Source organism: Rickettsia endosymbiont of Urophora cardui (genome assembly GCF_964030725.1).
Lineage (GTDB): Bacteria > Pseudomonadota > Alphaproteobacteria > Rickettsiales > Rickettsiaceae > Rickettsia.
This window is the reverse complement of record NZ_CAXIPY010000006.1, coordinates 518,310-575,980: the sequence shown is the minus strand read 5'-3', so window position 1 is coordinate 575,980 and position 57,671 is coordinate 518,310. Positions and strand designations below refer to the sequence as shown.

Here is a 57,671-nt window from a genome sequence, read left to right as displayed (position 1 = left end):
TTCATCCACATAATAACATATTACAAATTACCTTAGAACTAGGATTAATAGGATTAGCTTTATTCTTAAGCTTGGTTTACAAATATCTCAAACAAATCGGTAATATAGGAAATAATAATTTTAGAGCAAGCTCTTATGCATGTTTCATAAATTATTACATTATCGGCATGATTTCATATAATGTTTGGCAAATATGGTGGATAGCAAGTAGCATTTGGGTATTTATTTTAATGAAGTTATTAGTCAAACCCGATATTGTCATTGATAAATAATGTTATTTGGGGTAAATATAGAATATAGTGTCATTGCGAGAAGATGCGTAGCATCGACGTGGCAATCTCATAAAACATCCTGAGATTGCTTCGTCAAAACTTGCAGTTTTTCCTCGCAATGACGATAAAACAATAAAAAATATATGCTACAGAATTCAGAACTTTTACAAGAATATCTACCAATCGCTATATTTTTTGGTATTGCCACATTAGTATCTAGCTTAATAATGATTCTACCGAATCTATTAGCTACTAAAAAATATAATAAAGATAAATTAGAGCCTTACGAATGCGGGTTTGAGCCTTTTGACGATGCTAGATCAAAGTTTGACATACGATTTTATTTAGTTGCTATTTTATTTATTATCTTTGACCTTGAAATTACATTTTTAGTCCCATGGGCTATTAGCCTTGGAACAATAGGCAAAATAGGCTTCTTTTCAATGATGTTCTTCTTATTCGTACTCACTGTAGGCTTTGTGTATGAATGGAAGAAAGGAGCCCTAGACTGGGAGTGAGAAATACGGGATGTCATCCTGCGGCTTAATTTTCGTCATTGCGAGGAGCGTAGCGACGTGGCAATCTCAGGAATATTATATTATAGCTTATTTCACTAAGGTCCTTACATGGTGGTAATGTTTAATCTCTCAGGGTTTAATTCCCCGAAGCTCTGCTTCGTGATATACTACTTGAATGGAAGAAAGCAGTTATATACATAAGAGTCATAATGTCACAGTACTAATATATCATTTAGTAACGCCGGCAGAGTATAGAAGAGTAATATTCAATCAAGAACTAGATGATTATTTGTGTAAAATTTGTGAGCACATAGAAGATCGTTATGAAATTAGATTTTTAGAAATAGGAGTAGATAAAGATCACGTACATTTTTTATTACAGTCAATACCAATGTATAGCCCAACAAAAATAACTCAAATCATAAAAAGTATTACTTCTAAGAAAATGTTTGAGAAATATCCAAATCTTAAAGAAAAATTATGGGGAAGTGAGTTTTGGAGTAAAGGATATTTTATGAGCACAGTAGGTAAACATGGTGATGAGCAGAAATTACGTAATTATGTACAGAATCAAGGTTCAGGCAAACCTTCTTATAAAGCATTTCAACAAAAACAGTTAAAGCTTTTTGGATAGATACCTCGTAGCTCTGCTGCGAGGAGCATCATTATGTCATATAATAAGGCATCCCACAAGTTTAGTGTCAGTATCTTAATGGATTAAGCTATACTTCACGAGATTGCTTCGTCGAAACTTGCAGTTTCTTCTCGCAATGACGCTCTCGATTTACGCAACTATATTTAACTTTATGTAAGAATAAAAATGCATAATAATTTTTATCAAGAAGACGAATTGCTAAATAATGAGCTTTCAAATCGAGGGTTCTTATTAACCAAAGTCGATGATGTCATCGGCTGGGCGAGAAGCAATTCATTATGGCCTATGACTTTTGGGCTTGCTTGTTGTGCGGTTGAGATGATGCAGGCAGCGGCAAGTAGGTATGATATGGATCGCTTTGGCATGCTGTTTAGACCAAGCCCAAGACAATCCGATCTTATGATAGTTGCAGGGACACTTACCAACAAAATGGCACCGGCATTACGCAAAGTATACGACCAGATGGCTGAACCTAAATGGGTGCTTTCAATGGGCAGCTGTGCTAATGGCGGGGGATATTATCACTTCTCTTATTCAGTAGTACGAGGTTGTGACCGCATTGTACCGGTTGACGTATATGTCCCTGGATGTCCTCCTACAGCTGAAGCTTTAATTTACGGACTTATGCAATTACAAAAGAAAATCAAACGCACTACAGGTTTTAAATATGACGCTCGAAAAAATCATTGAGAAGCTTGCCGCTAAATCAAGTATATTGATAAGCCCCATCACGGTTAAGGATAACCTAGCGTATAAAGTTGAGCCGAATTTTTTACTACCTTTCTTAAAAGCTTTAAAAGAATCAGAAGAGCTACGTTTTACTGTACTAACCGACCTATTTGGTGCTGATTTTCCTACAAGATGTCATTCCCGCGAAAGCGGGAATCCAGAAAAGACAACCTCAATAAATAAGAGGTTTGAAGTAGTATACAATTTATTGAGCTTAAAACTAAATAAGCGTCTTATCATTAAAACTTACGTATCCGAACATGAAAGCATACCATCAGCAATGAGTATATTTAACGCCGCTTGTTGGTATGAGCGTGAAGTTTATGATATGTTCGGCATAAATTTTGATGGTAATGATGATAAAAGGCGAATACTCACCGATTATGAGTTTGAGGGGCATCCTTTACGTAAAGACTTTCCGTTAACCGGCTATACACAAGTTAAATATGATGAGCAGACGAAAAAAGTAGCATACGAACCGGTCAATGTAGACATAGAATATCGGGAGTTTGATTTCAGTTCACCTTGGCACAGCCCTACTTATATATTACCAGGGGATGAGAAGGCTAATGATGCTCCTCGCAGCAGAGCTACGAGGTATCTAAAAAAGTTTTAGTTGTTTCTTATGATATCACGAAGCAGAGCTTCGGGGAATTAAACCCTGAGAGATTAATAAAAGAGGAGTCGACACTTGGTCAGTTAGCTTCAAAATATGCAATAAGTGTTAAAACAATTCAAAATTGGAAAAAACAGTTTTTAGGTAATGCGGCATTAGCTTTTGAACCAGCTAAAGTTTTGAGTGAATATCAAGAACAAATAAATCATTTACAAGAGCAAAATGATGAACTTGCTAAAGCTCTTGGTAGAATCACAGTTGAGAGGGACTGGGCCGTGGGAAAGCTCAAAAGCTTGGATTTATCAAATAAAAAGAGTCTTGTACACTCCAAGCTAAATCAACTCTCAAAATCAAGACAGTGTGAACTATTAAAGATTAGTCGATCTACAGCCTACTATAAATCCAAGGAGATGAGTATAAATAAATTAAGTATTTTAAATAGAATAGATGAAATATATACAGATAATCCTGAATTTGGTTATCGCTATATTCATCAACAGTTACTAGAAGATGGTTTTATTGTCGGTAAAGATCGAGTACTGAAATATATGAGGATGATGGGTATAGAAGCTATTTACCCACATAAGAAAAAATCTACTTCTCGAAACGATAGTGAGCATAAGATCTATAGCTACTTACTTGATCAATATTGGACTAAATCTGGCTCAACAAAGCAAGTGTATGTGCCTAATGTGAATGAGGTTTGGAGTGGTTTACTTACATTAGAACTAATGGTGGCTTTATGTATATGGCAGCTATTATAGATTGGCATAGCAAGGCCATATTGAGCTATAAACTGTCAAATTCTATGGATGCATCTCTTGTAACTGATGTTTGAAACAAGCTCTCAGTAAGTATAACGCTCCACAGATATTTAATAGTGATCAAGGTAGCCAATATACCAGTTATGACCACATAAATATTCTCAAGGAGCATGATATCCAAATTTCAATGAATGGCAAAGGTAGAAGTATTGATAATATAGTAATAGAAAGGTTTTTTAGAACTTTAAAATATAATTGTATCTTTATTAATGATTTTAACAATGTTAAAGAGTTAAAAGAGGGGATTGATCATTATCTGAATAAATATAATTATCACAGATTTCATTCAAGTATTGGTTATAAAAAGCCTATGAATGTATATCTGAATTATATGCAAAATTATCAGCAAATTGCTGCCTGATAATCGAAAAATTAGGAAAACATACTACTCATTTTTTTGTCTTGATTTTTCAGTGGTAAATTCCAGTATTAATTAAGCCAGATTTATATTTTCTTCCCATACCTCATTGGGTGTTTTATAACCGAGCACTTTTCTTGGTAAATTATTTAAAAAATCCTCAATTTCTTGTAATTGCTTTATTGTTAATTTTTTTATATCTAAAGATTTAGAGTATACTCTGTGCACCATTGAGTTAATCTTCTCTATCAATGGTTTTTGCCATGGAGAATAAGGATTGCAAAAATATACTTTTCGTTCAGATTTTGGCAATAGTTGTTCATGATTGGTAAATTCTTTGCCATTATCTAACGTTATGCTTTTGATTATATGCGACAATTGTTTAAGTTTTTTATTCATGTTACCAATCACATCTTGTGTTCTTTTTGAACGGTTTAAAGTGAGAAACACTTTTTGTGTTCTGATATCCACAAGAGCGCCTATATTACGACTTTGATTACCTTTGTTAAAAGTTAAATCACCTTCTAAATGACCTATTGCTGCTATCTTTCTATTTATCTCTGGTCTTTCAGTAATGGAAACTCGATTTGGTATTGTAATTCTTTTGTTTCTGATTCTTGTACCATGATGCAACCTATTTTTCCTTTTTCTTGCTAAAGATAAATATAATTTTTGCCTTTGTGCTATAGGAGATGTATAAATAAACTGGTATATACTCTCTGTAGAAATATTGACAGTATCTCGTGATAGTTTACGTCTACCTGAAATTATATCTGGTGAAATACCCTGTGTTAACTGCTTTATTATTTCTGCTCGTAAATTATTATCAATATCTAATTTTCTTTTTCTCTTACCTTGCCTTAAACTGCAAGCAAGTGTGTTAGCCCTATCTGGTCTATAATTATGCCTCATTCTCTTGAGTTCATAACATATAGTGCTTTTATCACGGCCAATCTTTGTCCCTATATAGTCCATCCGCCAAAACTCTAAAAGCCTTATAGGCAATAGGGTTTTAAGGCAAAAATGCATAGTAAAATCCATAAGAAAATGAAAGGTTTTATATCAAAAGCTTATGGAAATACAAAAAAATGACAATAAAAAAATGAATGCATTTTGGGAAATAGTGTGGTTTTTAATACAAAAATTTAAAATCAGCCCTCAAAATTAGAGTAATTTGCTCTAAAATCGCACTATTTTTGGAAATTAGTGACACAAGTGATATTTTTTAGAGTTTTGGCGGAGGGACTATATAGCTAACACGGAAATGTTTCTACCACAGATTAGGAAAAACTTAGGCATTGATCAATAATTTTACGTAAACAGTTTTTAAAGTTAGTCCAGCAATGTTTAATAGGATTTAGATCTGGTGAATATGTGAGTAAATACAAAAACTATGGTAAAAACCTTTCCGCGTTAGCTATATATCGCGAGCTATAACCACTCTTATTCATTTCGTATATTTTAAATCTTTCATCTATCGTTAAATGATGCTCCTCGCAGCAGAGCTACGAGGTATCTAAAAAAGTTTTAGTTGTTTCTTATGATATCACGAAGCAGAGCTTCGGGGAATTAAACCCTGAGAGATTAAAAATTGATTATATCTGGCTTAATTAATTATAGAACTTTCCAGTCCACTATCAATTTACAGAAAGATGGCAAGAATTGCTTGGTTATTACAATGTTGCACCATCGCGAAATAATCCAGGCGTCAGTCATGAAAATGGTTCTGTTGAAAAAAGTCATGATACATTTAAGCAAGCAGTGAATCAACATCTGCTATTACGTGGATCACGTAATTTTGTTGATTTAAAAGCTTATGAATTATTCCTTACACAAATTAAAGAAAAGCGAAATAGCTGTAGAAAAGAAAAATTAGCTGAAGAATTAGTTCATTTAAAAGAGTTACCAATCAGGAAATGGAATGCACCTACAATATTATCAGTACGTGTTAATCCAAGCAGTACAGTTAGTATTTGGAAAGTTCTATAATTAACTAAACAACCCTCAGCTATAAGCTGAGGGGTTATAAAGTGGAATCGATTAGAAATCGATCATCATTCACAGGTTCACCTTCCTGTTCATCAATATAGTGCTGTATCATTTCATCAGTTATATTACCTGAACTGACTGCCATATAGCCCCTAGCCCACAAATGATTGCCCCAAAATTGTTTTCGTAAATGAGTAAATTCTTGCAATAAAATTCTTGAGCTAATGCCTTTTAAATACTGTACTAACTTGCTAAGAGATATTTGCGGCTTATATGAGATAAACATATGTACGTGATCACATGATATTTTCCCTGAAATTATATGTACTTCATGTTCCATGCAAATCTGCCTCAGTAAATCTCTAGTCCTTTCCGATACTTTGCCTATCAATATTCTCTTCCTATATTTTGGTATCCATATAAGATGCACTTTTAAATCATACTGACTATGACTATTCTTTCTATAACTTCTCATATTTCTTGATATAAATTCATTGCTAAAGCAATTTCATTATATCTTCCCTTCGCCTAAAGGCGAGGGATTTTTGATCCCCGAAGGGGGACATTAAGCCAGATATAATCAATTTTTAATCTCTCAGGGTTTAATTCCCCGAAGCTCTGCTTCGTGATATCATAAGAAACAACTAAAACTTTTTTAGATACCTCGTAGCTCTGCTGCGAGGAGCATCATTTAAATATAGATATATCATGGCTCATTTAACGATAGATGAAAGATTTAAAATATACGAAATGAATAAGAGTGGTTATAGCTCGCGATATATAGGGACAAAGATTGGCCGTGATAAAAGCACTATATGTTATGAACTCAAGAGAATGAGGCATAATTATAGACCAGATAGGGCTAACACACTTGCTTGCAGTTTAAGGCAAGGTAAGAGAAAAAGAAAATTAGATATTGATAATAATTTACGAGCAGAAATAATAAAGCAGTTAACACAGGGTATTTCACCAGATATAATTTCAGGTAGACGTAAACTATCACGAGATACTGTCAATATTTCTACAGAGAGTATATACCAGTTTATTTATACATCTCCTATAGCACAAAGGCAAAAATTATATTTATCTTTAGCAAGAAAAAGGAAAAATAGGTTGCATCATGGTACAAGAATCAGAAACAAAAGAATTACAATACCAAATCGAGTTTCCATTACTGAAAGACCAGAGATAAATAGAAAGATAGCAGCAATAGGTCATTTAGAAGGTGATTTAACTTTTAACAAAGGTAATCAAAGTCGTAATATAGGCGCTCTTGTGGATATCAGAACACAAAAAGTGTTTCTCACTTTAAACCGTTCAAAAAGAACACAAGATGTGATTGGTAACATGAATAAAAAACTTAAACAATTGTCGCATATAATCAAAAGCATAACGTTAGATAATGGCAAAGAATTTACCAATCATGAACAACTATTGCCAAAATCTGAACGAAAAGTATATTTTTGCAATCCTTATTCTCCATGGCAAAAACCATTGATAGAGAAGATTAACTCAATGGTGCACAGAGTATACTCTAAATCTTTAGATATAAAAAAATTAACAATAAAGCAATTACAAGAAATTGAGGATTTTTTAAATAATTTACCAAGAAAAGTGCTCGGTTATAAAACACCCAATGAGGTATGGGAAGAAAATATAAATCTGGCTTAATTAATACTGGAATTTACCCTTTCGAGATCGAACATACAAGACATAGATCAATTTGGAATGCCTTTGTACATATCGTATAGCTAACACGGAAATGTTTCTACCACAGATTAGGAAAAACTTAGGCATTGATCAATAATTTTACGTAAACAGTTTTTAAAGTTAGTCCAGCAATGTTTAATAGAATTTAGATCTGGTGAATATGTGAGTAAATACAAAAACTATGGTAAAAACCTTTCCGCGTTAGCTATATCCGCCCTAATTGCATACTGTATGAAACCTAACAAACCTGCTATATCTCAAAATTAGCTAATCCAGAATTCAGGTTAATAAAAAATGTACGTGATCTTTATCTACTCCTATTTCTAAAAATCTAATTTCATAACGATCTTCTATGTGCTCACAAATTTTACACAAATAATCATCTAGTTCTTGATTGAATATTACTCTTCTATACTTTGCCGGCGTTACTAAATGATATATTAGTACTGTGACATTATGACTCTTATGTATATAACTGCTTTCTTCCATTCAAGTAGTATATCACGAAGCAGAGCTTCGGGGAATTAAACCCTGAGAGATTAATTCTAAAACCACATCTTGATTATAGCTGAAGTTTTGACAAAAAGATAACCAAACTTATAAAGTATGATATAAATACGCTCAAATACAAAATGGTTTTTAGTGTGTATGATTATGCAAGAAATGTTGCAAGAAATAAAAAATTTTCCCCTATAATCAAGATGTGGTTTTAGAATTAATACTATCACTAGTAACTAATGATAGCGTTAAAGCAAGATCTGTTGTTGAATTAACAACTAATAAATATTTTCAGCGTAGTTGGTCAAGTGTATACAGAGCTATAGAGAATTTTTACTGTGCTCGTGATGAATCATTAAATATAAGAGATGAGCAACGTTTTAAGACTCGAGAAGATATAGAAAAATACTTAATAAGTAAACTGATTAATGAGGGTAAAAACTTACTGCAAATAGATACTACAGTGAGTAGCAAGAAAGATTCCAAGAAAGCAATTGATCGTACATATATTAGACAGAATGCTAATAACCGACCAGTTGCGGGTTATGAATATAGTGTAGTTTGCATCGGTGCTCAGCCTAAATGGTCTGTACCAATATCTATAAATAGAGTAAAATCAGATGAGAATAAGTATAGCAAAGGTAGCAAACAAATAATGAAAATTGTTAAGCAAATACCACAAAAGGCTCTAAATATAACAGTAGGTGATGCAGGTTATAGCGCTCTATCTTTTATTCACCCGCTGCACAATGAAGCAAATACGGTAACAATAACCCGCCAAAGAATTAATCGCAGTATTTACAAAATATATATAGAGGAGCAAAAAACAAGAGGTCGTAAAAGATCTTATGGAGCTAAGATTTCTTGTAGTAGTTCTGATAATTTACTGATTCCAGATACAGCAGAAACTGTAGTAAAGGCTACAAAAAATGGTGACATATCAATTAGTATTTCACTATTTAAGAATTATCTAATCAAGGGTAAGAAACAGCATATCATGTCTGATAAACCGCTGAATTTTATTCAGGTTAAGGTGTTAGATGCATCAGGAAATAGGAAATATAACAGAGATTTATGGTTATGTGTTTCTGGCCAACAAAAAGATAAAATCAGTGGTAAAGAAGTATATGAATACTATAGACAAAGGTTTGATATTGAGCATTTTTTTAAATTTGGTAAGTCAAAATTATTGATGGATAAATTTCAAACGAATGATCCAAATAAAGATGAGGATTATATGTTATTCGTAATGCTAGCGTACAACATATTGTATCATGCACAATCTTCAGTTAAGGCAAGAAAAGTAAGGGCATGGGATAAAAAAATCAATAGCAATATGTTGTCTCCAAGTGAAGTTTATAGATCTATGCCACAAATTGCCCTTGAAGAAATATTAGAAAAGTCTGTATCCAGAGGGATACCAGATCATAGAAATATTAGAAATAATCATCAGGTCAAACCATTTGCACCAGTAATACGCAAAAGTAATAAACACGGTAAGTTGGAAATTACAATAAAATCAAGTTTTGATGGAAGTAACCAAATTACCAAAACCTCATTTAATAAAAAGCTAGAATTACCAAATAATATTAGTAAGTATAAACCAGCAATATTAGACAAAATTGCTACAGTTTTTGACACATTATGTACCCAAATAGAATAAATAAATTTTGTTATTACTAAAAAAGTATAAAAAAATTGGAATACATTTCTCCTTATGGAAAGGATTTTGTCAAAACTTCAGTTATAGGGAAAAATTTTTTATTTCTTGCAACATTTCTTGTATAATCATACACACTAAAACCCCTTTTGTATTTGAGCGTATTTATATCATAACTTATAAGTTTGGCTATCTTTTTGTCAAAACTTCAGATATAATACTTGGAAAGTTCTATAATTAATTAAGCCAGATATAATCAATTTTTAATCTCTCAGGGTTTAATTCCCCGAAGCTCTGCTTCGTGATATCATAAGAAGCAACTAAAACTTTTTTAGATACCTCGTAGCTCTGCTGCGAGGAGCATCATTTAAATATAGATATATCATGGCTCATTTAACGATAGATGAAAGATTTAAAATATACGAAATGAATAAGAGTGGTTATAGCTCGCGATATATAGGGACAAAGATTGGCCGTGATAAAAGCACTATATGTTATGAACTCAAGAGAATGAGGCATAATTATAGACCAGATAGGGCTAAAACACTTGCTTGCAGTTTAAGGCAAGGTAAGAGAAAAAGAAAATTAGATATTGATAATAATTTACGAGCAGAAATAATAAAGCAGTTAACACAGGGTATTTCACCAGATATAATTTCAGGTAGACGTAAACTATCACGAGATACTGTCAATATTTCTACAGAGAGTATATACCAGTTTATTTATACATCTCCTATAGCACAAAGGCAAAAATTATATTTATCTTTAGCAAGAAAAAGGAAAAATAGGTTGCATCATGGTACAAGAATCAGAAACAAAAGAATTACAATACCAAATCGAGTTTCCATTACTGAAAGACCAGAGATAAATAGAAAGATAGCAGCAATAGGTCATTTAGAAGGTGATTTAACTTTTAACAAAGGTAATCAAAGTCGTAATATAGGCGCTCTTGTGGATATCAGAACACAAAAAGTGTTTCTCACTTTAAACCGTTCAAAAAGAACACAAGATGTGATTGGTAACATGAATAAAAAACTTAAACAATTGTCGCATATAATCAAAAGCATAACGTTAGATAGTCTATCCGCCAAAAACACTTCAAATCCTGATCATTTGTAATGGGATAGAGTTTTGACAACAAATTGCTAAGATTTTCAATAAAAATTAATAAGTTATGTTAATTTTTACTGATACATTTCTGTGTTGGTCTAATTCAGGAGTTTCGCACTTAGCAAATAATATGCTAATCTAGAGAAAAATAGTTTTAGATAAAAATGACAAGATCAAAATGTAGCAAAGATTTATATAAATCATTCTTACAAGCAAGTAGTGTAAGATATACTAGCAAAGCATTATCTGAAGTAAGTCCATTAGATCTATCGCACGATAGTGCAAGTCGATGGTTAAAGAGTAAGGATTTTCGCCCTAGCGAAATCTATAGCAAAGTGTCAAAATATATTGATCTGGAAGATCCTTGTTTATTAGTGGGAGATGACACCTTATTGTCAAAGCAATACAGTAAGAGGATCGAGCTTGTAAATTATCAATATTCTGGGGCTGTACATGATGTTATACCTGGTATAGGAATGGTAAACTTACTGCATTACAATACTCAAATTGATCAATCTACTCCTGTAGATTATAGAATATATGATAAAGAAACTGATGGTAAAACAAAGAACGAGCATTTTTGTGATATGCTTACTTTAGCTAAAGAAAGAGGTATCAAGCCTGATGCTATAGTTATGGATGCTTGGTATAGTGGTTTGGATAATTTAAAACATATACGTAATTTAGGTTGGATATGGGTTACCAACCTAAGAAAAAATAGAAAAGTTAATCGTAATGTTAGCTTGGAAACTTTAGAGATTCCCGATGAAGGGCTAAAAATTCACCTACGTGGATACGGTTGGGTTACGGTATTTAAGTTTGTGGCAAAAAATGGTCGCATTGATTACATAACAACTAATTTAGAGAATCCTACACGTGAGCAAATAGAGAAAATTGTTAAGGCGCGTTGGTCTATAGAAGTTTATCATCGAGAATTGAAACAAACTTGTGGTATTGAATGCTGTCAGGCACGCACGGGTCGAGCTCAAAGAAATCATATTTGCCTTGCTGTATTGGCCTGGCTTGATATGAACAAAAGGAGGATAAATGAAAACATTACTTTATATCAACAAACTTGGGAAGTTATAAAAACATCAATTCAGAACAACATTAAATGGCTTCTAACTAATACACAATTTTGCTAAGTGCGAAACTCCTGGATTGATCAATTTGAGTATTGTAATGCAGTAAGTTTACCATTCCTATACCAGGTATAACATCATGTACAGCCCCAGAATATTGATAATTTACAAGCTCGATCCTCTTACTGTATTGCTTTGACAATAAGGTGTCATCTCCCAATAATAAACAAGGATCTTCCAGATCAATATATTTTGACACTTTGCTATAGATTTCGCTAGGGCGAAAATCCTTACTCTTTAACCATCGACTTGCACTATCGTGCGATAGATCTAATGGACTTACTTCAGATAATGCTTTGCTAGTATATCTTACACTACTTGCTTGTAAGAATGATTTATATAAATCTTTGCTACATTTTGATCTTGTCATTTTTATCTAAAACTATTTTTCTCTAGATTAGCATATTATTTGCTAAGTGCGAAACTCCTGTAATTTTGATATGGAGCTATTGTTAACGATTTTTTATCGTTCATCTAGTTTTTGCATGATGATATTTTTGATTTATGTGGAGTTAGACACGATTTGTAAATGATTTGCAATGCATCGTAAATTCAAACCAATAGCAGAGATTATTGGATTGATAATATCTCCTATCATGTCCGTCCGCCAAAACTCTACAAGCCTTATAGATAATATGGTTTTAAGACAAGAAGTAATACAACAATCCGTAAGAAAATGATAAAATATGGTCATAAACCTTATGGATTTCAGTCAATGCCAATAGACAACATTATCAAATCGCAAGAACAAGGGAAACTGTTTGGTTATAAATTAAAAGAAGAATTAAACCCAAATAATAAGCTATATAAATTAAGAGAATTAATAAATTGGTCTAGGCTCGAAGAGTGGTTATCAAAAAATGTTTGTATTAAGAAATTTGGTAGAAATAGAAAATGTCATAGAGTGATGCTTGGCATAACGATGCTACAAGCAATGTATAATTTTTCAGATTCATTATCAGAGGAAGAGCTAAAAGAGAATATGTATTGGCAGTATTTCTGCGGGTGGGAATATATAGAAAAAGACATAGCTATCTCGGAAACTAGTATACGACGGTTTCGTAGTGTATTAGGTGAAGCTGGATATAATGAGATATTATCGGAGTTGATCAGGGTTGGGATAAAAACTAACACAATTAAAAAAAAAGATTTGGAATTAATCATCGCTGATACGACTGTACAAATTAAGAATATCAAACACCCACACGATGTTTATTTAATGGATAAAGCTAGGCTTAGCATAGTAAAGCTTTGCAACAGTTTGGGTATACATTTGAATGAAACATACGCTAGAACCTATAAACGCGATATAGTAAAGCTATGGAAATATAAAGAACATAGTAAAGCCAAGAAGCGTTGGAAAATAATGAAGCATTTAAAAATATTACTGGGTCGTTTGATTAGAGTATGTGAGCGTGAGATCAAAAATAAGCAATTAAACTTGTCTCTCAAAAATCAAGAAGTATTGCAAAAAATAAAACAAATACATAACCAATCTGTTTTAAAAAGAGAAGCTAAAAAGCAATATAAAGAAGATAACAAAGTATTATATAGTTTTCATGCCCCTGAAGTAGAGTGTATAGGAAAGGGAAAACGCAACAAGCCATATGAGTTTGGCAATAAAGTAGCGGTAGTAGTAAGTGGTCGTAGAAATTTTGTTTTATCCGCAAAATCGTTTCATAATAATCCTTATGATGGTCATACATTGCATCAGAGCTTTGAAGCAGTAGAGAGTGTCACTGGAATCAAGATAAAGAAATCATTTGTTGATCTTGGGTATAGTGGTAGCAATGTAAAGGAGAAGAGTAAGGTATATACCCCAAAAACGCGGAAGAAGTTGTTACAAGAGGACAAGTCTATGATCAAGAGACGCAGTGCCATAGAACCAATAATAGGTCACTTAAAGCAATATGGTCGGATGGGTAGAAACTTCTTGAAAGGTATGATAGGAGATATTATCAATCCAATAATCTCTGCTATTGGTTTGAATTTACGATGCATTGCAAATCATTTACAAATCGTGTCTAACTCCACATAAATCAAAAATATCATCATGCAAAAACTAGATGAACGATAAAAAATCGTTAACAATAGCTCCATATCAAAATTAGACCAACACAGAAATGTATCAGTAAAAATTAACATAACTTATTAATTTTTATTGAAAATCTTAGCAATTTGTTGTCAAAACTCTATCCCATTACAAATGATCAGGATTTGAAGTGTTTTTGGCGGATAGACTATCATACCTTTCAAGAAGTTTCTACCCATCCGACCATATTGCTTTAAGTGACCTATTATTGGTTCTATGGCACTGCGTCTCTTGATCATAGACTTGTCCTCTTGTAACCAGGAGTTTCGCACTTAGCAAAATTGTGTATTAGTTAGAAGCCATTTAATGTTGTTCTGAATTGATGTTTTTATAACTTCCCAAGTTTGTTGATATAAAGTAATGTTTTCATTTATCCTCCTTTTGTTCATATCAAGCCAGGCCAATACAGCAAGGCAAATATGATTTCTTTGAGCTCGACCCGTGCGTGCCTGACAGCATTCAATACCACAAGTTTGTTTCAATTCTCGATGATAAACTTCTATAGACCAACGCGCCTTAACAATTTTCTCTATTTGCTCACGTGTAGGATTCTCTAAATTAGTTGTTATGTAATCAATGCGACCATTTTTTGCCACAAACTTAAATACCGTAACCCAACCGTATCCACGTAGGTGAATTTTTAGCCCTTCATCGGGAATCTCTAAAGTTTCCAAGCTAACATTACGATTAACTTTTCTATTTTTTCTTAGGTTGGTAACCCATATCCAACCTAAATTACGTATATGTTTTAAATTATCCAAACCACTATACCAAGCATCCATAACTATAGCATCAGGCTTGATACCTCTTTCTTTAGCTAAAGTAAGCATATCACAAAAATGCTCGTTCTTTGTTTTACCATCAGTTTCTTTATCATATATTCTATAATCTACAGGAGTAGATTGATCAATTTGAGTATTGTAATGCAGTAAGTTTACCATTCCTATACCAGGTATAACATCATGTACAGCCCCAGAATATTGATAATTTACAAGCTCGATCCTCTTACTGTATTGCTTTGACAATAAGGTGTCATCTCCCACTAATAAACAAGGATCTTCCAGATCAATATATTTTGACACTTTGCTATAGATTTCGCTAGGGCGAAAATCCTTACTCTTTAACCATCGACTTGCACTATCGTGCGATAGATCTAATGGACTTACTTCAGATAATGCTTTGCTAGTATATCTTACACTACTTGCTTGTAAGAATGATTTATATAAATCTTTGCTACATTTTGATCTTGTCATTTTTATCTAAAACTATTTTTCTCTAGATTAGCATATTATTTGCTAAGTGCGAAACTCCTGGTAACAACTTCTTCCGCGTTTTTGGGGTATATACCTTACTCTTCTCCTTTACATTGCTACCACTATACCCAAGATCAACAAATGATTTCTTTATCTTGATTCCAGTGACACTCTCTACTGCTTCAAAGCTCTGATGCAATGTATGACCATCATAAGGATTATTATGAAACGATTTTGCGGATAAAACAAAATTTCTACGACCACTTACTACTACCGCTACTTTATTGCCAAACTCATATGGCTTGTTGCGTTTTCCCTTTCCTATACACTCTACTTCAGGGGCATGAAAACTATATAATACTTTGTTATCTTCTTTATATTGCTTTTTAGCTTCTCTTTTTAAAACAGATTGGTTATGTATTTGTTTTATTTTTTGCAATACTTCTTGATTTTTGAGAGACAAGTTTAATTGCTTATTTTTGATCTCACGCTCACATACTCTAATCAAACGACCCAGTAATATTTTTAAATGCTTCATTATTTTCCAACGCTTCTTGGCTTTACTATGTTCTTTATATTTCCATAGCTTTACTATATCGCGTTTATAGGTTCTAGCGTATGTTTCATTCAAATGTATACCCAAACTGTTGCAAAGCTTTACTATGCTAAGCCTAGCTTTATCCATTAAATAAACATCGTGTGGGTGTTTGATATTCTTAATTTGTACAGTCGTATCAGCGATGATTAATTCCAAATCTTTTTTTTTAATTGTGTTAGTTTTTATCCCAACCCTGATCAACTCCGATAATATCTCATTATATCCAGCTTCACCTAATACACTACGAAACCGTCGTATACTAGTTTCCGAGATAGCTATGTCTTTTTCTATATATTCCCACCCGCAGAAATACTGCCAATACATATTCTCTTTTAGCTCTTCCTCTGATAATGAATCTGAAAAATTATACATTGCTTGTAGCATCGTTATGCCAAGCATCACTCTATGACATTTTCTATTTCTACCAAATTTCTTAATACAAACATTTTTTGATAACCACTCTTCGAGCCTAGACCAATTTATTAATTCTCTTAATTTATATAGCTTATTATTTGGGTTTAATTCTTCTTTTAATTTATAACCAAACAGTTTCCCTTGTTCTTGCGATTTGATAATGTTGTCTATTGGCATTGACTGAAATCCATAAGGTTTATGACCATATTTTATCATTTTCTTACGGATTGTTGTATTACTTCTTGTCTTAAAACCATATTATCTATAAGGCTTGTAGAGTTTTGGCGGACGGACTAGATAATGGCAAAGAATTTACCAATCATGAACAACTATTGCCAAAATCTGAACGAAAAGTATATTTTTGCAATCCTTATTCTCCATGGCAAAAACCATTGATAGAGAAGATTAACTCAATGGTACACAGAGTATACTCTAAATCTTTAGATATAAAAAAAATGATGCTCCTCGCAGCAGAGCTACGAGGTATCTAAAAAAGTTTTAGTTGTTTCTTATGATATCACGAAGCAGAGCTTCGGGGAATTAAACCCTGAGAGATTAACAATAAAGCAATTACAAGAAATTGAGGATTTTTTAAATAATTTACCAAGAAAAGTGCTCGGTTATAAAACACCCAATGAGGTATGGGAAGAAAATATAAATCTGGCTTAATTAATACTGGAATTTACCTTCGACTAATTTCATACAACGCTTCTTCGCCACCAGTTTCATACAGTTCTTTAAATCTGTAATAACTATCTCTACTATATCCCATCGCTTTACATGCTGATGATATACTATCAAGGCTCTTAGCTAATTCTAGTAAACCTAATTTTGGTTTTATTATTTTTTGATTTAAGTTCATTCTTTATCTCCATTTAATAATTAATTTATTTTACTAAATGTAAGATATAATCTTGTATCTTAGTATTGTCTTTAGTAAACAACTATAAGATACTTAAGGGCACTTAAGTAAGAAGACTAATATGCCGTATTAAATCTTAGGGCTATGTAACCCTGTAGTTGAGATCAAACAATTAGTCTTCACATACTCATTAAAGATCGGACGGTATTCTTAGGTCTTGAAATTAATCAATGAACCTGTATTTACAAGGTTGATCTTTGGGTATTCTACTTATTATTAACATAGAAGGTCAAATATGAGTAGCATTATTTTGGGTATAGATATTTCTAAAGCAACATTTGACGTAGCTTTATTAAATGATAATAAAATCAAAACCAAAAAGTTTAATAATACTGCAAAAGGCTTTGCTGCACTAAAACAATGGTTAGAAAAAAAGGGAATAGATACTGCTCACGCTTGTATGGAATCAACAGGTGGTTACGAAGTTAGGTTAGCTCAATATCTTTATGATAATACATTTAAAGTTAGTGTCGTAAATCCAGCTCGCATCAAGGGCTTTGCAATGAGCAAGCTTTCAAGAGTTAAAACTGACAAATCTGATTGTGAATTGATAGCTTCTTTTTGCAAGGCTATGCAACCTGATCTTTGGCAACCAACCCCTATACATATTAAAGAATTACAACAATGGGTAAGACGCTTGGATAGTTTGATTGCTAATAAAAATCAAGAAAATAATAGATTGAGCGGAGCAAGTAAAGCAGTTGCCATTAACATTATGATTCATATTGAATTTCTGGATAAGCAAATTAAGGAAGTAGAAGAACTTATCTCTAATCATATTAAAGGACACAAAGACTTACATGATAAAAGTAAACTTCTTGATTCAATCCCTGGTATAGGAGAAAAAACAATAGGAGTGATACTTGCTTTTCTTGTTGTAGAAAATTTTAATTCTGCAAAACAACTAGCTGCGTTTGTTGGTCTTAACCCAAAGCCAAAACAATCAGGCACTTCTGTCCATGGAATAGGAAAAATATCAAAAACAGGAGATGCTAATTTACGTAAAGCTTTTTATATGCCTGCCATAGTTGCTATAAAACATAATCCGATTATTAAGGATTTTAGTCAACGTTTGAGCAATGTTGGAAAATCTAAAATGGTTATAGTGATTGCTGCTATGCGTAAGTTGCTTCACATAATTTATGGTGTTCTTAATAACAAAACATCTTTTAGTGCAAATATAAAAACCCTGTAAAATAAAATTGAGGTAAAATAATGAAAAAGTTGTTGACACTCAAGACGGTATCTCAACTATTACACGTAAGGTGAGTTATTAACTGCTTTTTTATTTTTAGTACTTGTTTTTAATGGCTTTGTTGCATAAATAAGATTTGTAGAGCAAGAGTGGTGATAATCTGGTAAGATGTCCTGAATTAAAAATAATCCAGATTATATGAGATCTCGGAAGAAAGCCCCTTTTAGTAAATCACGCAAGTATTCTAAATATAAAATAACGAATTGGTCAGAATATAATAATTTTTTACGCAATAGGGGTCGCATAGATTTTATGATTGCCAGTGATTTGGCGATTGGCTGGTATGCTGATTACAGAGAGGAAATGAAACGAGGAAGACCTAGACGCTATAGTGATCACGCTATATTACAGTGTTTGAAGATCAGATGCTTATTCGGTCTTAAGTTACGCCAAACCCAAGGCTTTATAAACTGGCTCTTTGAAATATCGGGTTTATCTATTAGATGTCCAGACTATACAACATTAAGTAAGCGTATGAAGTCATTAGATCTTAGGTATTTACATGGAAATCAAGATAAAGAATTTAGTTGTATTTCAATGGATAGTACAGGGATACAAGCCTACACAGGGAACGAATGGCTAGAAAATAAGCATGGTAAGCAATATAAGCGTCGCATATGGAAAAAGCTACATATCGTTATAGAAGATCAAGGTATGATACTTGCCGATAGTACCACAGAGCATACTATAGATGATAGATCACAGATTGGACTACTAATAGCTAATGTCAGAGCCAAGGATTTTCTGGGAGATCGAGGGTATGACGGTGAATCTACATATCAATTGTTGAGAAAGAAGAAGATAAAACCAGTTATTAGACCCCCAAACTCTTCAGTAAAAGTTCAATCGCTTAGGGATAAAACTGAGAGAGATGCAGCTGTTATATATCAACAAAACAAAGGATACCAAGCATGGAGGGTAAAGAATAATTATGGTAGAAGGGAGCGTGTAGAGAACACGTTCTTTCGATTTAAAACTTCTTTTGGTAGTAAGTTTCTATCAAGACATGATCAAAATATGACAAAAGAAATGTCTATTAAATGCCACTTATTAAACAAAATGTTTGAAATTGGTAAACCTATCTCTGTGCCTGTTGGCTAGGCTAGCATTGCGGGGTTAGGGGCAGTATATTCAAAAGCTTATTTATGCAACAAAGCCAGATTGAGCTGCCTGCATATACCATTCAAGTAATAAAACTAAATAACTCAGAACTCTTGGTTTTAGAGCTATAAAACGAGTATATGATGGAAGAGTTACAAAGTCTGATTTATATAATTGTAGATAGGACATATAAAAATATTTAAAGTTTTTACAAGGTGATTGATGGTATAAAAGCACTATTGTTAACAGCTCAGAATAGCTTATTTCAGGCTTTCTTGTAGGGTTTTTATTAATTAATGGTAGAAATGATTTATTACCACTGCTCGCTAATTTTACAAAAATCATCGACAAAACAAAATAATGCAGTAATATCTTTCTTCATGGGGATACTCTTGTTTTTTTGCTAAAAATTATATAGAGTATCTTCTATCCCTTGTAAATACTTACTTCCAAACCTAGATTAATCCAGAATTCAGGTCTTTAGAAGTTTGTCATCCAAAAAGAATCTCTCGTAATAAAGTATTTGCCGGTATTGCTGCTTTGGGTAAAACAACAAAAAGTTGGTTTTTTGGTCTAACTGAAGTTTTGACAAAAAATTTTTAATGATGCTCCTCGCAGCAGAGCTACGAGGTATCTAAAAAAGTTTTAGTTGTTTCTTATGATATCACGAAGCAGAGCTTCGGGGAATTAAACCCTGAGAGATTAAAAAAAGTGGCGAGCGTATTAATCTATAATTTGTATTATATATCAAATAATTTACTTTCAATTGTAGAAATATCGCTTTTAAGCTGATAAAAGCACTAAATATTTAACTTTAAATATAAATTTTTACTTTAGTCAGAAAAATTAGAATTTTTGTCAAAACTTCAGTTATTAACGAAAAAGGTGAGATTCAAGGTCTAAAACTAACGCCTGGTAATGTAGATGGTAGAGCACCGGTTGCGACAATCACCAAATATATCACGGGATTATTGTTTGGCGATAAGGGTTATATCAAACAAGAGCTTTTTGATGATCTATACAGTAAAGGACTCAAGTTAGTAACTGGCATAAAGAAGAAAATGAAGAATAAACTTATGTCATTATTTGAAAAAATATTATTACGCAAACGCTCAATTACTGAAGTTTTGACAAAAAATTTTTATTAAAAAAAGTGGCGATTGTATCAATCTATAATTTGTATTATATATCAAATAATTTACTTTCAATTGTAGAAATATCGCTTTTAAGCTGATAAAAGCACTAAATATTTAACTTTAAATATAAATTTTTACTTTAGTCAGAAAAATTAGAATTTTTGTCAAAACTTCAGTCAATTATCGAAACAGTATTTAGTGTGCTGAAGGGTTCTTTCGAGATCGAGCTACAAGACATAGATCAATTTGGAATGCCTGTGTACATATCTTATCCGCACTAATTGCATACTGTATGAGACCTAACAAACCTGCTATATCTCAAAATTAGCTAATCCAGAATTCAGGTTTATAGCATTTTTTATTATTTTCTGGATTGCCACGCTCATTTCATTCGCACGCAATGACATTACCCATAACAAAAAAGCAAGCTATTTAATAATAACTTGCCTTTCATTTTATTTGAAACTAATTAGAAATTTTAATCTTCGTACATTCTTTTACGAGCAAACTTTCTTTTTCTTTGTGCAGCTTCTCGTGCTTTACGAACACGCTTTACTGACTTCGGTTCGTAGTAACGCTGTTCTTTCATCTTACGAAAATAAAGCTCTCTTTGTAGCTTTTTCTTAAAATTCTTAAGCGTATTATCACAATTACCGGCGCGAACATTTACTAGTATCACTAAAATTACTCTCCTTAAAATAAATATATATTGGTAACAAGCTATATTATCTATATAATAAGTTATAATGTCAAGGTTAAAAATATGAATATTCCAGAAGAACACTACACAAAGAAAATAAGCTTCATGCAATCATTGCTAGAATTATTACCATTTAATGAATGGAATGACAAAATAATTAATGAAGTAGAAGAAAAATGCGGATTTGCTAAGGGCTATAGTTTAATACTTTTTCCAGATGGATTAGCCGAAATAATAAAATTTTTTGAAAGCTATCTAGATAATATTACGCTAGAAAGTTTAAATGAGCAGGAAGTACCAAATAAAATTAGAGAAAAAATATCCTTAGCAGTAAAAACTAGAATTAAAGCTGTGTTACCTATTATTCATAGCAAAAATGCTGCATATTTTGCATTAAATCCTATTCAAGGTACAGAAGTTGCATTCCACAGCTGTGATATTATTTGGCAATATGCCGGTGATAAATCGATTGATTATAATTATTATACTAAACGAGGCTTACTACTTTCAGTTTATGTATCATCTATTCTTTTTTATATTCAAGATGACTCAGAAAATTATATTAATACCGATAAATTTATTGATAGTTCTGTAGCAAAGATTGTGCAAGCTTTCACGCAAATGAAAAAACTACTCGATCCTTCAAATATTCCAATAGTTAGGATGTTTACATAGAGCATATATAGCTAACGCGGAAAGGTTTTTACCATAGTTTTTGTATTTACTCACATATTCACCAGATCTAAATCCTATTAAACATGGCTTTGTTGCATAAATAAGATTTGTAGAGCAAGAGTGGTGATAATCTGGTAAGATGTCCTGAATTAAAAATAATCCAGATTATATGAGATCTCGGAAGAAAGCCCCTTTTAGTAAATCACGCAAGTATTCTAAATATAAAATAACGAATTGGTCAGAATATAATAATTTTTTACGCAATAGGGGTCGCATAGATTTTATGATTGCCAGTGATTTGGCGATTGGCTGGTATGCTGATTACAGAGAGGAAATGAAACGAGGAAGACCTAGACGCTATAGTGATCACGCTATATTACAGTGTTTGAAGATCAGATGCTTATTCGGTCTTAAGTTACGCCAAACCCAAGGCTTTATAAACTGGCTCTTTGAAATATCGGGTTTATCTATTAGATGTCCAGACTATACAACATTAAGTAAGCGTATGAAGTCATTAGATCTTAGGTATTTACATGGAAATCAAGATAAAGAATTTAGTTGTATTTCAATGGATAGTACAGGGATACAAGCCTACACAGGGAACGAATGGCTAGAAAATAAGCATGGTAAGCAATATAAGCGTCGCATATGGAAAAAGCTACATATCGTTATAGAAGATCAAGGTATGATACTTGCCGATAGTACCACAGAGCATACTATAGATGATAGATCACAGATTGGACTACTAATAGCTAATGTCAGAGCCAAGGATTTTCTGGGAGATCGAGGGTATGACGGTGAATCTACATATCAATTGTTGAGAAAGAAGAAGATAAAACCAGTTATTAGACCCCCAAACTCTTCAGTAAAAGTTCAATCGCTTAGGGATAAAACTGAGAGAGATGCAGCTGTTATATATCAACAAAACAAAGGATACCAAGCATGGAGGGTAAAGAATAATTATGGTAGAAGGGAGCGTGTAGAGAACACGTTCTTTCGATTTAAAACTTCTTTTGGTAGTAAGTTGCTATCAAGACATGATCAAAATATGACAAAAGAAATGTCTATTAAATGCCACTTATTAAACAAAATGTTTGAAATTGGTAAACCTATCTCTGTGCCTGTTGGCTAGGCTAGCATTGCGGGGTTAGGGGCAGTATATTCAAAAGCTTATTTATGCAACAAAGCCGCTGCGAGGAGCATCATTTAAGGAATTAACCAAGGGTATTTTAGAGCGAGCACTGCATGCTGAGATGTCAGAACATTTAGGTTATAGCAAGTATGATAGAGCTGAAACTGAGAATGCGAGGAATGGTAGTTTTAGTAAGAATCTGATTAGTGAGAATGGTACTATAGAGCTAAATGTTCCAAGAGACAGACAAGGTAAATTTGAACCTATCAGGAGTTTCGCACTTAGCAAAGTTGCGAATCAGTTAAAAGCCATCTGATATTGTTTTGAATTGATGTTTTTATAACTTCCCAAGTTTGTTGATATAAAGTAATGTTTTCATTTATCCTCCTTTTATTCATATCAAGCCAGGCAAATACTGCAAGGCAAATATGATTTCTTTGAGCTCGGCCCGTGCGTGCCTGACAGCGTTCAATACCACAAGTTTGTTTTAATTCTCGATGATAAACCTCTATAGACCAACGTGCCTTAACAATTTTCTCTATTTGCTCACGTGTGGGATTTTCCAAGTTCGTTGTTATGTAATCAATGCGACCATTCTTTGCCACAAACTTAAATACCGTAACCCAACCGTATCCACGTAGGTGAATTTTTAGCCCCTCATCGGGTATCTCTAAACTTTCCAAGCTAACATTATGATTAACTTTTCTATTTTTCCTTAGGGTGGTAACCCATAGCCAGCCTAAATTACGTATATGTTTTAAATTCTCCAACCCGCTATACCAAGCATCCATGACTATGGCATCAGGATTGAGACCTCTTTCTTTAGCTAAAGTAAGCATATCACAAAAATGCTCATTCTTTGTTTTACCATCAGTGTCTTTATCATATATTCTATAATCTACGGGAGTAGATTGAGCAATTTTAGTATTGTAATGTAGTAAGTTTACCATTCCTATACCAGGTATAACATCATGTACAGCTCCAGAATATTGATAACGTACAAGCTCAATCTTCTGACTGTATTGCTTTGATAATAAGGTATCATCCCCCACTAATAAACACGGTGCTTCCCAATCTATATATTTTGACACTTCCTTATAGATTTCGCTAGGACGAAAATCCTTACTCTTTAACCATCGACTTGCACTATCGTGAGATAGATCTACTGGACTCACTTCAGATAATGCCTTGCTAGTATATCTGACACTACTTGCTTGTAAAAATGATTTATATAAGTCCTTGCTACATTTTGTTCTTGTCATTTTTATCTAAAACTATTTTTCTCTAGATTAACATACTTTTTGCTAAGTGCGAAACTCCTGCCTATAATAGTCTCAAAGAAACAAACAAGAATAGATGGCTTAGACCAAAAGATAATATCCTTATATGCGAAGGGTATGAGTGTGTCTGATATTAAAACACAATTGCAAGAATTATATGGAGCTGAGATCAGTGAGAGCCTAATCAGCAGGATTACAGATGAAGTAATAGATGAGGTCAAGATTTGGCAGAGTAGACCTCTTGAATCAGTATACCCTATAGTATATTTTGACTGTTTAGTAGTGAAAGTAAGACAAGATAAACTTATTATTAATAAATCAGTATATGTAGCTTTAGGAATAGATTTATCTGGCAGAAAGGATATTTTAGGCTTATGGATAAGTGAGAATGAAGGAGCTAAATTTTGGCTTGGTAATTTTACTGAAATGAAGAATCGAGGAGTAAAAGATATCTTAATTGCTTGTAGTGATAATCTAACTGGTATGTCTGATGCTATTGCATCAGTATATCCGAAAACTGAACATCAAATTTGTATTTTCCATCAGATCAGGAATAGCCTCAAATATGTATCATATAAAGATAGAAAGCAATTAGCAGCGGATTTGAAACTAATCTATACTTCTGCTACTGAAAAAGAAGCAGAATTAGCTCTTGAGTCATTTGATCAAAAATGGAGTAAGCAATATCCGCATATAGCTAAATCTTGGTATAATAATTGGGATAATTTGATAATTTTCTTGCAATATCCAAAGGAGATTCGTAAGATTATTTACACTACAAATGCGATAGAATCGCTGAATAGCCAATTGAGAAAAGTTACTAAGAATAAACGCATCTTTCCAAATGATGACGCAGTATTTAAGGTTTTATATCTGACAATTGATTATATTACCAAAAAATGGTCTATGCCTATCCCCAATTGGAATGAAGCTATGGCTCATTTTATGATCAAATTTGATGGTAGAATTTAATGGTTCACGAAATTTACACAATTGATGAGACAGAGCCCAGAATTCAGGTTTCTAATAGCACTTCTAATGCAGTAACTACATTCAATTCTCCATACATTTTTGCTAATTGTAATATTTTAAGATATATTTTATGCCCTTTATATGGATATATAGAGATAAGCTGGTCATATACCTGACGAAATATAGCACGTGGGAATAAAGCTTCATAATATTGATATTGAACAAATGCTCCAGGTTTACGTACTAAACTATCAATAATATGTCTATAATCAATAACATAGCCATTGCTGATTCTAGACATTTTTTGTAAACATTTGTTACCATAGTAAAGCTCTATTTCTTCAGAATAAATATAAGCTTTTAAAGTATAACCTATTAAGCGACTAGACACAGAATAAGCTACAGATAAAATACTAACTGTACTGCTTGGATTAACACGTACTGATAATATTGTAGGTGCATTCCATTTCCTGATTGGTAACTCTTTTAAATGAACTAATTCTTCAGCTAATTTTTCTTTTCTACAGCTATTTCGCTTTTCTTTAATTTGTGTAAGGAATAATTCATAAGCTTTTAAATCAACAAAATTACGTGATCCACGTAATAGCAGATGTTGATTCACTGCTTGCTTAAATGTATCATGACTTTTTTCAACAGAACCATTTTCATGACTGACGCCTGGATTATTTCGCGATGGTGCAACATTGTAATAACCAAGCAATTCTTGCCATCTTTCTGTAAATTGTCTACTATTACCACATTGCTTGGTAGCTGCACTTAAATTATCTGTACGATGCTCTGGTAAAACTCCACCTAACTCCCATACAGCTTTTTCAAACCCTGATGCTAATGTATCAAAACTTTCACTATGGCATATGCTAAAAGTTTCCCAACATGAATAAGGCAACATAAAATGAAATAGTAAGTGAGGATATGGTTGCCCACCAATACAAATACCCAATTGATTCATATTGGTCCAATCAGACTGACTCTGTTTACCAGGAAGAATATTTTGTAAAAAGATTACTGTCTTATCCTTACCATGTGCAGCTCTCCATGGCTTTGTTGCATAAATAAGCTTTTGAATATACTGCCCCTAACCCCGCAATGCTAGCCTAGCCAACAGGCACAGAGATAGGTTTACCAATTTCAAACATTTTGTTTAATAAGTGGCATTTAATAGACATTTCTTTTGTCATATTTTGATCATGTCTTGATAGAAACTTACTACCAAAAGAAGTTTTAAATCGAAAGAACGTGTTCTCTACACGCTCCCTTCTACCATAATTATTCTTTACCCTCCATGCTTGGTATCCTTTGTTTTGTTGATATATAACAGCTGCATCTCTCTCAGTTTTATCCCTAAGCGATTGAACTTTTACTGAAGAGTTTGGGGGTCTAATAACTGGTTTTATCTTCTTCTTTCTCAACAATTGATATGTAGATTCACCGTCATACCCTCGATCTCCCAGAAAATCCTTGGCTCTGACATTAGCTATTAGTAGTCCAATCTGTGATCTATCATCTATAGTATGCTCTGTGGTACTATCGGCAAGTATCATACCTTGATCTTCTATAACGATATGTAGCTTTTTCCATATGCGACGCTTATATTGCTTACCATGCTTATTTTCTAGCCATTCGTTCCCTGTGTAGGCTTGTATCCCTGTACTATCCATTGAAATACAACTAAATTCTTTATCTTGATTTCCATGTAAATACCTAAGATCTAATGACTTCATACGCTTACTTAATGTTGTATAGTCTGGACATCTAATAGATAAACCCGATATTTCAAAGAGCCAGTTTATAAAGCCTTGGGTTTGGCGTAACTTAAGACCGAATAAGCATCTGATCTTCAAACACTGTAATATAGCGTGATCACTATAGCGTCTAGGTCTTCCTCGTTTCATTTCCTCTCTGTAATCAGCATACCAGCCAATCGCCAAATCACTGGCAATCATAAAATCTATGCGACCCCTATTGCGTAAAAAATTATTATATTCTGACCAATTCGTTATTTTATATTTAGAATACTTGCGTGATTTACTAAAAGGGGCTTTCTTCCGAGATCTCATATAATCTGGATTATTTTTAATTCAGGACATCTTACCAGATTATCACCACTCTTGCTCTACAAATCTTATTTATGCAACAAAGCCATTCCTGATCTGATGGAAAATACAAATTTGATGTTCAGTTTTCGGATATACTGATGCAATAGCATCAGACATACCAGTTAGATTATCACTACAAGCAATTAAGATATCTTTTACTCCTCGATTCTTCATTTCAGTAAAATTACCAAGCCAAAATTTAGCTCCTTCATTCTCACTTATCCATAAGCCTAAAATATCCTTTCTGCCAGATAAATCTATTCCTAAAGCTACATATACTGATTTATTAATAATAAGTTTATCTTGTCTTACTTTCACTACTAAACAGTCAAAATATACTATAGGGTATACTGATTCAAGAGGTCTACTCTGCCAAATCTTGACCTCATCTATTACTTCATCTGTAATCCTGCTGATTAGGCTCTCACTGATCTCAGCTCCATATAATTCTTGCAATTGTGTTTTAATATCAGACACACTCATACCCTTCGCATATAAGGATATTGTCAACACCGGTCGAAAAATGATACAGATTTTTAATATGCAGCAGTTGAAAATTGATACAGTATCATAAAAAATTATCTGATATTTAAGTCATAAAATTATCCTCCTGTTTATTAATAATTTCTATTGGCACAAGACCAGCTTTCTTTTTATCCTTAAGCCTGAAACTATCACCTTTAATATTGAGTATAGTGGAGTGGTGAAGCAGACGATCTAAGATAGCAGCTGTAAGAGCACTATCCTGAGCAAGACTATTATGCCATTGTCCAAACGGAAGATTACTTGTAAGAATTATGCTCCCTTTTTCGTAACGCTTTGCTATAACTTGAAATAACAGATTAGCTTGTTCCTGTTTTAACGGCAGATACCCAAACTCATCTATTATGAGTAATTTATATGGTAGTATTACTCTTTTGAATATGGAGTCCAGGTTTCCCTGATTTAGCCCAGCATTAAGTACAAGCATCAAATCTGCAGCTGTTGTAAATTTAGTCTTGATGCCACATTGTGTAGCTGCATAACCAAGAGCAATAGCTATATGGGTTTTTCCTACTCCAGAAGGACCAAGTAGAATAATATTTTCCTGTCTTTCTACAAAAGACAGAGACCTTAGACCTTCCAGAATCTTGCGTTTTATTCCTGTAGCAAAATCATAATCAAAATTATCCAGCGTTTTAATAATAGGAAAACCTGCCATTCTGGTGAGTATTGATTTACTCCTATTCTGTCGTTCCAACAGCTCTGTTTTTAATATTGACTCAAGGAAATCCGTATAACTTGAATCTTCTTTACTAGAGGATTGTGCAATATCAAAATAATTTTCAGCTATCTGAATAAGGTTTAAAGAGCGGCACAGCTCTTCTATACGTTGGTGCTGCAGGTTCATAATGCCTCCAGTATACTTTGGTATATGCAGAGGGAATGTTGTAAGGAAACTGTAGAAAATCGTTCCCTTTTATCTTCCATAATCTCTAGTGCTGCAGGATGACTACCGCTATAATCCAATGGTAGTGGTTGAAGAGTACTCCTTTCAAACTTTAATCTTTCTGCAGGTATTTCGCCTGTTGTTCCATGCACACGCATATTTGCTATATCTCGCAGCCACTTTAGCACCTCCGAATTTGCAGTATCCACATCCAACACTAACTCTGCAGTTTTTAATTTTGTCGCTAATGGGTTATAAAAGCTTTCTCTGAGATATCTATTAAATCGCTCAACTTTGCCTTTAGTTTTTGCTCGATAAGGTCTACACACTCTTAGGCGAAAACCATAATGTTTTGCAAAATCTAGCATTCCTTTATTAAAACGATGTATGCCAGGACCATACGTATCTCTATCCAGTATTACTGTCTTCATATTGTCATAAAGTACTTCCTCCGGTACTCCACCAAAATAATCAAATGCCCGCTTATGGCATTCTATTAATGTTACAAGCTTCTCATTGCTAACAAATTCTACATAGCTTGCTCGACTAAATCCTAATGTAGCCACAAAAGCTGATAGAGGATTTTTCCCCTTACGAAATTCAATCCAGTCAACTTGCATCTGTTTGCCAGAAGCAGTCTCAAATCTTATCATATCCTCCTGTTTAGCTACCGGCTTTATACTTCTTAGATAATCCCTGAGTTGGGTCATCCCGCCTGTGTAACCCAACTCCTTTATCTCTTGAAACAGTACAGTACCAGGTAGAGATACAGGGTGGGCTGATTTTACTCTGTAACTCAAGTAGTCTTGATATGGGGTAAGCTTTGTTACCAACTTTGGCCTATCCTTATATTTAGGGGGGCCATCATATTTTAAATATTTACGTACTGTATTTACTGATACACCAACTTCTCCGGCTATTGTTCTTAGGCTTTTACCATGTTTATCCAATATTTTTATTTCCATTATTTGCTCCAGTATTATCATTATTCATTACCTCCTTATCCAGAAGATACTATTTTAATACTGTCAGGAGTTTCGCACTTAGCAAATAATATGCTAATCTAGAGAAAAATAGTTTTAGATAAAAATGACAAGATCAAAATGTAGCAAAGATTTATATAAATCATTCTTACAAGCAAGTAGTGTAAGATATACTAGCAAAGCATTATCTGAAGTAAGTCCATTAGATCTATCGCACGATAGTGCAAGTCGATGGTTAAAGAGTAAGGATTTTCGCCCTAGCGAAATCTATAGCAAAGTGTCAAAATATATTGATCTGGAAGATCCTTGTTTATTAGTGGGAGATGACACCTTATTGTCAAAGCAATACAGTAAGAGGATCGAGCTTGTAAATTATCAATATTCTGGGGCTGTACATGATGTTATACCTGGTATAGGAATGGTAAACTTACTGCATTACAATACTCAAATTGATCAATCTACTCCTGTAGATTATAGAATATATGATAAAGAAACTGATGGTAAAACAAAGAACGAGCATTTTTGTGATATGCTTACTTTAGCTAAAGAAAGAGGTATCAAGCCTGATGCTATAGTTATGGATGCTTGGTATAGTGGTTTGGATAATTTAAAACATATACGTAATTTAGGTTGGATATGGGTTACCAACCTAAGAAAAAATAGAAAAGTTAATCGTAATGTTAGCTTGGAAACTTTAGAGATTCCCGATGAAGGGCTAAAAATTCACCTACGTGGATACGGTTGGGTTACGGTATTTAAGTTTGTGGCAAAAAATGGTCGCATTGATTACATAACAACTAATTTAGAGAATCCTACACGTGAGCAAATAGAGAAAATTGTTAAGGCGCGTTGGTCTATAGAAGTTTATCATCGAGAATTGAAACAAACTTGTGGTATTGAATGCTGTCAGGCACGCACGGGTCGAGCTCAAAGAAATCATATTTGCCTTGCTGTATTGGCCTGGCTTGATATGAACAAAAGGAGGATAAATGAAAACATTACTTTATATCAACAAACTTGGGAAGTTATAAAAACATCAATTCAGAACAACATTAAATGGCTTCTAACTAATACACAATTTTGCTAAGTGCGAAACTCCTGACTGTATCAATTTTTATCCGTTGCTCTGTATCATTTTACTTCCGTTGCTAACAATATTATCTTTTGGTCTAAGCCATCTATTCTTGTTTGTTTCTTTGAGACTATTATAGGTTCAAATTTACCTTGTCTGTCTCTTGGAACATTTATCTCTATAGTACCATTCTCACTAATCAGATTCTTACTAAAACTACCATTCCTCGCATTCTCAGTTTCAGCTCTATCATACTTGCTATAACCTAAATGTTCTGACATCTCAGCATGCAGTGCTCGCTCTAAAATACCCTTGGTTAATTCCTTAATCTCTCAGGGTTTAATTCCCCGAAGCTCTGCTTCGTGATATCATAAGAAACAACTAAAACTTTTTTAGATACCTCGTAGCTCTGCTGCGAGGAGCATCATTTAAATATAGATATATCATGGCTCATTTAACGATAGATGAAAGATTTAAAATATACGAAATGAATAAGAGTGGTTATAGCTCGCGATATATAGGGACAAAGATTGGCCGTGATAAAAGCACTATATGTTATGAACTCAAGAGAATGAGGCATAATTATAGACCAGATAGGGCTAACACACTTGCTTGCAGTTTAAGGCAAGGTAAGAGAAAAAGAAAATTAGATATTGATAATAATTTACGAGCAGAAATAATAAAGCAGTTAACACAGGGTATTTCACCAGATATAATTTCAGGTAGACGTAAACTATCACGAGATACTGTCAATATTTCTACAGAGAGTATATACCAGTTTATTTATACATCTCCTATAGCACAAAGGCAAAAATTATATTTATCTTTAGCAAGAAAAAGGAAAAATAGGTTGCATCATGGTACAAGAATCAGAAACAAAAGAATTACAATACCAAATCGAGTTTCCATTACTGAAAGACCAGAGATAAATAGAAAGATAGCAGCAATAGGTCATTTAGAAGGTGATTTAACTTTTAACAAAGGTAATCAAAGTCGTAATATAGGCGCTCTTGTGGATATCAGAACACAAAAAGTGTTTCTCACTTTAAACCGTTCAAAAAGAACACAAGATGTGATTGGTAACATGAATAAAAAACTTAAACAATTGTCGCATATAATCAAAAGCATAACGTTAGATAATGGCAAAGAATTTACCAATCATGAACAACTATTGCCAAAATCTGAACGAAAAGTATATTTTTGCAATCCTTATTCTCCATGGCAAAAACCATTGATAGAGAAGATTAACTCAATGGTGCACAGAGTATACTCTAAATCTTTAGATATAAAAAAATTAACAATAAAGCAATTACAAGAAATTGAGGATTTTTTAAATAATTTACCAAGAAAAGTGCTCGGTTATAAAACACCCAATGAGGTATGGGAAGAAAATATAAATCTGGCTTAATTAATACTGGAATTTACCAATTGATTATATTACCAAAAAATGGTCTATGCCTATCCCCAATTGGAATGAAGCTATGGCTCATTTTATGATCAAATTTGATGGTAGGATTTAATGGCTCACGAAATTTACACAATTGATGAAACAGAGCCCAAAAGAAATGTCTATTAAATGCCACTTATTAAACAAAATGTTTGAAATTGGTAAACCTATCTCTGTGCCTGTTGGCTAGGCTAGCATTGCGGGGTTGGGGGCAGTATATTCAAAACTGAAGTTTTGACAAAAAATTTTTATTAAAAAAAGTGGCGAGTGTATCAATCTATAATTTGTATTATATATCAAATAATTTACTTTAAATTGTAGAAATATCGCTTTTAAGCTGATAAAAGCACTAAATATTTAACTTTAAATATAAATTTTTACTTTAGTCAGAAAAATTAGAATTTTTGTTAAAACTTCAGTATCACTAAATCTCGTATAAAACTTGATGCTTTAGCTCCAGAACAACTTCAGTTATCCTAAATTGGCGTTTATAATATGACTTAACCAATTTTTCAAATAAAACGAGTATACAGCTTTAAATTATCATTGACTAATTGCCAATATAATAATATGATGCGACAAATATTTATAAATTTTTAAAGAGATATTTTTCATGTTCGCAGTTATAAAAGCAGGTGGAAAACAATATAAAGTAGATCAAAACAGCGTTATTAAAGTCGAAAAAATTGAAGGTGAGCTTGGCTCTAAAATTCAGCTTAATCAGGTTTTAATGATGGGTGAGTATTCAAAGCCTTCTTTTATCGGTACTCCATTAGTAAAAGGAGCTGTTGTTACAGCTGAAATTACTAACCAGCTTAGAGATAATAAAATTATAGTTTTTAAGAAAAAACGTAGAAAAAATTATCGTCGTAAAGCCGGTCATCGTCAAGAATTGACAGAGCTGAAAATATTAGATATTACAAAACAATAATAGACTTTTTGTAAAAGTTAATAATAAAGGAATCATAAGATGGCAACCAAAAAAGCTGGTGGTAGTTCTAGGAACGGAAGAGATTCAGCTGGTCGAAGACTTGGCGTTAAAAAAGCTGATGGACAATATGTAATACCTGGCAATATTATAGTTAGACAACGTGGTACAAAAATCCATCCTGGAGTAAATGTTGGGATTGGTAAGGATCATACTATTTTTGCTTTAACATCAGGAAGAGTAGAGTTTTTAACTAAGCGTGATCATAAAATAGTAAACGTTACAGAAATCGCTAGTGCATAATTAAGGATTTGTGGGATTGCCTGTGTAATCGTCATTGCATTGCTTGCGTAGATCTTTTTTCTCTGTCATCCCGTGATTTTTCACGGGATCCAGTTAAAAATGCTATAAATTAGCATTTTTTAAATGGATTGCTTCGTCAATTACTTCGTAATTTTCTCGCAATGACGGAAAAACTGATCCATGCAAGTAAATCTTAAGCGAGAATGACATTATAGTTAACTAGACTGCCGTACCTTTAGCTATGCGTCTCCTCGCAATGACGAAAAAACTAAACAATATTAATACCCCACAAAAACAGCAGTAATAGGCTTCTATATATGGCCTTAATAATTCAAAAATTTGGTGGCACTTCCGTTGCAACTATTGACAGAATAAAAAAAATCATCCCTATTATAAAAGCTGAAATAGCTAAAAATAATCAAGTAATTATAGTAGTTTCTGCTATGGCAGGGGTCACTAATCAACTTGTTACATTATGTAATGAAGTATCAAGTCTTAATCTCTCAGGGTTTAATTCCCCGAAGCTCTGCTTCGTGATATCATAAGAAACAACTAAAACTTTTTTAGATACCTCGTAGCTCTGCTGCGAGGAGCATCATTAAATGATGGTAAATTCCAGTATTAATTAAGCCAGATTTATATTTTCTTCCCATACCTCATGGCTTTGTTGCATAAATAAAATTTGTAGAGCAAAGAGTGGTGATAATCTGGTAAGATGTCCTGAATTAAAAAATAATCCAGATTATATGAGATCTCGGAAGAAAGCCCCTTTTAGTAAATCACGCAAGTATTCTAAATATAAAATAACGAATTGGTCAGAATATAATAATTTTTTACGCAATAGGGGTCGCATAGATTTTATGATTGCCAGTGATTTGGCGATTGGCTGGTATGCTGATTACAGAGAGGAAATGAAACGAGGAAGACCTAGACGCTATGGCTTTGTTGCATAAATAAGCTTTTGAATATACTGCCCCTAACCCCGCAATGCTAGCCTAGCCAACAGGCACAGAGATAGGTTTACCAATTTCAAACATTTTGTTTAATAAGTGGCATTTAATAGACATTTCTTTTGTCATATTTTGATCATGTCTTGATAGAAACTTACTAGTCCCTCCGCCAAAACTCTAAAAAATATCACTTGTGTCACTAATTTCCAAAAATAGTGCGATTTTAGAGCAAATTACTCTAATTTTGAGGGCTGATTTTAAATTTTTGTATTAAAAACCACACTATTTCCCAAAATGCATTCATTTTTTTATTGTCATTTTTTTGTATTTCCATAAGCTTTTGATATAAAACCTTTCATTTTCTTATGGATTTTACTATGCATTTTTGCCTTAAAACCCTATTGCCTATAAGGCTTTTAGAGTTTTGGCGGACGGACTTACTACCAAAAGAAGTTTTAAATCGAAAGAACGTGTTCTCTACACGCTCCCTTCTACCATAATTATTCTTTACCCTCCATGCTTGGTATCCTTTGTTTTGTTGATATATAACAGCTGCATCTCTCTCAGTTTTATCCCTAAGCGATTGAACTTTTACTGAAGAGTTTGGGGGTCTAATAACTGGTTTTATCTTCTTCTTTCTCAACAATTGATATGTAGATTCACCGTCATACCCTCGATCTCCCAGAAAATCCTTGGCTCTGACATTAGCTATTAGTAGTCCAATCTGTGATCTATCATCTATAGTATGCTCTGTGGTACTATCGGCAAGTATCATACCTTGATCTTCTATAACGATATGTAGCTTTTTCCATATGCGACGCTTATATTGCTTACCATGCTTATTTTCTAGCCATTCGTTCCCTGTGTAGGCTTGTATCCCTGTACTATCCATTGAAATACAACTAAATTCTTTATCTTGATTTCCATGTAAATACCTAAGATCTAATGACTTCATACGCTTACTTAATGTTGTATAGTCTGGACATCTAATAGATAAACCCGATATTTCAAAGAGCCAGTTTATAAAGCCTTGGGTTTGGCGTAACTTAAGACCGAATAAGCATCTGATCTTCAAACACTGTAATATAGCGTGATCACTATAGCGTCTAGGTCTTCCTCGTTTCATTTCCTCTCTGTAATCAGCATACCAGCCAATCGCCAAATCACTGGCAATCATAAAATCTATGCGACCCCTATTGCGTAAAAAATTATTATATTCTGACCAATTCGTTATTTTATATTTAGAATACTTGCGTGATTTACTAAAAGGGGCTTTCTTCCGAGATCTCATATAATCTGGATTATTTTTAATCTCTCAGGGTTTAATTCCCCGAAGCTCTGCTTCGTGATATCATAAGAAACAACTAAAACTTTTTTAGATACCTCGTAGCTCTGCTGCGAGGAGCATCATTTCAGGACATCTTACCAGATTATCACCACTCTTGCTCTACAAATCTTATTTATGCAACAAAGCCATGAATACTCGCATTATCCATTATTACACATTGTCCAGGTTTTAGTGATGGGCATAATAGCTCACCTACCCACTGATTAAATAATTGCTTATCAATATAACCGGAATGCTCTAACGGAGCAATTAATTCTTTGGTGCCCTTATTATAACCAGCAACTATATTTACTCGCTCAGTAGCAAAACCTGCTTGCTCTGAGTAAGCTCTTGTTCCTCTTTCTGACCATCCGTACAACATGGTTATATTATTACTTACCCCCATTTCGTCACAATACACAAGTTTATCAGATGCTATTTGATCAATATATGGTAAATTCCAGTATTAATTAAGCCAGATTTATATTTTCTTCCCATACCTCATTGGGTGTTTTATAACCGAGCACTTTTCTTGGTAAATTATTTAAAAAATCCTCAATTTCTTGTAATTGCTTTATTGTTAATTTTTTTATATCTAAAGATTTAGAGTATACTCTGTGCACCATTGAGTTAATCTTCTCTATCAATGGTTTTTGCCATGGAGAATAAGGATTGCAAAAATATACTTTTCGTTCAGATTTTGGCAATAGTTGTTCATGATTGGTAAATTCTTTGCCATTATCTAACGTTATGCTTTTGATTATATGCGACAATTGTTTAAGTTTTTTATTCATGTTACCAATCACATCTTGTGTTCTTTTTGAACGGTTTAAAGTGAGAAACACTTTTTGTGTTCTGATATCCACAAGAGCGCCTATATTACGACTTTGATTACCTTTGTTAAAAGTTAAATCACCTTCTAAATGACCTATTGCTGCTATCTTTCTATTTATCTCTGGTCTTTCAGTAATGGAAACTCGATTTGGTATTGTAATTCTTTTGTTTCTGATTCTTGTACCATGATGCAACCTATTTTTCCTTTTTCTTGCTAAAGATAAATATAATTTTTGCCTTTGTGCTATAGGAGATGTATAAATAAACTGGTATATACTCTCTGTAGAAATATTGACAGTATCTCGTGATAGTTTACGTCTACCTGAAATTATATCTGGTGAAATACCCTGTGTTAACTGCTTTATTATTTCTGCTCGTAAATTATTATCAATATCTAATTTTCTTTTTCTCTTACCTTGCCTTAAACTGCAAGCAAGTGTGTTAGCCCTATCTGGTCTATAATTATGCCTCATTCTCTTGAGTTCATAACATATAGTGCTTTTATCACGGCCAATCTTTGTCCCTATATATCGCGAGCTATAACCACTCTTATTCATTTCGTATATTTTAAATCTTTCATCTATCGTTAAATGAGCCATGATATATCTATATTTAAATGATGCTCCTCGCAGCAGAGCTACGAGGTATCTAAAAAAGTTTTAGTTGTTTCTTATGATATCACGAAGCAGAGCTTCGGGGAATTAAACCCTGAGAGATTAAAAATTGATTATATCTGGCTTAATTAATTATAGAACTTTCCTATTCCACAAATTGTTTTCTAGCTTCTTCATCCCTGCCTTTGTATTTTGGCTCTTTTTTTATATGTAATTTTCATTCTATGAAGCGTGTCATAAAATGTGCTCATTGGCAGCTCGGGCGCTACTGCATCTCTTATATCTATAGCTCGGCTATCAGGATTATTTGCTAAAAATTCAATTATATTCTCCTTATGATGAACGAACATTAGAATTACCCATGACGAATATTAAAATTACCCATTTTTGAGTAAAAAATATTGTCTAAAGTGTTACATTATTATCCTCCGATTTTATAGTTAATTTTTTGCCTTTAGCTGTAGCGATTCTATAACTTTCAGTATTGAGTTCAAGAATTGAAGAATGGTGAACCAATCTGTCAATAACTGCTGACGTAGTCATTTCATCTTTAAAAATAGTATTCCATTGTGCAAAAACTAAATTGCTAGTAATTAATACACTACGCATTTCATAACGTTCAGCTAATAAGGTAAATAAAACATCAGTTTCTTCACGATTATATGGTACATATGATATATCATCAATTATCAATATTTCAAAATAATCGAATTTTTTAATAATTTGCTTAAGTTTTAAACTAAGCTTTGCTTCTAGTAATTGTTGAACCAAATTAGCTGCTGTTGTATATAATACACGTCTACCAGCAAGACACCACTCACGTGCTAAACCTATACTAAGATGACTTTTGCCAGTGCCAGGATTACCAAAAATAAGTATATTTTCATAGCGATCCATAAATTCTCCTTGTGCAAGATATTGGATCTTAGTTGGCGATAATCCTGGGATACGCTTAATATCAAAGTTGCTTAATAACTTATCTCGAGAGAGTTTTGCTTGCTTCAGCAATCTGGCAATACGTTGTTGTTGTCTATGTTCTAACTCACGTATGGCTAACTCCTGTAGATAATCTATATATGTTTTCTTTTCTTGCTCAAAGCTTTCTGCAACTGATTTATAGCACGATGCAAAAGTAGGTAAGCAAAGGTTCTTGAGTAAATTATTTAGCGGTTGCGGAGTTATTATCTGTTTACTCATGCAACCTCCATTGTTTTAAAGCAATGTAATTGATCATATTCAGACAGTATTGGTTGATTAATTTTTACTGAACAAACAGTTTGAGTCTGGCTATTTAGTAAATCTGTAATATGATCAATTATTGGCTCAATCTTCTTTTCTAATAGCACTTCTAATGCAGTAACTACATTCAATTCTCCATACATTTTTGCTAATTGTAATATTTTAAGATATATTTTATGCCCTTTATATGGATATATAGAGATAAGCTGGTCATATACCTGACGAAATATAGCACGTGGGAATAAAGCTTCATAATATTGATATTGAACAAATGCTCCAGGTTTACGTACTAAACTATCAATAATATGTCTATAATCAATAACATAGCCATTGCTGATTCTAGACATTTTTTGTAAACATTTGTTATAGCTAACACGGAAATGTTTCTACCACAGATTAGGAAAAACTTAGGCATTGATCAATAATTTTACGTAAACAGTTTTTAAAGTTAGTCCAGTAATGTTTAATAGGATTTAGATCTGGTGAATATGTGAGTAAATACAAAAACTATGGTAAAAACCTTTCCGCGTTAGCTATACCATAGTAAAGCTCTATTTCTTCAGAATAAATATAAGCTTTTAAAGTATAACCTATTAAGCGACTAGGCACAGAATAAGCTACAGATAAAATACTAACTGTACTGCTTGGATTAACACGTACTGATAATATTGTAGGTGCATTCCATTTCCTGATTGGTAACTCTTTTAAATGAACTAATTCTTCAGCTAATTTTGCTTTTCTACAGCTATTTCGCTTTTCTTTAATTTGTGTAAGGAATAATTCATAAGCTTTTAAATCAACAAAATTACGTGATCCACGTAATAGCAGATGTTGATTCACTGCTTGCTTAAATGTATCATGACTTTTTTCAACAGAACCATTTTCATAACTGACGCCTGGATTATTTCGCGATGGTGCAACATTGTAATAACCAAGCAATTCTTGCCATCTTTCTGTAAATTGTCTACTATTACCACATTGCTTGGTAGCTGCACTTAAATTATCTGTACGATGCTCTGGTAAAACTCCACCTAACTCCCATACAGCTTTTTCAAACCCTGATGCTAATGTATCAAAACTTTCACTATGGCATATGCTAAAAGTTTCCCAACATGAATAAGGCAACATAAAATGAAATAGTAAGTGAGGATATGGTTGCCCACCAATACAAATACCCAATTGATTCATATTGGTCCAATCAGACTGACTCTGTTTGCCAGGAAGAATATTTTGTAAAAAGATTACTGTCTTATCCTTACCATGTGCAGCTCTCCATTGTTTCAACCTTTTCTGCAAACAGCGTAATTGCTTCCCATTATAATTCCCATGATACTTTTCTGTCAAATATGCTAATATGGTAGTTGCTTGCAACGGCTTTGTTGCATAAATAAGATTTGTAGAGCAAGAGTGGTGATAATCTGGTAAGATGTCCTGAATTAAAAATAATCCAGATTATATGAGATCTCGGAAGAAAGCCCCTTTTAGTAAATCACGCAAGTATTCTAAATATAAAATAACGAATTGGTCAGAATATAATAATTTTTTACGCAATAGGGGTCGCATAGATTTTATGATTGCCAGTGATTTGGCGATTGGCTGGTATGCTGATTACAGAGAGGAAATGAAACGAGGAAGACCTAGACGCTATAGTGATCACGCTATATTACAGTGTTTGAAGATCAGATGCTTATTCGGTCTTAAGTTACGCCAAACCCAAGGCTTTATAAACTGGCTCTTTGAAATATCGGGTTTATCTATTAGATGTCCAGACTATACAACATTAAGTAAGCGTATGAAGTCATTAGATCTTAGGTATTTACATGGAAATCAAGATAAAGAATTTAGTTGTATTTCAATGGATAGTACAGGGATACAAGCCTACACAGGGAACGAATGGCTAGAAAATAAGCATGGTAAGCAATATAAGCGTCGCATATGGAAAAAGCTACATATCGTTATAGAAGATCAAGGTATGATACTTGCCGATAGTACCACAGAGCATACTATAGATGATAGATCACAGATTGGACTACTAATAGCTAATGTCAGAGCCAAGGATTTTCTGGGAGATCGAGGGTATGACGGTGAATCTACATATCAATTGTTGAGAAAGAAGAAGATAACAGGAGTTTCGCACTTAGCAAATAATATGCTAATCTAGAGAAAAATAGTTTTAGATAAAAATGACAAGATCAAAATGTAGCAAAGATTTATATAAATCATTCTTACAAGCAAGTAGTGTAAGATATACTAGCAAAGCATTATCTGAAGTAAGTCCATTAGATCTATCGCACGATAGTGCAAGTCGATGGTTAAAGAGTAAGGATTTTCGCCCTAGCGAAATCTATAGCAAAGTGTCAAAATATATTGATCTGGAAGATCCTTGTTTATTAGTGGGAGATGACACCTTATTGTCAAAGCAATACAGTAAGAGGATCGAGCTTGTAAATTATCAATATTCTGGGGCTGTACATGATGTTATACCTGGTATAGGAATGGTAAACTTACTGCATTACAATACTCAAATTGATCAATCTACTCCTGTAGATTATAGAATATATGATAAAGAAACTGATGGTAAAACAAAGAACGAGCATTTTTGTGATATGCTTACTTTAGCTAAAGAAAGAGGTATCAAGCCTGATGCTATAGTTATGGATGCTTGGTATAGTGGTTTGGATAATTTAAAACATATACGTAATTTAGGTTGGATATGGGTTACCAACCTAAGAAAAAATAGAAAAGTTAATCGTAATGTTAGCTTGGAAACTTTAGAGATTCCCGATGAAGGGCTAAAAATTCACCTACGTGGATACGGTTGGGTTACGGTATTTAAGTTTGTGGCAAAAAATGGTCGCATTGATTACATAACAACTAATTTAGAGAATCCTACACGTGAGCAAATAGAGAAAATTGTTAAGGCGCGTGGCTTTGTTGCATAAATAAGATTTGTAGAGCAAGAGTGGTGATAATCTGGTAAGATGTCCTGAATTAAAAATAATCCAGATTATATGAGATCTCGGAAGAAAGCCCCTTTTAGTAAATCACGCAAGTATTCTAAATATAAAATAACGAATTGGTCAGAATATAATAATTTTTTACGCAATAGGGGTCGCATAGATTTTATGATTGCCAGTGATTTGGCGATTGGCTGGTATGCTGATTACAGAGAGGAAATGAAACGAGGAAGACCTAGACGCTATAGTGATCACGCTATATTACAGTGTTTGAAGATCAGATGCTTATTCGGTCTTAAGTTACGCCAAACCCAAGGCTTTATAAACTGGCTCTTTGAAATATCGGGTTTATCTATTAGATGTCCAGACTATACAACATTAAGTAAGCGTATGAAGTCATTAGATCTTAGGTATTTACATGGAAATCAAGATAAAGAATTTAGTTGTATTTCAATGGATAGTACAGGGATACAAGCCTACACAGGGAACGAATGGCTAGAAAATAAGCATGGTAAGCAATATAAGCGTCGCATATGGAAAAAGCTACATATCGTTATAGAAGATCAAGGTATGATACTTGCCGATAGTACCACAGAGCATACTATAGATGATAGATCACAGATTGGACTACTAATAGCTAATGTCAGAGCCAAGGATTTTCTGGGAGATCGAGGGTATGACGGTGAATCTACATATCAATTGTTGAGAAAGAAGAAGATAAAACCAGTTATTAGACCCCCAAACTCTTCAGTAAAAGTTCAATCGCTTAGGGATAAAACTGAGAGAGATGCAGCTGTTATATATCAACAAAACAAAGGATACCAAGCATGGAGGGTAAAGAATAATTATGGTAGAAGGGAGCGTGTAGAGAACACGTTCTTTCGATTTAAAACTTCTTTTGGTAGTAAGTTTCTATCAAGACATGATCAAAATATGACAAAAGAAATGTCTATTAAATGCCACTTATTAAACAAAATGTTTGAAATTGGTAAACCTATCTCTGTGCCTGTTGGCTAGGCTAGCATTGCGGGGTTAGGGGCAGTATATTCAAAAGCTTATTTATGCAACAAAGCCATAGAGCTGAAGGGATAGGGCATGGAAAAATAAACCAACCAGTTATTATGAATTATAAAGTAGTTATAAGTGGTAATTACTTAAGTTTCTCTAGCCCTTTTGCCTTAGAAGATTAATATATGATACAAACCATTAGGATAGGCACTAGAAAAAGTAAGCTCGCTTTAACGCAAACTAACCTAGTTATTGAGCAAATCAAACAGTACTTTCCTAATATTAATTGTGAGATAGTCGAAATTACTACTAGCGGTGACTTGATCCAAAATAAACATTTATATGATATAGGCGGTAAGGCTTTATTCTTGAAAGAAATAGAGCAGGCTTTGCTTGATAAAAAGATTGATTTGGCTGTTCATTCTTTGAAAGATGTTCCAGGAATAATACCTGAAGATTTGAGTATTGAAGCTGTTTTAGAGCAAGAAGATTCAAGAGATGTGTTTGTTTGTCTGACACATAAATCCATAGAAGAGCTGCCGAAAAATGCCGTAATAGGGACTTCATCAGTACGCCGAAAATTATGTTTACAAAGAATAAGACCGGATTTAGAAATAATAGTGTTTAGGGGTAATGTTGACTCAAGAATCAATAAGCTAATTAATAAGGAAGTTGACGCAACCATACTTGCATATGCCGGCTTAAAAAGGCTTGAGGCATTTAATCCGGAATATTGTCATTTGATAGAGCATTCGCAGATGTTGCCATGTATAGGGCAGGGTGTTATTGCGATTGAAATACGAAAAGATGATCATGCTATGATTGAGATATGCAAACAAATTAACCATCTACCGACTTTTGAATTGATAAAGCCGGAAAGAGCACTCTTAGAATATTTAGATGCAAATTGCCGCACGCCTATAGGTGCTTATTCGAAATATTTAGATAACGGTGATATACAAACCGATTTTATGCTCGGTAATCTTGATGGTAGTAAAATAGTTTTCCATACCGAAATATCTAACACAAAAACCTCTAAAGAATCAGGTATAAAAGCCGCTAAAGTGATGCTGCTCTCATTATTTCAATAGTCCTCATCATATATAGCTTAATGCGATAAGGTAGTGACTTTTTTAAGAACATAGTAAACAGCATCATAGAATGTTTCAAAATCTCCTGCAACTTTCCTAATTTCATTCTTGAGTTTAAACCAGTAATGCTCAATAACCTGAATTCTGGATTAATCTAGGTTTGGAAGTAAGTATTTACAAGGGATAGAAGATACTCTATATAATTTTTAGCAAAAAAACAAGAGTATCCCCATGAAGAAAGATATTACTGCATTATTTTGTTTTGTCGATGATTTTTGTAAAATTAGCGAGCAGTGGATTAATAAATCATTTCTACCATTAATCTCTCAGGGTTTAATTCCCCGAAGCTCTGCTTCGTGATATACTACTTGAATGGAAGAAAGCAGTTATATACATAAGAGTCATAATGTCACAGTACTAATATATCATTTAGTAACGCCGGCAAAGTATAGAAGAGTAATATTCAATCAAGAACTAGATGATTATTTGTGTAAAATTTGTGAGCACATAGAAGATCGTTATGAAATTAGATTTTTAGAAATAGGAGTAGATAAAGATCACGTACATTTTTTATTACAGTCAATACCAATGTATAGCCCAACAAAAATAACTCAAATCATAAAAAGTATTACTTCTAAGAAAATGTTTGAGAAATATCCAAATCTTAAAGAAAAATTATGGGGAAGTGAGTTTTGGAGTAAAGGATATTTTATGAGCACAGTAGGTAAACATGGTGATGAGCAGAAATTACGTAATTATGTACAGAATCAAGGTTCAGGCAAACCTTCTTATAAACTGAAGTTTTGACAAAAAATTTTTATTAAAAAAAGTGGCGAGTGTATCAATCTATAATTTGTATTATATATCAAATAATTTACTTTAAATTGTAGAAATATCGCTTTTAAGCTGATAAAAGCACTAAATATTTAACTTTAAATATAAATTTTCACTTTAGTCAGAAAAATTAGAATTTTTGTCAAAACTTCAGTATAAAGCATTTCAACAAAAACAGTTAAAGCTTTTTGGATAGATACCTCGTAGCTCTGCTGCGAGGAGCATCATTTTACTAGCAATTTAGTTTTTGCAAAATGGAATACTATTTTTAAAGATGAAATGACTACGTCAGCAGTTATTGACAGATTGGTTCACCATTCTTCAATTCTTGAACTCAATACTGAAAGTTATAGAATCGCTACAGCTAAAGGCAAAAAATTAACTATAAAATCGGAGGATAATAATGTAACACTTTAGACAATATTTTTTACTCAAAAATGGGTAATTTTAATATTCGTCATGGGTAATGCTAATGTTCGTTCATCATAACTCAGAACTCTTGGTTTTAGAGCTATAAAACGAGTATATGATGGAAGAGTTACAAAGTCTGATTTATATAATTGTAGATAGGACATATAAAAATATTTAAAGTTTTTACAAGGTGATTGATGGTATAAAAGCACTATTGTTAACAGCTCAGAATAGCTTATTTCAGGCTTTCTTGTAGGGTTTTTATTAATTAATGGTAGAAATGATTTATTAATCCACTGCTCGCTAATTTTACAAAAATCATCGACAAAATAAAATAATGCAGTAATATCTTTCTTCATGGGGATACTCTTGTTTTTTTGCTAAAAATTATATAGAGTATCTTCTATCCCTTGTAAATACTTACTTCCAAACCTAGATTAATCCAGAATTCAGGTTAGTAATAGAGTTTTTGGTAAAATTGCCAAAGTTGGGATGAGTAGTTATGGTTGGTTTATGGGATTTAAATTACATTTAATCATTAATCATAAAGCAGAGATTATAGCTGTTAAAATAACAAAAGCAAATAGAGCTGATTTATCTGTTCTTGAATCTATAACTCAGAAGATAACAGGTAAGGTATTTGGTGATAAAGCATATATTTGTAAAGAGTTATGGTTTAAACTCTATTCTAGAAATTTAAGAATGATAACTAATATTCGCAAGGATATGAAGAATTATTTACTAGAATTAGAAGATAAAGCTATGTTACCTGAAGTTTTGACAAAATCCTTTCCATAAGGAGAAATGTATTCCAATTTTTTTATACTTTTTTAGTAATAACAAAATTTATTTAGAGTCTTTTGCAATGATTGTGTAAATTTTTGTTGAGCCTATATTAGAAGTAATTAAAAATATAGGTAACAGAAATGCAAATAGAGAAGAATAAAAAAATAAATGAAGCAATAGATTTGCTGATAAAAGGCGGAGTAGATTTAAAAACAGTACTAAGTCAGAATGGATTAATTAAGGAATTAACCAAGGGTATTTTAGAGCGAGCACTGCATGCTGAGATGTCAGAACATTTAGGTTATAGCAAGTATGATAGAGCTGAAACTGAGAATGCGAGGAATGGTAGTTTTAGTAAGAATCTGATTAGTGAGAATGGTACTATAGAGATAAATGTTCCAAGAGACAGACAAGGTAAATTTGAACCTATAATAGTCTCAAAGAAACAAACAAGAATAGATGGCTTAGACCAAAAGATAATATCCTTATATGCGAAGGGTATGAGTGTGTCTGATATTAAAACACAATTGCAAGAATTATATGGAGCTGAGATCAGTGAGAGCCTAATCAGCAGGATTACAGATGAAGTAATAGATGAGGTCAAGATTTGGCAGAGTAGACCTCTTGAATCAGTATACCCTATAGTATATTTTGACTGTTTAGTAGTGAAAGTAAGACAAGATAAACTTATTATTAATAAATCAGTATATGTAGCTTTAGGAATAGATTTATCTGGCAGAAAGGATATTTTAGAATGAAGGAGCTAAATTTTGGCTTGGTAATTTTACTGAGATGAAAAATAGAGGAGTAAAAGATATCTTAATTGCTTGTAGTGATAATCTAACTGGTATGTCTGATGCTATTGCATCAGTATACCCGAAAACTGAACATCAAATTTGTATTGTCCATCAGATCAGGAATAGCCTCAAATATGTATCATATAAAGATAGAAAGCAATTAGCAGCGGATTTGAAACTAATCTATACTTCTGCTACTGAAAAAGAAGCAGAATTAGTTCTTGAGTCATTTGATCAAAAATGGAGTAAGCAATATCCGCATATAGCTAAATCTTGGTATAATAATTGGGATAATTTGATAATTTTCTTGCAATATCCAAAGGAGATTCGTAAGATTATTTACACTACAAATGCGATAGAATCGCTGAATAGCCAATTGAGAAAAGTTACTAAGAATAAACGCATCTTTCCAAATGATGACGCAGTATTTAAGGTTTTATATCTGACAATTGATTATATTACCAAAAAATGGTCTATGCCTATCCCCAATTGGAATGAAGCTATGGCTCATTTTATGATCAAATTTGATGGTAGAATTTAATGGTTCACGAAATTTACACAATTGATGAGACAGAGCCCCGTCACCTATTGTGGTATTGTTACATGACTTATTTGTCTCCCAGATTCTGCGGGAATGGTATAGAAATCATGCCACAATACTACTTTTAGCTAAGAATAAAGTAAAATATAGGTGTCCAGTTATCATTTTTTCATAGCAGTTATAAATTAATTTTGAAGTTTGTACTTCCTAAATGCGATATAAATTTATTTGCTTTAGTTCCATTATAATTTATTCCTATCTCAATTGATTTTGTTTTAAGGCTTAATTTTGCCCCATAACTAAAACTTAAAGGTAATTTCCTAATATATATAGGTAATATTCTATTATCTATAATATTTGTTTGAGCACTCGGTATTTTTGACTTGATATTTTTATGTGCAAAAGCATATATTTCAGGAGTAATAATTACTGATTTTAGAGTATTTGGATTTGCTAATTTTACCCCTAAGATACCTTTAATCGTCCGCTCTTTAACACTTGCTATTGATAAATTATCTTCTAAATATGATGCTTCTCTAATCTTGCTATCTTTAAGTCCTAACAGAGGCTTAATATGCGTAGTACTAAATAACTTATAGTTAGAGCCAAGCATTACTTGTATAGTACTAGTATAGGCTTTGTGAGTATTTTTTATTTGATTAAAGTTAATTATATCACTAATTCCATATATTCCAATTATACTTGTAAAGATGTTTTGGTTTGAAGGTATATATAGTCCATACAATGAGTAGTAATTACTTCTAACTGTAGTTTTATATCTTGGAAAATTAAATTTTGTTTCTACTCTAGTAAAATTTGCTCCAAGTTGCAAAGAATCGTTTAATTGTGTATCATGTCCTATTATTGTGCCTCTACTTGTACTATGATATCTACTTGTTTCTTTTTGAGTTGCTTTGCCTATAAATGGATTAATATAAAATCCATAATTTTGCTCTTCATATCCTGCGGCTAATGCTCCAACATTTCTTGTTAATGAATTTAATCTATTATCAATGTTAGATCAGGAGTTTCGCACTTAGCAAAAAGTATGTTAATCTAGAGAAAAATAGTTTTAGATAAAAATGACAAGAACAAAATGTAGCAAGGACTTATATAAATCATTTTTACAAGCAAGTAGTGTCAGATATACTAGCAAGGCATTATCTGAAGTGAGTCCAGTAGATCTATCTCACGATAGTGCAAGTCGATGGTTAAAGAGTAAGGATTTTCGTCCTAGCGAAATCTATAAGGAAGTGTCAAAATATATAGATTGGGAAGCACCGTGTTTATTAGTGGGGGATGACACCTTATTATCAAAGCAATACAGTCAGAAGATTGAGCTTGTACGTTATCAATATTCTGGAGCTGTACATGATGTTATACCTGGTATAGGAATGGTAAACTTACTACATTACAATACTAAAATTGCTCAATCTACTCCCGTAGATTATAGAATATATGATAAAGACACTGATGGTAAAACAAAGAATGAGCATTTTTGTGATATGCTTACTTTAGCTAAAGAAAGAGGTCTCAATCCTGATGCCATAGTCATGGATGCTTGGTATAGCGGGTTGGAGAATTTAAAACATATACGTAATTTAGGCTGGCTATGGGTTACCACCCTAAGGAAAAATAGAAAAGTTAATCATAATGTTAGCTTGGAAAGTTTAGAGATACCCGATGAGGGGCTAAAAATTCACCTACGTGGATACGGTTGGGTTACGGTATTTAAGTTTGTGGCAAAGAATGGTCGCATTGATTACATAACAACGAACTTGGAAAATCCCACACGTGAGCAAATAGAGAAAATTGTTAAGGCACGTTGGTCTATAGAGGTTTATCATCGAGAATTAAAACAAACTTGTGGTATTGAACGCTGTCAGGCACGCACGGGCCGAGCTCAAAGAAATCATATTTGCCTTGCAGTATTTGCCTGGCTTGATATGAATAAAAGGAGGATAAATGAAAACATTACTTTATATCAACAAACTTGGGAAGTTATAAAAACATCAATTCAAAACAATATCAGATGGCTTTTAACTGATTCGCAACTTTGCTAAGTGCGAAACTCCTGTTAGATATTAAAATATCGGTATTATTAACCATCCCATGCGGTGTAAATCCTGTGGTTGTAGAACTTCTCGTTGATGTTAAGCTATTGTTAGTATAATGTACTAAATTATTTTCAAAATTTTCTTCAGTAGTACTATTTATTTTGCTTTCATCAGTTAGATTATGATTATCAGCTACTTCATCTTTAGCTAAATTATCTATATTTTCGTTTGAACTGTTATCTGCATCAAAATTATGCTGTATTAATTCAATTATTTCGTTATAATTTGACTCTAATTCTTGAGCATTTAAAGCTATAGCAGAATTATTATCTGGTATATCTTGCTTAAGTAAATTAGCTGCTTCATTGCGGGTATTGGAGCTTTCTTCTAATATTTTGCTAATATTTTGAGAGGAAGGATAATATGATAAAGAGTGTAAAACTAAATCATCAAATATACTATCATCTATAAGATCAGTATCGTCCCATAAAAAATCATTATCATCAAATACAAAATCATTGAGGTTATTACTTTCTATAGTTGGGTTTTCTGTATGTGGATATGCTTTAATTTGCATTGATATTAATATGACTAATAAAAAAATATATTTTATCACTTGTTACCTATTTTTAATATTTCAAATGATGCTCCTCGCAGCAGCGCTACGAGGTATCTATCCAAACCAAAAAGCTTTAACTGTTTTTGTTGAAATGCTTTATACTGAAGTTTTGACAAAAATTCTAATTTTTCTGACTAAAGTAAAAATTTATATTTAAAGTTAAATATTTAGTGCTTTTATCAGCTTAAAAGCGATATTTATACAATTTAAAGTAAATTATTTGATATATAATACAAATTATAGATTGATACACTCGCCACTTTTTTTAATAAAAATTTTTTGTCAAAACTTCAGTTTCTTCCATTCAAGTAGTATATCACGAAGCAGAGCTTCGGGGAATTAAACCCTGAGAGATTAACCCACCAATTAAATACCTGACTTAAGAGGCATATTTAACATTATCAGCTTGGAATAATTTTTGTATATGTTTAGGATTATTCTGTAAGCAACGTAAATAAGATTTAAGATTGTGTTTTCACTCATCTTTTGTAAGAGGTATATGTTTTCTATTTACAGCTAACGCGGAAAGGTTTTTACATAGTTTTTGTATTTACTCACATATTCACCAGATCTAAATCCTATTAAACATTGCTGGACTAACTTTAAAAACTGTTTACGTAAAATTATTGATCAATGCCTAAGTTTTTCCTAATCTGTGGTAGAAACATTTCCGTGTTAGCTATACATTGCTTTTTAAGTCATTATTTAAGTATTCATCTGGATTATAGTGGAGTATAAGGAGGCAAAAAAACAAAGAAATTTTATCTTTATGCTTATTTGTCCAGTTGTATACTTTTTTACTATGATGTACTTTTAAATTGTCTAATATTAAAAAGATCTTCCTTTTTGCATATTTAACTAATCTTCTTAGAAATTCTATAAATATATCTGTTTTTAGTGTATCTTCATATAACATGCACCTTAGTCTTCCATTGTTCGTAACACTTGATATCATATTTATAACCTGAATTCTGGATTAGCTAATTTTGAGATATAGCAGGTTTGTTAGGTTTCATACAGTATGCAATTAGTGCGGATAAGATATGTACAAAGGCATTCCAAATTGATCTATGTCTTGTATGCTCGATCCGAAAGAACCCTTCAGCACACTAAATACTGTTTCGATAATTGACTGAAGTTTTGACAAAAATTCTAATTTTGCTGACTAAAGTAAAAATTTATATTTAAAGTTAAATATTTAGTGCTTTTATCAGCTTAAAAGCGATATTTCTACAATTTAAAGTAAATTATTTGATATATAATACAAATTATAGATTGATACACTCGCCACTTTTTTTAATCTCTCAGGGTTTAATTCCCCGAAGCTCTGCTTCGTGATATCATAAGAAACAACTAAAACTTTTTTAGATACCTCGTAGCTCTGCTGCGAGGAGCGGCTTTGTTGCATAAATAAGCTTTTGAATATACTGCCCCTAACCCCGCAATGCTAGCCTAGCCAACAGGCACAGAGATAGGTTTACCAATTTCAAACATTTTGTTTAATAAGTGGCATTTAATAGACATTTCTTTTGTCATATTTTGATCATGTCTTGATAGAAACTTACTACCAAAAGAAGTTTTAAATCGAAAGAACGTGTTCTCTACACGCTCCCTTCTACCATAATTATTCTTTACCCTCCATGCTTGGTATCCTTTGTTTTGTTGATATATAACAGCTGCATCTCTCTCAGTTTTATCCCTAAGCGATTGAACTTTTACTGAAGAGTTTGGGGGTCTAATAACTGGTTTTATCTTCTTCTTTCTCAACAATTGATATGTAGATTCACCGTCATACCCTCGATCTCCCAGAAAATCCTTGGCTCTGACATTAGCTATTAGTAGTCCAATCTGTGATCTATCATCTATAGTATGCTCTGTGGTACTATCGGCAAGTATCATACCTTGATCTTCTATAACGATATGTAGCTTTTTCCATATGCGACGCTTATATTGCTTACCATGCTTATTTTCTAGCCATTCGTTCCCTGTGTAGGCTTGTATCCCTGTACTATCCATTGAAATACAACTAAATTCTTTATCTTGATTTCCATGTAAATACCTAAGATCTAATGACTTCATACGCTTACTTAATGTTGTATAGTCTGGACATCTAATAGATAAACCCGATATTTCAAAGAGCCAGTTTATAAAGCCTTGGGTTTGGCGTAACTTAAGACCGAATAAGCATCTGATCTTCAAACACTGTAATATAGCGTGATCACTATAGCGTCTAGGTCTTCCTCGTTTCATTTCCTCTCTGTAATCAGCATACCAGCCAATCGCCAAATCACTGGCAATCATAAAATCTATGCGACCCCTATTGCGTAAAAAATTATTATATTCTGACCAATTCGTTATTTTATATTTAGAATACTTGCGTGATTTACTAAAAGGGGCTTTCTTCCGAGATCTCATATAATCTGGATTATTTTTTAATTCAGGACATCTTACCAGATTATCACCACTCTTGCTCTACAAATTTTATTTATGCAACAAAGCCGTTCTTCCTGATAGATTATACGAGAGAATGAAAGACCTACCCGTTAACTTAAAGGTTAGTGATAGTTCTAAATTAGATCATGAATCTAATTTGGAGCATATCTTGAGAACTAAGTTATTCGTACCTATTGAGCTTGAATTCATGAAAAGCTTGTTTAAGAATAATTTACCATCCAAGTACAAAATATTCTTCCTAAACTGTATGGCTTTGTTGCATAAATAAGATTTGTAGAGCAAGAGTGGTGATAATCTGGTAAGATGTCCTGAATTAAAAATAATCCAGATTATATGAGATCTCGGAAGAAAGCCCCTTTTAGTAAATCACGCAAGTATTCTAAACAGGAGTTTCGCACTTAGCAAAGAATATGCTAATCTAGAGAAAAATAGTTTTAGATAAAAATGACAAGATCAAAATGTAGTAAAGATTTATATAAATCATTTTTACAAGCAAGTAGTGTAAGATATACTGGCAAAGCATTATCTGAAGTAAGCCCAGTAGATCTATCGCACGATAGTGCAAGTCGATGGTTAAAGAGTAAGGATTTTCGCCCTAGCGAAATCTATAGCAAAGTGTCAAAATATCTTGATCTAGAGGCCCCTTGTTTATTAGTAGGAGATGACACCTTATTGTCAAAGCAATACAGTAAGAGGATCGAGATTGTAAATTATCAATATTCTGGGGCTGTACATGATGTTATACCTGGTATAGGAATGGTAAACTTACTGCATTACAATACTCAAATTGATCAATCTACTCCTGTAGATTATAGAATATATGATAAAGAAACTGATGGCAAAACAAAGAACGAGCATTTTTGTGATCTGCTTACTTTAGCTAAAGAAAGAGGTATCAATCCTGATGCCATAGTCATGGATGCTAGGTATAGTGGTTTGGATAATTTAAAACATATACGTAATTTAGGTTGGATATGGGTTACTAACCTAAGAAAAAATAGAAAAGTTAATCGTAATGTTAGCTTGGACACTTTGGAGATTCCCGATGAAGGGCTAAAAATTCACCTACGTGGATACGGTTGGGTTACGGTATTTAAGTTTGTGGCAAAAAATGGTCGCATTGATTACATAACAACTAATTTAGAGAATCCTACACGTGAGCAAATAGAGAAAATTGTTAAGGCACGTTGGTCTATAGAAGTTTATCATCGAGAATTAAAACAAACTTGTGGTATTGAATGCTGTCAGGCACGCACGGGTCGAGCTCAAAGAAATCATATTTGCCTTGCTGTATTGGCATGGCTTGATATGAACAAAAGGAGGATAAATGAAAAAATTACTTTATATCAACAAACTTGGGAAGTTATAAAAACATCAATTCAGAACAACATTAAATGGCTTCTAACTAATACACAATTTTGCTAAGTGCGAAACTCCTGCTAAATATAAAATAACGAATTGGTCAGAATATAATAATTTTTTACGCAATAGGGGTCGCATAGATTTTATGATTGCCAGTGATTTGGCGATTGGCTGGTATGCTGATTACAGAGAGGAAATGAAACGAGGAAGACCTAGACGCTATAGTGATCACGCTATATTACAGTGTTTGAAGATCAGATGCTTATTCGGTCTTAAGTTACGCCAAACCCAAGGCTTTATAAACTGGCTCTTTGAAATATCGGGTTTATCTATTAGATGTCCAGACTATACAACATTAAGTAAGCGTATGAAGTCATTAGATCTTAGGTATTTACATGGAAATCAAGATAAAGAATTTAGTTGTATTTCAATGGATAGTACAGGGATACAAGCCTACACAGGGAACGAATGGCTAGAAAATAAGCATGGTAAGCAATATAAGCGTCGCATATGGAAAAAGCTACATATCGTTATAGAAGATCAAGGTATGATACTTGCCGATAGTACCACAGAGCATACTATAGATGATAGATCACAGATTGGACTACTAATAGCTAATGTCAGAGCCAAGGATTTTCTGGGAGATCGAGGGTATGACGGTGAATCTACATATCAATTGTTGAGAAAGAAGAAGATAAAACCAGTTATTAGACCCCCAAACTCTTCAGTAAAAGTTCAATCGCTTAGGGATAAAACTGAGAGAGATGCAGCTGTTATATATCAACAAAACAAAGGATACCAAGCATGGAGGGTAAAGAATAATTATGGTAGAAGGGAGCGTGTAGAGAACACGTTCTTTCGATTTAAAAGAGTCTTTTGCAATGATTGTGTAAATTTTTGTTGAGCCTATATTAGAAGTAATTAAAAATATAGGTAACAGAAATGCAAATAGAGAAGAATAAAAAAATAAATGAAGCAATAGATTTGCTGATAGAAGGTGGAGTAGATTTAAAAACAGTACTAAGTCAGAATGGATTAATTAAGGAATTAACCAAGGGTATTTTAGAGCGAGCACTGCATGCTGAGATGTCAGAACATTTAGGTTATAGCAAGTATGATAGAGCTGAAACTGAGAATGCGAGGAATGGTAGTTTTAGTAAGAATCTGATTAGTGAGAATGGTACTATAGAGCTAAATGTTCCAAGAGACAGACAAGGTAAATTTGAATCTATAATAGTCTCAAAGAAACAAACAAGAATAGATGGCTTAGACCAAAAGATAATATCCTTATATGCGAAGGGTATGAGTGTGTCTGATATTAAAACACAATTGCAAGAATTATATGGAGCTGAGATCAGTGAGAGCCTAATCAGCAGGATTACAGATGAAGTAATAGATGAGGTCAAGATTTGGCAGAGTAGACCTCTTGAATCAGTATACCCTATAGTATATTTTGACTGTTTAGTAGTGAAAGTAAGACAAGATAAACTTATTATTAATAAATCAGTATATGTAGCTTTAGGAATAGATTTATCTGGCAGAAAGGATATTTTAGGCTTATGGATAAGTGAGAATGAAGGAGCTAAATTTTGGCTTGGTAATTTTACTGAAATGAAGAATCGAGGAGTAAAAGATATCTTAATTGCTTGTAGTGATAATCTAACTGGTATGTCTGATGCTATTGCATCAGTATATCCGAAAACTGAACATCAAATTTGTATTGTCCATCAGATCAGGAATAGCCTCAAATATGTATCATATAAAGATAGAAAGCAATTAGCAGCGGATTTGAAACTAATCTATACTTCTACTACTGAAAAAGAAGCAGAATTAGCTCTTGAGTCATTTGATCAAAAATGGAGTAAGCAATATCCGCATATAGCTAAATCTTGGTATAATAATTGAGATAATTTGATAATTTTCTTGCAATATCCAAAGGAGATTCGTAAGATTATTTACACTACAAATGCGATAGAATCGCTGAATAGCCAATTGAGAAAAGTTACTAAGAATAAACGCATCTTTCCAAATGATGACGCAGTATTTAAGGTTTTATATCTGACAATTGATTATATTACCAAAAAATGGTCTATGCCTATCCCCAATTGGAATGAAGCTATGGCTCATTTTATGATCAAATTTGATGGTAGAATTTAATGGTTCACGAAATTTACACAATTGATGAGACAGAGCCATTTAAAACTTCTTTTGGTAGTAAGTTTCTATCAAGACATGATCAAAATATGACAAAAGAAATGTCTATTAAATGCCACTTATTAAACAAAATGTTTGAAATTGGTAAACCTATCTCTGTGCCTGTTGGCTAGGCTAGCATTGCGGGGTTAGGGGCAGTATATTCAAAAGCTTATTTATGCAACAAAGCCTCGCAGCAGAGCTACGAGGTATCTAAAAAAGTTTTAGTTGTTTCTTATGATATCACGAAGCAGAGCTTCGGGGAATTAAACCCTGAGAGATTAAAAAAAGTGGCGAGTGTATCAATCTATAATTTGTATTATATATCAAATAATTTACTTTAAATTGTAGAAATATCGCTTTTAAGCTGATAAAAGCACTAAATATTTAACTTTAAATATAAATTTTTACTTTAGTCAGAAAAATTAGAATTTTTGTCAAAACTTCAGTTTAACAGATATGCCATAAGATTTTGCAAGTTGGGATATAATACATCCTGTTTGATATGATTCACTAATGATTTGGTTCTTTTGTGCTTCTGTAATAGTGGGGATGGTGATATTCTTCTACTATATTATCCTTTGCTTATGCCACTATAGAATAATATGTATTGCTCACTATTTACAAGACGCTTACATACTGTGATAGTTTTGTAATAAAGATTTAAGATGATTTAGCACGTTTTAAACTGTTCTTAAGCGTAATCTTGACTTGCTTTAATGAGCGAGGATTTGCATCCGTTACTTCAATTTCAATATTTTCTGAAACATTTATTTTAGTACCCACCGCCGGAACATTGCCCATTTTCGTAAGCACTAAACCGCCTATAGTATCGAACTCATCATCATCGTCTTTTAGCTTTTCGCCGATTATTTCTTCAAGCACTTCCACTTCAACACGTGCGTTTGCAATAATTGTTGAGTTATTAATGACCTTATAGTTATCATACTCTGATTTCTGATCATGCTCATCATCGATTCGCCCAACTAACGCTTCCATAACATCTTCAATCGTAACTAAGCCATCAGTACCGCCATACTCGTCAATAACTATAGCAATATGGGTTTTCTCACGACGCATTTTTGCAAGCAAATCTAATAGCTTCATAGGGGGAGCAGCGATTATATGCTTACGTATTAGCTTTTTTAAGCGAAAATTTTGTTTTGTAACTAATGCTTTAAATAGATCTTTGATATGAATAAAACCAACTATATTATCCAAAGTACCATCATATATTAGAGTTCTGGTATGCGGAATTTTTACCTTAATAGATTCGTTTAATTCTTCTATATTTGTAGTAAGTTTTATTGCCGCAATATCAGAGCGTGGTACCATTATGTCTTCAATGGTTTTGCCTTTTAATTTTAGCAAATTAGCTAAAATATTACGTTCATCTAAAGTCATTTTCTGACTATTAGTTTTTAAACGTTTTATAACGCTAAAGAAATCATCCGGTACTTTATTTGAAAATAAAGATTTTATCGGTGAGAATAATTTTCGCAAGTGAAAAATTGACTTATTATTGTGATTCTTTTTATTGTCATCTTCTTTTTTTGAAGATTTTAACATAAATTTTTTTATTTAGTTAATGAATAGGGTGAGGATATACCGAAATGTGCTAATATCTCGATTTCTAGATTTTCCATGATCTTTGTTTCTGTATCATTTTGATGATCGAACCCGATTAAGTGTAAAATACTATGTATT

51 protein-coding genes and 23 pseudogenes (2 of these 74 cut by a window edge) are annotated in these 57,671 nt (G+C 32.9%); 43 read left to right on the top strand and 31 right to left on the bottom strand.

The genetic code is table 11. From position 1 onward, the window contains the following. The 8 genes and pseudogenes from AAHI98_RS10970 to AAHI98_RS10935 all read left to right on the top strand — a co-directional run. Positions 1–272, top strand: partial view of an O-antigen ligase family protein gene (locus AAHI98_RS10970; RefSeq protein ID WP_342225867.1) — the final stretch only. The gene continues 955 nt to the left of window position 1, outside the view; only the last 272 of its 1,227 coding nucleotides appear in the window; its start codon lies off the left edge, out of view; the stop codon is at positions 270–272. Between the two features lie 143 nt (positions 273–415). Beyond that, the gene (locus AAHI98_RS10965; protein ID WP_341788922.1) at positions 416–790 is read left to right on the top strand and encodes an NADH-quinone oxidoreductase subunit A; all 375 of its coding nucleotides are present in this window, start codon (positions 416–418) and stop codon (positions 788–790) included. A gap of 175 nt (positions 791–965) precedes the next feature. Beyond that, entirely contained in the window at positions 966–1,424 is a 459-nt protein-coding gene (gene tnpA, locus AAHI98_RS10960) for an IS200/IS605 family transposase (RefSeq protein WP_342225866.1), read from the top strand. A gap of 186 nt (positions 1,425–1,610) precedes the next feature. After that, positions 1,611–2,135: a NuoB/complex I 20 kDa subunit family protein gene (locus AAHI98_RS10955; RefSeq protein WP_012152061.1), complete on the top strand. Its 525-nt coding sequence runs from the start codon at positions 1,611–1,613 to the stop codon at positions 2,133–2,135. Further along, positions 2,113–2,790, top strand: a complete 678-nt coding sequence (locus AAHI98_RS10950) for an NADH-quinone oxidoreductase subunit C (protein ID WP_342225865.1) — start codon at positions 2,113–2,115, stop codon at positions 2,788–2,790. The genes AAHI98_RS10955 and AAHI98_RS10950 overlap by 23 nt, the downstream gene beginning before the upstream one ends. 179 nt (positions 2,791–2,969) lie before the next feature. Further along, positions 2,970–3,554 (top strand): IS3 family transposase, encoded by a 585-nt coding sequence (locus AAHI98_RS10945; protein ID WP_342225864.1) that lies wholly within the window; start codon positions 2,970–2,972, stop codon positions 3,552–3,554. Continuing rightward, positions 3,533–3,702 (top strand): annotated as a pseudogene (locus AAHI98_RS10940) (DDE-type integrase/transposase/recombinase); the annotation flags it as partial. The gene AAHI98_RS10945 and the pseudogene AAHI98_RS10940, both read left to right, overlap by 22 nt. 3 nt (positions 3,703–3,705) lie before the next feature. Next, positions 3,706–3,975, top strand: coding sequence for an integrase core domain-containing protein (locus AAHI98_RS10935; RefSeq protein ID WP_342226192.1), 270 nt, complete (start codon positions 3,706–3,708; stop codon positions 3,973–3,975). Between the two features lie 72 nt (positions 3,976–4,047). On the opposite strand, the pseudogene AAHI98_RS10930 reads toward AAHI98_RS10935, so the two are convergent. Next, positions 4,048–4,941: pseudogene (locus AAHI98_RS10930) on the bottom strand (IS30 family transposase); the annotation flags it as partial. Between the two features lie 693 nt (positions 4,942–5,634). Between AAHI98_RS10930 and AAHI98_RS10925 the strand changes: the two are divergent. Next, positions 5,635–5,961, top strand: coding sequence for a hypothetical protein (locus tag AAHI98_RS10925; RefSeq protein WP_342225862.1), 327 nt, complete (start codon positions 5,635–5,637; stop codon positions 5,959–5,961). A 34-nt stretch (positions 5,962–5,995) separates the two neighbouring features. Here AAHI98_RS10925 and tnpA (AAHI98_RS10920) read toward each other — a convergent pair whose 3' ends face one another. Next, positions 5,996–6,436: an IS200/IS605 family transposase gene (gene tnpA / locus AAHI98_RS10920; RefSeq protein WP_095568239.1), complete on the bottom strand. Its 441-nt coding sequence runs from the start codon at positions 6,434–6,436 to the stop codon at positions 5,996–5,998. A gap of 233 nt (positions 6,437–6,669) precedes the next feature. Here tnpA (AAHI98_RS10920) and AAHI98_RS10915 point away from each other — a divergent pair, with 233 nt between their 5' ends. Next, positions 6,670–7,632: an IS30 family transposase gene (locus AAHI98_RS10915; RefSeq protein ID WP_342224646.1), complete on the top strand. Its 963-nt coding sequence runs from the start codon at positions 6,670–6,672 to the stop codon at positions 7,630–7,632. A 324-nt stretch (positions 7,633–7,956) separates the two neighbouring features. Here the strand turns inward: AAHI98_RS10915 and AAHI98_RS10910 are convergent. Next, positions 7,957–8,160, bottom strand: a pseudogene (locus tag AAHI98_RS10910) (transposase); the annotation flags it as partial. 214 nt (positions 8,161–8,374) lie between these two features. On the opposite strand from AAHI98_RS10910, the gene AAHI98_RS10905 reads away from it, so the two are divergent. The 3 genes and pseudogenes from AAHI98_RS10905 (at position 8,375) to AAHI98_RS10895 (ending at position 12,084) form a co-directional block, all read left to right on the top strand. Continuing rightward, the gene (locus tag AAHI98_RS10905) at positions 8,375–9,832 is read left to right on the top strand and encodes a transposase (RefSeq protein ID WP_342225861.1); all 1,458 of its coding nucleotides are present in this window, start codon (positions 8,375–8,377) and stop codon (positions 9,830–9,832) included. Positions 9,833–10,213: 381 nt separating this feature from the next. Beyond that, a pseudogene (locus AAHI98_RS10900) lies at positions 10,214–10,945 on the top strand (IS30 family transposase); the annotation flags it as partial. 158 nt (positions 10,946–11,103) lie between these two features. Then, entirely contained in the window at positions 11,104–12,084 is a 981-nt protein-coding gene (locus AAHI98_RS10895; protein ID WP_342224656.1) for an IS701 family transposase, read from the top strand. A 13-nt stretch (positions 12,085–12,097) separates the two neighbouring features. On the opposite strand, the pseudogene AAHI98_RS10890 reads toward AAHI98_RS10895, so the two are convergent. After that, positions 12,098–12,451 (bottom strand): annotated as a pseudogene (locus tag AAHI98_RS10890) (IS701 family transposase); the annotation flags it as partial. A gap of 306 nt (positions 12,452–12,757) precedes the next feature. Here AAHI98_RS10890 and AAHI98_RS10885 point away from each other — a divergent pair. Beyond that, complete coding sequence (locus AAHI98_RS10885; protein ID WP_342224717.1) at positions 12,758–14,119, top strand: IS5 family transposase; 1,362 nt, start codon at positions 12,758–12,760, stop codon at positions 14,117–14,119. Positions 14,120–14,265: 146 nt separating this feature from the next. Here AAHI98_RS10885 and AAHI98_RS10880 read toward each other — a convergent pair whose 3' ends face one another. From AAHI98_RS10880 to AAHI98_RS10870, 3 genes are read right to left on the bottom strand one after another with little or no spacing between them, the layout of a single operon-like run. Continuing rightward, positions 14,266–14,445, bottom strand: coding sequence for a hypothetical protein (locus AAHI98_RS10880; protein WP_342226228.1), 180 nt, complete (start codon positions 14,443–14,445; stop codon positions 14,266–14,268). Then, positions 14,446–15,426, bottom strand: coding sequence for an IS701 family transposase (locus AAHI98_RS10875; RefSeq protein ID WP_342224656.1), 981 nt, complete (start codon positions 15,424–15,426; stop codon positions 14,446–14,448). Positions 15,427–15,448: 22 nt separating this feature from the next. Next, positions 15,449–16,654, bottom strand: coding sequence for an IS5 family transposase (locus tag AAHI98_RS10870; protein ID WP_342225859.1), 1,206 nt, complete (start codon positions 16,652–16,654; stop codon positions 15,449–15,451). A 77-nt stretch (positions 16,655–16,731) separates the two neighbouring features. On the opposite strand from AAHI98_RS10870, the pseudogene AAHI98_RS18685 reads away from it, so the two are divergent. Beyond that, positions 16,732–17,107: pseudogene (locus tag AAHI98_RS18685) on the top strand (transposase); the annotation flags it as partial. Between the two features lie 16 nt (positions 17,108–17,123). Here the strand turns inward: AAHI98_RS18685 and AAHI98_RS10860 are convergent. After that, positions 17,124–17,300, bottom strand: a pseudogene (locus AAHI98_RS10860) (helix-turn-helix domain-containing protein); the annotation flags it as partial. 295 nt (positions 17,301–17,595) lie between these two features. Here AAHI98_RS10860 and AAHI98_RS10855 point away from each other — a divergent pair. Both AAHI98_RS10855 and AAHI98_RS10850 read left to right on the top strand, forming a co-directional pair. Continuing rightward, entirely contained in the window at positions 17,596–18,555 is a 960-nt protein-coding gene (locus AAHI98_RS10855; RefSeq protein ID WP_342224639.1) for a transposase, read from the top strand. A 198-nt stretch (positions 18,556–18,753) separates the two neighbouring features. Next, positions 18,754–19,716: an IS5 family transposase gene (locus AAHI98_RS10850; protein WP_342224734.1), complete on the top strand. Its 963-nt coding sequence runs from the start codon at positions 18,754–18,756 to the stop codon at positions 19,714–19,716. A 60-nt stretch (positions 19,717–19,776) separates the two neighbouring features. On the opposite strand, the pseudogene AAHI98_RS10845 reads toward AAHI98_RS10850, so the two are convergent. After that, positions 19,777–20,098 (bottom strand): annotated as a pseudogene (locus tag AAHI98_RS10845) (IS982 family transposase); the annotation flags it as partial. A 95-nt stretch (positions 20,099–20,193) separates the two neighbouring features. Between AAHI98_RS10845 and AAHI98_RS10840 the strand changes: the two are divergent. Beyond that, a pseudogene (locus tag AAHI98_RS10840) lies at positions 20,194–20,289 on the top strand (transposase); the annotation flags it as partial. Positions 20,290–20,585: 296 nt separating this feature from the next. Next, positions 20,586–20,846 (top strand): annotated as a pseudogene (locus AAHI98_RS10835) (transposase); the annotation flags it as partial. A 484-nt stretch (positions 20,847–21,330) separates the two neighbouring features. Here AAHI98_RS10835 and rpsU read toward each other — a convergent pair. Continuing rightward, positions 21,331–21,531 carry a 30S ribosomal protein S21 gene (gene rpsU / locus AAHI98_RS10830; protein ID WP_342225857.1) on the bottom strand — a complete coding sequence of 67 codons (201 nt, stop codon included), beginning with the start codon at positions 21,529–21,531 and terminating at the stop codon, positions 21,331–21,333. An 84-nt stretch (positions 21,532–21,615) separates the two neighbouring features. Between rpsU and AAHI98_RS10825 the strand changes: the two genes are divergently transcribed. The 3 genes and pseudogenes from AAHI98_RS10825 to AAHI98_RS10815 form a co-directional block, all read left to right on the top strand. After that, positions 21,616–22,227: a COQ9 family protein gene (locus AAHI98_RS10825; RefSeq protein WP_342226191.1), complete on the top strand. Its 612-nt coding sequence runs from the start codon at positions 21,616–21,618 to the stop codon at positions 22,225–22,227. Positions 22,228–22,396: 169 nt separating this feature from the next. After that, positions 22,397–23,359, top strand: coding sequence for an IS5 family transposase (locus AAHI98_RS10820; protein WP_342225856.1), 963 nt, complete (start codon positions 22,397–22,399; stop codon positions 23,357–23,359). A 6-nt stretch (positions 23,360–23,365) separates the two neighbouring features. Beyond that, positions 23,366–23,627, top strand: a pseudogene (locus AAHI98_RS10815) (transposase); the annotation flags it as partial. A 13-nt stretch (positions 23,628–23,640) separates the two neighbouring features. On the opposite strand, the gene AAHI98_RS10810 reads toward AAHI98_RS10815, so the two are convergent. After that, the gene (locus AAHI98_RS10810; RefSeq protein WP_342224659.1) at positions 23,641–24,621 is read right to left on the bottom strand and encodes an IS701 family transposase; all 981 of its coding nucleotides are present in this window, start codon (positions 24,619–24,621) and stop codon (positions 23,641–23,643) included. 60 nt (positions 24,622–24,681) lie between these two features. Between AAHI98_RS10810 and AAHI98_RS10805 the strand changes: the two are divergent. Beyond that, positions 24,682–25,611, top strand: a pseudogene (locus AAHI98_RS10805) (IS256 family transposase); the annotation flags it as partial. Positions 25,612–25,654: 43 nt separating this feature from the next. Here the strand turns inward: AAHI98_RS10805 and AAHI98_RS10800 are convergent. The 5 genes and pseudogenes from AAHI98_RS10800 to istA all read right to left on the bottom strand — a co-directional run bounded on the left by AAHI98_RS10800 (position 25,655) and on the right by istA (position 30,143). Continuing rightward, positions 25,655–26,581, bottom strand: a complete 927-nt coding sequence (locus tag AAHI98_RS10800) for a Mu transposase domain-containing protein (protein ID WP_342225854.1) — start codon at positions 26,579–26,581, stop codon at positions 25,655–25,657. Between the two features lie 145 nt (positions 26,582–26,726). Next, on the bottom strand, positions 26,727–27,689 hold the full coding sequence (locus tag AAHI98_RS10795) for an IS5 family transposase (protein ID WP_342224734.1): 963 nt from the start codon (positions 27,687–27,689) through the stop codon (positions 26,727–26,729). A gap of 84 nt (positions 27,690–27,773) precedes the next feature. Beyond that, positions 27,774–28,232, bottom strand: a pseudogene (locus AAHI98_RS10790) (IS256 family transposase); the annotation flags it as partial. An 85-nt stretch (positions 28,233–28,317) separates the two neighbouring features. Next, on the bottom strand, positions 28,318–29,118 hold the full coding sequence (gene istB, locus AAHI98_RS10785; RefSeq protein WP_342225853.1) for an IS21-like element helper ATPase IstB: 801 nt from the start codon (positions 29,116–29,118) through the stop codon (positions 28,318–28,320). Next, positions 29,115–30,143, bottom strand: coding sequence for an IS21 family transposase (gene istA / locus AAHI98_RS10780; RefSeq protein ID WP_410526233.1), 1,029 nt, complete (start codon positions 30,141–30,143; stop codon positions 29,115–29,117). Before istA ends, istB (AAHI98_RS10785) begins: the two co-directional genes overlap by 4 nt. 103 nt (positions 30,144–30,246) lie before the next feature. Here istA and AAHI98_RS10775 point away from each other — a divergent pair, with 103 nt between their 5' ends. Then, positions 30,247–31,227, top strand: coding sequence for an IS701 family transposase (locus tag AAHI98_RS10775; RefSeq protein WP_342224656.1), 981 nt, complete (start codon positions 30,247–30,249; stop codon positions 31,225–31,227). 62 nt (positions 31,228–31,289) lie between these two features. Here the strand turns inward: AAHI98_RS10775 and AAHI98_RS10770 are convergent. Continuing rightward, a pseudogene (locus AAHI98_RS10770) lies at positions 31,290–31,541 on the bottom strand (transposase); the annotation flags it as partial. A gap of 116 nt (positions 31,542–31,657) precedes the next feature. Here AAHI98_RS10770 and AAHI98_RS10765 point away from each other — a divergent pair. From AAHI98_RS10765 to AAHI98_RS10745, 5 genes and pseudogenes are all read left to right on the top strand, one after another. Then, entirely contained in the window at positions 31,658–32,620 is a 963-nt protein-coding gene (locus AAHI98_RS10765; RefSeq protein ID WP_342224646.1) for an IS30 family transposase, read from the top strand. A gap of 652 nt (positions 32,621–33,272) precedes the next feature. Next, a complete protein-coding gene (gene rplU, locus AAHI98_RS10760; protein ID WP_011478056.1) occupies positions 33,273–33,590 on the top strand; it encodes a 50S ribosomal protein L21 in 318 nt (105 codons plus the stop codon). 39 nt (positions 33,591–33,629) lie between these two features. Continuing rightward, positions 33,630–33,890, top strand: coding sequence for a 50S ribosomal protein L27 (gene rpmA / locus AAHI98_RS10755; RefSeq protein ID WP_011478055.1), 261 nt, complete (start codon positions 33,630–33,632; stop codon positions 33,888–33,890). A 317-nt stretch (positions 33,891–34,207) separates the two neighbouring features. Continuing rightward, positions 34,208–34,390, top strand: a pseudogene (locus AAHI98_RS10750) (amino acid kinase family protein); the annotation flags it as partial. A 246-nt stretch (positions 34,391–34,636) separates the two neighbouring features. Further along, positions 34,637–34,843 carry a hypothetical protein gene (locus AAHI98_RS10745; RefSeq protein WP_342225614.1) on the top strand — a complete coding sequence of 69 codons (207 nt, stop codon included), beginning with the start codon at positions 34,637–34,639 and terminating at the stop codon, positions 34,841–34,843. Positions 34,844–35,195: 352 nt separating this feature from the next. On the opposite strand, the gene AAHI98_RS10740 is transcribed toward AAHI98_RS10745, so the two are convergent. The 6 genes from AAHI98_RS10740 to AAHI98_RS10715 form a co-directional block, all read right to left on the bottom strand. Next, complete coding sequence (locus AAHI98_RS10740; protein ID WP_342225851.1) at positions 35,196–36,131, bottom strand: IS5 family transposase; 936 nt, start codon at positions 36,129–36,131, stop codon at positions 35,196–35,198. Positions 36,132–36,300: 169 nt separating this feature from the next. Then, positions 36,301–36,588, bottom strand: a complete 288-nt coding sequence (locus tag AAHI98_RS10735) for a transposase (RefSeq protein ID WP_342225850.1) — start codon at positions 36,586–36,588, stop codon at positions 36,301–36,303. A 49-nt stretch (positions 36,589–36,637) separates the two neighbouring features. After that, complete coding sequence (locus AAHI98_RS10730) at positions 36,638–37,600, bottom strand: IS30 family transposase (RefSeq protein ID WP_342224646.1); 963 nt, start codon at positions 37,598–37,600, stop codon at positions 36,638–36,640. 420 nt (positions 37,601–38,020) lie between these two features. Next, a complete protein-coding gene (gene istB / locus AAHI98_RS10725; protein WP_342225849.1) occupies positions 38,021–38,812 on the bottom strand; it encodes an IS21-like element helper ATPase IstB in 792 nt (263 codons plus the stop codon). Further along, positions 38,809–39,201 carry an integrase gene (locus AAHI98_RS10720; RefSeq protein ID WP_342225848.1) on the bottom strand — a complete coding sequence of 131 codons (393 nt, stop codon included), beginning with the start codon at positions 39,199–39,201 and terminating at the stop codon, positions 38,809–38,811. The genes istB (AAHI98_RS10725) and AAHI98_RS10720 overlap by 4 nt, the downstream gene beginning before the upstream one ends. Positions 39,202–39,361: 160 nt before the next feature. Continuing rightward, positions 39,362–40,198: a Mu transposase domain-containing protein gene (locus AAHI98_RS10715; RefSeq protein WP_342225847.1), complete on the bottom strand. Its 837-nt coding sequence runs from the start codon at positions 40,196–40,198 to the stop codon at positions 39,362–39,364. A 112-nt stretch (positions 40,199–40,310) separates the two neighbouring features. On the opposite strand from AAHI98_RS10715, the gene AAHI98_RS10710 reads away from it, so the two are divergent. The 7 genes and pseudogenes from AAHI98_RS10710 to AAHI98_RS10685 form a co-directional block, all read left to right on the top strand. Next, positions 40,311–41,015, top strand: coding sequence for an IS5 family transposase (locus tag AAHI98_RS10710; protein ID WP_342225846.1), 705 nt, complete (start codon positions 40,311–40,313; stop codon positions 41,013–41,015). A 22-nt stretch (positions 41,016–41,037) separates the two neighbouring features. After that, a pseudogene (locus AAHI98_RS10705) lies at positions 41,038–41,781 on the top strand (IS701 family transposase); the annotation flags it as partial. An 84-nt stretch (positions 41,782–41,865) separates the two neighbouring features. Beyond that, positions 41,866–42,828 (top strand): IS5 family transposase, encoded by a 963-nt coding sequence (locus AAHI98_RS10700; protein WP_342224734.1) that lies wholly within the window; start codon positions 41,866–41,868, stop codon positions 42,826–42,828. Positions 42,829–43,004: 176 nt separating this feature from the next. Continuing rightward, entirely contained in the window at positions 43,005–43,910 is a 906-nt protein-coding gene (hemC, locus tag AAHI98_RS10695) for a hydroxymethylbilane synthase (RefSeq protein WP_342225844.1), read from the top strand. A 231-nt stretch (positions 43,911–44,141) separates the two neighbouring features. Beyond that, positions 44,142–44,240, top strand: a pseudogene (locus AAHI98_RS18680) (IS982 family transposase); the annotation flags it as partial. 42 nt (positions 44,241–44,282) lie between these two features. Further along, positions 44,283–44,717 (top strand): IS200/IS605 family transposase, encoded by a 435-nt coding sequence (tnpA, locus tag AAHI98_RS10690; protein ID WP_342225843.1) that lies wholly within the window; start codon positions 44,283–44,285, stop codon positions 44,715–44,717. Positions 44,718–44,984: 267 nt separating this feature from the next. Next, positions 44,985–45,161, top strand: a pseudogene (locus AAHI98_RS10685) (ATP-binding protein); the annotation flags it as partial. A 68-nt stretch (positions 45,162–45,229) separates the two neighbouring features. Here the strand turns inward: AAHI98_RS10685 and AAHI98_RS10680 are convergent. Next, a pseudogene (locus AAHI98_RS10680) lies at positions 45,230–45,514 on the bottom strand (IS982 family transposase); the annotation flags it as partial. Positions 45,515–45,611: 97 nt separating this feature from the next. On the opposite strand from AAHI98_RS10680, the pseudogene AAHI98_RS10675 reads away from it, so the two are divergent. Next, positions 45,612–45,923 (top strand): annotated as a pseudogene (locus AAHI98_RS10675) (transposase); the annotation flags it as partial. 158 nt (positions 45,924–46,081) lie between these two features. Further along, positions 46,082–47,279: pseudogene (locus AAHI98_RS10670) on the top strand (IS256 family transposase). A 178-nt stretch (positions 47,280–47,457) separates the two neighbouring features. Here AAHI98_RS10670 and AAHI98_RS10665 read toward each other — a convergent pair. Beyond that, positions 47,458–48,201: an autotransporter outer membrane beta-barrel domain-containing protein gene (locus tag AAHI98_RS10665; protein ID WP_342226188.1), complete on the bottom strand. Its 744-nt coding sequence runs from the start codon at positions 48,199–48,201 to the stop codon at positions 47,458–47,460. A gap of 160 nt (positions 48,202–48,361) precedes the next feature. Between AAHI98_RS10665 and AAHI98_RS10660 the strand changes: the two genes are divergently transcribed. Continuing rightward, positions 48,362–49,342, top strand: a complete 981-nt coding sequence (locus AAHI98_RS10660) for an IS701 family transposase (RefSeq protein WP_342224659.1) — start codon at positions 48,362–48,364, stop codon at positions 49,340–49,342. On the opposite strand, the gene AAHI98_RS10655 is transcribed toward AAHI98_RS10660, so the two are convergent. The 4 genes and pseudogenes from AAHI98_RS10655 to AAHI98_RS10650 all read right to left on the bottom strand — a co-directional run bounded on the left by AAHI98_RS10655 (position 49,308) and on the right by AAHI98_RS10650 (position 52,370). Beyond that, positions 49,308–49,952 (bottom strand): hypothetical protein, encoded by a 645-nt coding sequence (locus AAHI98_RS10655; protein WP_342225842.1) that lies wholly within the window; start codon positions 49,950–49,952, stop codon positions 49,308–49,310. The two genes, AAHI98_RS10660 and AAHI98_RS10655, sit on opposite strands and share 35 nt — an antisense overlap. A gap of 682 nt (positions 49,953–50,634) precedes the next feature. Beyond that, complete coding sequence (locus AAHI98_RS18185; protein ID WP_410526248.1) at positions 50,635–50,916, bottom strand: transposase; 282 nt, start codon at positions 50,914–50,916, stop codon at positions 50,635–50,637. A 19-nt stretch (positions 50,917–50,935) separates the two neighbouring features. After that, positions 50,936–51,093: pseudogene (locus AAHI98_RS18675) on the bottom strand (transposase); the annotation flags it as partial. 314 nt (positions 51,094–51,407) lie between these two features. Continuing rightward, on the bottom strand, positions 51,408–52,370 hold the full coding sequence (locus AAHI98_RS10650; protein WP_342224734.1) for an IS5 family transposase: 963 nt from the start codon (positions 52,368–52,370) through the stop codon (positions 51,408–51,410). A gap of 483 nt (positions 52,371–52,853) precedes the next feature. On the opposite strand from AAHI98_RS10650, the gene AAHI98_RS10645 reads away from it, so the two are divergent. The 4 genes and pseudogenes from AAHI98_RS10645 to AAHI98_RS10630 all read left to right on the top strand — a co-directional run bounded on the left by AAHI98_RS10645 (position 52,854) and on the right by AAHI98_RS10630 (position 56,098). Next, positions 52,854–53,834 (top strand): IS701 family transposase, encoded by a 981-nt coding sequence (locus AAHI98_RS10645; protein ID WP_342225841.1) that lies wholly within the window; start codon positions 52,854–52,856, stop codon positions 53,832–53,834. Continuing rightward, a complete protein-coding gene (locus tag AAHI98_RS10640; RefSeq protein ID WP_342226187.1) occupies positions 53,818–54,675 on the top strand; it encodes an IS5 family transposase in 858 nt (285 codons plus the stop codon). The genes AAHI98_RS10645 and AAHI98_RS10640 overlap by 17 nt, the downstream gene beginning before the upstream one ends. A gap of 38 nt (positions 54,676–54,713) precedes the next feature. Continuing rightward, positions 54,714–55,928: pseudogene (locus tag AAHI98_RS10635) on the top strand (IS256 family transposase). Then, positions 55,928–56,098, top strand: a complete 171-nt coding sequence (locus tag AAHI98_RS10630; RefSeq protein WP_342225825.1) for a hypothetical protein — start codon at positions 55,928–55,930, stop codon at positions 56,096–56,098. Before AAHI98_RS10635 ends, AAHI98_RS10630 begins: the two are co-directional and overlap by 1 nt. 529 nt (positions 56,099–56,627) lie before the next feature. Here the strand turns inward: AAHI98_RS10630 and tlyC are convergent. Together tlyC and ybeY are read right to left on the bottom strand one after the other, a co-directional pair. After that, on the bottom strand, positions 56,628–57,533 hold the full coding sequence (tlyC, locus tag AAHI98_RS10625; RefSeq protein WP_342225840.1) for a hemolysin C: 906 nt from the start codon (positions 57,531–57,533) through the stop codon (positions 56,628–56,630). Between the two features lie 8 nt (positions 57,534–57,541). Continuing rightward, a protein-coding gene (gene ybeY, locus AAHI98_RS10620; protein WP_342225839.1) for an rRNA maturation RNase YbeY crosses the window boundary here: on the bottom strand, positions 57,542–57,671 show its 3' portion. Its footprint extends 422 nt past the window's final position; 130 of the gene's 552 nt are visible here — the last part of the coding sequence; the start codon falls outside the window, past its right edge; the stop codon is at positions 57,542–57,544.

What these genes read in the sequence shown, in the direction of transcription:
- AAHI98_RS10965 (WP_341788922.1), top strand. Translation starts at nt 416, where the DNA reads ATGCTACAGAATTCAGAACTTTTACAAGAATATCTACCAATCGCTATA.
- tnpA (WP_342225866.1), top strand. Translation starts at nt 966, where the DNA reads ATGGAAGAAAGCAGTTATATACATAAGAGTCATAATGTCACAGTACTA.
- AAHI98_RS10955 (WP_012152061.1), top strand. Translation starts at nt 1,611, where the DNA reads ATGCATAATAATTTTTATCAAGAAGACGAATTGCTAAATAATGAGCTT.
- AAHI98_RS10950 (WP_342225865.1), top strand. Translation starts at nt 2,113, where the DNA reads ATGACGCTCGAAAAAATCATTGAGAAGCTTGCCGCTAAATCAAGTATA.
- tnpA (WP_095568239.1), bottom strand. Translation starts at nt 6,436, where the DNA reads ATGAGAAGTTATAGAAAGAATAGTCATAGTCAGTATGATTTAAAAGTG.
- AAHI98_RS10915 (WP_342224646.1), top strand. Translation starts at nt 6,670, where the DNA reads ATGGCTCATTTAACGATAGATGAAAGATTTAAAATATACGAAATGAAT.
- AAHI98_RS10895 (WP_342224656.1), top strand. Translation starts at nt 11,104, where the DNA reads ATGACAAGATCAAAATGTAGCAAAGATTTATATAAATCATTCTTACAA.
- AAHI98_RS10885 (WP_342224717.1), top strand. Translation starts at nt 12,758, where the DNA reads ATGATAAAATATGGTCATAAACCTTATGGATTTCAGTCAATGCCAATA.
- AAHI98_RS10875 (WP_342224656.1), bottom strand. Translation starts at nt 15,426, where the DNA reads ATGACAAGATCAAAATGTAGCAAAGATTTATATAAATCATTCTTACAA.
- AAHI98_RS10870 (WP_342225859.1), bottom strand. Translation starts at nt 16,654, where the DNA reads ATGATAAAATATGGTCATAAACCTTATGGATTTCAGTCAATGCCAATA.
- AAHI98_RS10855 (WP_342224639.1), top strand. Translation starts at nt 17,596, where the DNA reads ATGAGTAGCATTATTTTGGGTATAGATATTTCTAAAGCAACATTTGAC.
- AAHI98_RS10850 (WP_342224734.1), top strand. Translation starts at nt 18,754, where the DNA reads ATGAGATCTCGGAAGAAAGCCCCTTTTAGTAAATCACGCAAGTATTCT.
- AAHI98_RS10825 (WP_342226191.1), top strand. Translation starts at nt 21,616, where the DNA reads ATGAATATTCCAGAAGAACACTACACAAAGAAAATAAGCTTCATGCAA.
- AAHI98_RS10820 (WP_342225856.1), top strand. Translation starts at nt 22,397, where the DNA reads ATGAGATCTCGGAAGAAAGCCCCTTTTAGTAAATCACGCAAGTATTCT.
- AAHI98_RS10810 (WP_342224659.1), bottom strand. Translation starts at nt 24,621, where the DNA reads ATGACAAGAACAAAATGTAGCAAGGACTTATATAAATCATTTTTACAA.
- AAHI98_RS10800 (WP_342225854.1), bottom strand. Translation starts at nt 26,581, where the DNA reads ATGAATCAATTGGGTATTTGTATTGGTGGGCAACCATATCCTCACTTA.
- AAHI98_RS10795 (WP_342224734.1), bottom strand. Translation starts at nt 27,689, where the DNA reads ATGAGATCTCGGAAGAAAGCCCCTTTTAGTAAATCACGCAAGTATTCT.
- istB (WP_342225853.1), bottom strand. Translation starts at nt 29,118, where the DNA reads ATGAACCTGCAGCACCAACGTATAGAAGAGCTGTGCCGCTCTTTAAAC.
- istA (WP_410526233.1), bottom strand. Translation starts at nt 30,143, where the DNA reads ATGATAATACTGGAGCAAATAATGGAAATAAAAATATTGGATAAACAT.
- AAHI98_RS10775 (WP_342224656.1), top strand. Translation starts at nt 30,247, where the DNA reads ATGACAAGATCAAAATGTAGCAAAGATTTATATAAATCATTCTTACAA.
- AAHI98_RS10765 (WP_342224646.1), top strand. Translation starts at nt 31,658, where the DNA reads ATGGCTCATTTAACGATAGATGAAAGATTTAAAATATACGAAATGAAT.
- rplU (WP_011478056.1), top strand. Translation starts at nt 33,273, where the DNA reads ATGTTCGCAGTTATAAAAGCAGGTGGAAAACAATATAAAGTAGATCAA.
- rpmA (WP_011478055.1), top strand. Translation starts at nt 33,630, where the DNA reads ATGGCAACCAAAAAAGCTGGTGGTAGTTCTAGGAACGGAAGAGATTCA.
- AAHI98_RS10745 (WP_342225614.1), top strand. Translation starts at nt 34,637, where the DNA reads ATGAGATCTCGGAAGAAAGCCCCTTTTAGTAAATCACGCAAGTATTCT.
- AAHI98_RS10740 (WP_342225851.1), bottom strand. Translation starts at nt 36,131, where the DNA reads ATGAGATCTCGGAAGAAAGCCCCTTTTAGTAAATCACGCAAGTATTCT.
- AAHI98_RS10730 (WP_342224646.1), bottom strand. Translation starts at nt 37,600, where the DNA reads ATGGCTCATTTAACGATAGATGAAAGATTTAAAATATACGAAATGAAT.
- istB (WP_342225849.1), bottom strand. Translation starts at nt 38,812, where the DNA reads ATGAGTAAACAGATAATAACTCCGCAACCGCTAAATAATTTACTCAAG.
- AAHI98_RS10720 (WP_342225848.1), bottom strand. Translation starts at nt 39,201, where the DNA reads ATGTCTAGAATCAGCAATGGCTATGTTATTGATTATAGACATATTATT.
- AAHI98_RS10710 (WP_342225846.1), top strand. Translation starts at nt 40,311, where the DNA reads ATGAGATCTCGGAAGAAAGCCCCTTTTAGTAAATCACGCAAGTATTCT.
- AAHI98_RS10700 (WP_342224734.1), top strand. Translation starts at nt 41,866, where the DNA reads ATGAGATCTCGGAAGAAAGCCCCTTTTAGTAAATCACGCAAGTATTCT.
- hemC (WP_342225844.1), top strand. Translation starts at nt 43,005, where the DNA reads ATGATACAAACCATTAGGATAGGCACTAGAAAAAGTAAGCTCGCTTTA.
- tnpA (WP_342225843.1), top strand. Translation starts at nt 44,283, where the DNA reads ATGGAAGAAAGCAGTTATATACATAAGAGTCATAATGTCACAGTACTA.
- AAHI98_RS10660 (WP_342224659.1), top strand. Translation starts at nt 48,362, where the DNA reads ATGACAAGAACAAAATGTAGCAAGGACTTATATAAATCATTTTTACAA.
- AAHI98_RS10650 (WP_342224734.1), bottom strand. Translation starts at nt 52,370, where the DNA reads ATGAGATCTCGGAAGAAAGCCCCTTTTAGTAAATCACGCAAGTATTCT.
- AAHI98_RS10645 (WP_342225841.1), top strand. Translation starts at nt 52,854, where the DNA reads ATGACAAGATCAAAATGTAGTAAAGATTTATATAAATCATTTTTACAA.
- AAHI98_RS10630 (WP_342225825.1), top strand. Translation starts at nt 55,928, where the DNA reads ATGGTTCACGAAATTTACACAATTGATGAGACAGAGCCATTTAAAACT.
- tlyC (WP_342225840.1), bottom strand. Translation starts at nt 57,533, where the DNA reads ATGTTAAAATCTTCAAAAAAAGAAGATGACAATAAAAAGAATCACAAT.